Source organism: Mucilaginibacter aureus (genome assembly GCF_053514885.1).
The window spans coordinates 4,780,276-4,837,946 of the sequence record NZ_CP170601.1; the positions used below are offsets into that span (position 1 = coordinate 4,780,276).

A 57,671-nucleotide genomic window follows, 5' to 3' on the forward strand; every position below is an offset into this window, starting at 1 on the left:
TCCCAAGTTAATTTTGTTGTTGCAAATGGCAGGGTAACATCGGCGATAAAATTTTGCGCTGTACAACCACTGGTTACTATCTGGTTAGTGGCTGGATTAGTATACTGTACGTATTCATTCAGATCCTGTAAATTTGCCCCAGCGGCATATCCATATGATTCGAATTGGCCAAAGCCATAAGCAATAGCATTAAAACCACCAGATGCCGATATGTTATGAGTACCTGAGTTAACAGAAAACTGCCCGTATGAATAGGTCGGATCACCGGAAAATGCGGTAAAACCTGATGATTTATTTACGCCATCAATAACAAATGACGAAGCATCGGTTGTTTTAATGGTGACATTGATATAATGTGCCAGAATATTTTCTTTAGGTGTTGAATAGAGCGTTGCCTGTTTAATAGTTTGCTCTACCGGTGTCAGAAAAATCATTTCCGGATCGCCCAGATCATTGGCATCATAAGCACAGGAATTGGGCATTTTACCCTGCGTTACCGCGTATTGAATAACCTGTATGGGTTTATCTGCCCGTATAATATTGGGCGTGGTACTGCTAAATTCATAATAAAAACCATTTACAAATTGCGAAGCCAAAACTGGCGTGCCGTTAAGTGTTACATTGGTATTAGGATCACTCAGCGCAATACGATAAATATCGTAATCGCGGTTTTTGAGTGGTGTGGTATAATAGTTTTTACCCCACGAGGCCGTTGGATAAACCTGTTGAAAAAGGTTATCGGCTGTATTATCTGACTGTACATTGCTAAAACAGCCGATCGTGATCTTGGTGCTTCCCGAAAAAACAGCGATCTTTTTACAAGTACTTCCATTAACGCTTACTGATTGTATTCGCGTGCCGGTAAGATCAGTATTTGAAAGCCCCTGAAACAGCTCCCCTTTCTTTAAATTTAATGTAAATGATGTATTCGCGACCTGCCCGGTAGTTAAGGTTGCGGTAGGCGTAATTTTCACTACAGTACTGTCTTCTGTAGCTACAACTACAAATGCCGAATATGCCGGAGCCTCGTTAGATACCTGGGCATAATTGAGCGAATAATAATCTTTACCCAATGTGTTTACAGGCAACACCAATGTTGCACCCGAAACAGCTGCAGCATGGATATGTGCAAAAACTACTATCGGTTGTATCGATGTGATGTTAATGCCTTTTAAAAACTGGCCCGCAGTTCCTAAAAATTCGCTTTGAGGTATTAAAACAACAGTAACCTGGTTGGCCGTAACCGAAAAATTGATAGACGGGGTGCCATCGACAAAATTGATGGTACCTGTTGTACTCACATCTGATGTGATATATACATCCAACTGGGCAATGGTGTTATTGGCAATAATCACCCCCCGGATATTCTGCATGTATCCCAGCCAAAAGTTTGTACCCTTGTTAGATGTGTTGGCCTGAGCATATCCCTTTATGCTAAACAGACAGATCGTAATAAGTAAGAGTAAAGTTTTATAAATATTTTTCACCTCCGGTAAATGTACCTGTCAATATTGACCGGCATAGCTAATGTAACGTTGTCACCTGATAATTGTTACCACGCCTGATATTTTACTACGCCCGTGTTTGGGGTCGATAATATAGTAGTAGGCGCCGACAGGCAAAATTACACCATTATAACGACCATCCCATGCGGTTGAGTACCCGAGGGAAGAAAAAACTTTTTCGCCGTTGCGGTTAAATATGTCAATGGTGCAACCGGGGTATGAGTCGAGGTATTGAATTTGCCAGGTATCATTAATACCGTCACCGTTAGGCGTAAAAGCACTGGGTATAACAGGCGCCAGCAGTACTTTAACAAAAACCGAATCGGTAACCGGACACGATGTGCCGTTAGTGGTGGAGGTTACCGTTAATTTATATTTAGTATCTACCGAAGGCGAAGCAATTGGGTTAAGTATTTTGTTGTTACTCAGGCCGGTTGCAGGCATCCATAAGTAGGTAAGGTTATTACCTGTAGCTGTTGCCTGCAGTTTAGCCTGCCCTCCTGCCAGTATCAAAACATCGTAAACAGTACTAACAGCGGGAGCCGGTTCCACTGTAATGTTTTGCGTAAGGGTATCGGCACAGGTATTGGGTGATGTATACACGCATTTAATCGAATGCTTGCCTAATCCGGCTATAGCCGGATAAAATATACCATCGGACGATGTAACACCATCTATGGTAAATACAGGCGTACCGACAGGCCCGTTCTGTATACTCACACCGGATGATAACGTGATCACATTACCATTGATGCAAACCTGCGAATCGATTTTAAAAGTAACTACCGGAACAGGCAATAAAGTAATCAATTTATCACACGTTGATACACACGTTGTTGTTGGATATACACCCGAATAGGCCACCATGTGTACCTTATATTTTTTGCTTATTGTGGTGTTATTAACCGGGTAACTATACCTGAATAGCTGCCCCACAGTTGGACGTTCGTAGTGTGTTTTGGCCGTTGGATTATTGGCATAATCATAATACATATCAACGCTGGTTACATCACCATTACCAAAACCGGGCACCGTTGCGCTATCAACAAAAAACACCTCGCGGCTGCTGCATAAGGTTGTGCTGTTCAATACTATAAAATTAGCTTTAGGCGATGAACCGTTAACCTTAAATTGTTTAATAGTATCTTTAGAGCAGCCATCTTTAGTAATAACCGTCAATTTAGCATTGTAGGTGCCGATACCAGGGTATGAATGTGTTACCGTTAACCCGGTAGCTGTATTAGGATTGGTTATGGTAGCCGTTACATCACCAAAATCCCAGGTGTAAACCAATCCGTTTTTATCGGGAATGGCCGTAAAAATAGCCACACCATCATTAGCGCAAACATCGGGTATCACAAAATCGGCCACCGGCAACTGGTTAACAATAACCGACTTGCTGACTGATGTGCTGCTGCAGCCCAGGTTGGTAGTCACGATCAGTGTAACGATATAAGTTTTATAAGGGCTGAAGGTGTGCGTTGGGTTTTGAAGTGTTGATGTCATCGAACCATCACCAAAATCCCATAACCAGGAGGTTACGGTGCCTTCGGCCGCTGTTGACTTATCGGTAAACGTAATACTCTTAGTTTCGCAATCGGGTGTTGAATAAGTAAAATCGGCTACCGGCTTTTTATTGATATGGATACCCTGACTAAAATTGGTTATTGAACAACCGTTATGTCCCGTAACTGTAAGTTTCGCGGTATAATTGCCAGCCGTGGCATAAGCATATTTAGGATTTTGCACATTCGAAGTATCGCCGTTGCCAAAATCCCAGTGCCATGCCGATACTATTTTATTTGTGCCGTCGGTTTTATCGGTAAACAAAACACTATCACCCGGGCAGGCAGTGGCTTGTGCTGTAAAATTAGCCTGGCCGTTAACAGTGAAGTCCTTTGTTGTTGTAACAATACAGGTATCTTTTGATTTAACTGTTAAGCTGATATGGTATACCCCTGCTTTAATGAATTGGTGCGCCGGGTTTTTCACAAAAGAATTATTGGGGTTAGCCGTTGTTGCATTGGCATCGCCAAAGTCCCACAAATATTTAAATGGTATCTTACTGGTGTCGGCTGTAGTAGTTTTATCGGTAAACTGCGCTATGGCATTTACCAGGCAAACATCGGGCAAACCAAAATCAATAACAGGTTGCGGATGTACCACTACAGTATGATTTACAGAACTACTAAAACATCCCTTGTTGGTTGAAATTTGCAATTTAACCGTATAGCTGCCTGCCTTGGCAAACACATACTGAAAAGGTGTGTTGGTTGTTTTGGTTTCTGCGGCTGTGCCATCTCCGTAATTCCATGTCCATTGTGTTATTTTACCTTCGGCGGTAGTTGAGGCATCGGTAAATGTAATGGCCTGTGTTTCACAGTCAGGATAGGAGAATGTATAAGCAGGCACAGGCAAAGCACGTACATGGATCTTTTTTGTGCCAACGTTAACACAGCCTGATGAACTGGTAACAGTTAAGCTAACGGTATAATCGCCGGGATTAGGATAAGTATATACCGGGTGCTGTACGGCCGAAGTATCGCCGTTACCAAAATCCCAATGCCATGATTTTAAAACATTTCCCAATCCATTGGTTTGATCTTTAAAGCCAACGGTATCGGTAACGCAAACCGAATCGCGCGAAGCAAATTTAATTTGCGGCGGGTCGCTAACCACATAGTTCAGGTCGATCTCTTCATTAGAGCCGCATACCGTAGTAATAGGGTCTACCACCGTCGCCTTTATGGCATAAGTGCCCGCGGTATTATAAGCAACTGCCTGACCATAACCATACAGGTAAAGCTGCGTACCACCTTTGGTAAAAGTGCTTTTATAAGTTGGGGCCAATTGCGTTACCGGCGCGGAGCCATTACCCAGATCCCAGGTGATGCTGGTAGTGGCGTACGGGATAACAACCTGTGGCTCGAGGGCAGAACCTGTACAGCTTGCTGTATATACAGCACTACTGTTATTAGGGTCGGCGTATTGCACATATTCGTTCAGGTTTTTAACATTGGTACCCGCAGCATAACCGTATGACTCGGTACCTCCAAAACCATAGGCTATAGCATTAAAACCCTGACTTGCCGATAAAACATGCGTTGCATTAACAGTTACGCTTAATTGTGCTGATGAATAAGCAACGTTATTGGTTACGGGAGTAAATAAAGCCGCCTGCGAAACACCATCCAATTGAAATGAAGATACAGCTGCGGCCGGTATCACCACATTAATGAAACCGTTTAATATTTTATATTTATCTGTAGAATACAGCGTTACATGGTCAATGGTTTGTTCCAATGGGTTGAGGTAGATCATCTCAGGATCGCCTACATCTCCGGCTATAGTTGTACCATTAATACCATTACCCTGGGTAACAGCATATTGCACTACCTGTATTGGCTTATCAGCTGATATTACATTAGTGCTTTGGCTTTTAAACTCATAATAAAGGCTATTGGTAAAGCTGGCTGCCGGTACAACGCTGCCGTTCAGTTTAACTGTTGTGTTCGGGTCGCTTAACACAATACGATAAACGTCATAATTGCGCGACTTTAACGGAACTGTAATATAGTTCTTCCCCCACGAAGCAGTTGGGTAAACCTGCTGAAACAAGTTATCTGAACTGTTATTAGGCTTGCCGATATAGATTTTGTTACTACCCGAGAACACGGCTATTTTTTTACAGCCAGAGCCGCCATTACTTATTGAGGCGATATGTGTGCCGGTCAGATCGGCATTGTTGGCAATACCCTGGTAAACCTGGCCTTTATTTAAAGTGATGGTAAAAGGTGTATTAGCGGCGGCTCCGTTTATTAATGGCACGGTTGGTGTAATTTGCACCGTGGTGTTATCTTCGGTTGCAATTACCATAAATAACCCATACGAAGGCGTGGCATTACTATTTTGGGTATAGTTGAGCGAATAGTAATCGTTCGCCATGGTATTGACAGGCAGCAACAGTGTAGCCCCCGATACCGAACTGGCATAAATATGTGCGTATACGGCAATGGGATTTTTACTTGTGATGTGGATGCCCTTATTCTGCATGCCATTGGTATTGCCTAAAAATGCGGCGCTGGGGATGGGTACCTGGGTTACCTGGTTAGGTGTTACGGTAAATGCGATGGAGGTAAAACTATTATCGTTAATGGCTACCGTACCTGATGTGGATACGTCGGATGCGATATACAGGATCATTTGCGAGCCGCTTGTGCCCCCGACACCATTAATATGATCCATATAACCTGTCCAAAACTCGGTACCTATATTAGAGGAGCCGGATTGGGCAAAGCTATCGTTAATCAACAATAACAATAGGGCAACCAAAGCAGTTGCCTTAAATAATAGTTTCAATCTTAGTCAATCAGGATTTATTGTTAAACTGTTAATTTTAAGAATAGTTTAACCGACTAAAAGTACAAATAAAAAAATAATTAAGCTTTAGATTATAAAATTTACATTTACTATCAGGAAAGGCCGCCTTTTGTAAGCGCTTCAAGCTGTTTATTGGCCTGATCGAGCTTTTGAGCAAGATCGCGGTTCTCGCGGCGCAGGTTGTAAATTTCCATTGCGTTTTGGATATACATTTTTAGCTCTTCATCGGCCCAGGGCTTTACCAGGTATTTATAAACCTGCCCACGGTTTATCGCATCCATTACAGCGTTTACATCCGAAAAACCAGTGAGTAAAATACGGATGGTATCCGGGTAAACCGGGATGATCGATTCGAGGAACTCAATGCCTGTCATCCCCGGCATACGCTGGTCGGTTACAATTACCGCTATTTCGTTCTGATCTAATACCCGGCGCCCCTCCCTTGCCGATTGGGCTACATAGATATTAAAATCGCGTCTGAACGCAGCTTTAAAACTATTCAGGTTATGAATTTCATCATCAACATACAATACTCCAAACTGCGTCATGTAAATATCTATTAATGTATTCGGCTATAAACATCATCCGTGAACATCAGTACAAACGAATTTTAACGAACATAGGCCAAATGTTTAAATTTGTGCGCACATTTATGGCTAAAATTGCACCCGTTAATCCCATTGGCATAAATAATGAAAAAATATATCTTTTTGTTTTTATTATTAATAAAAAGCATTGTTTCATTTGCCGGGCCAGATACACTGATCATCCACGAAAGTGATACCAAATTAATCAATAAAAAATATTTTAAGCAATTAGAAGACTCGCGAAGTAACTTAAGTATCAACAATGTTATAAATTACGGTGTTTTTACCGACTGTCCTTCGGCCTTGCCACGCCTTAAAGTCTCAAATTCGGTGATCTGGTTAAAGCTTATTTTACTTAATAAAACCAACGAACCCTTTATACCTATTAGTCTCAGCGCCAGTGTTATTGACCATTTCGACCTATATTCGGTAAATGAGAATATTGGTAAAATTGTGCATATCAACGCAGAAACGCCCAAAACCGATGATAACATTTTACCAGCCATTAGTCTGATCAACTGCACTATTTTACCGGATTCAACTCGTACTATTTACCTGCGTATCGAAAGCAACGTACCCGATATTTTACCGATAGAGTTTCACGGAGCAAATATTTTTTTACAAAGCTTTATTTCAAAAAATATTATTTTTGGTATATTTATGGGCATAGTGGGTATTATGTTAATATACAACTTATTAGTTTATTTTATTGTAAAAGATAAAAGTTATCTGTATTATGTAAGTTATATTTTGTTTTTAGGGATAACACAATCCACCTTACGAGGTTATGGCCATACTTTTATCGATCACACTTTCTTAAACAGTTATTTCACTCCTGTTTGCCGCATCCTGTTTTGGGTATCGATTATTTTATTTGTAAACGAATTTTTGCAGTTAAAGCAACAAAACAGAAGGATTTATAAATATTTTTTATTATTATATTTTGTGTTTGCAATACCATTAATATTGGTTTTAATAGGCGATTTTACGCTTGCTTACAGCGTACTTTCAGCATGTGCCACCATATCCAGTATTGGTTTACTTGTTATTGGTATAACGTTATACTCCAGAGGTTACCGGCCTGCCAAGTTTTTTATGTTCGGCTGGGGATTGTTCCTGGTATCAGTATTGTTTTCTATAGCCCGCAACAAAGGTTTTGTACCTTATAACGATTTTACAAGTAACCTTTTATTGTACAGCTCGGTTATCGAGATTGTCATGTTTTCGCTGGCATTAGCCGATAAGATCAATTTTTATCGCGATCAAACTAATCAATCACAGTTTTTAGCTTTAAGAATTGCCCGCGAAAACGAGCGCTTAATAACCGAGCAGAATATCGGACTTGAAACCAAGGTATTGGATCGTACCAAAGAATTATTGGAGAGCAATAAAAATCTGACCGGCTTGGTTAAAAACCTGCGTGATGCGCAAACACAATTGATTGAAACCGAAAAAATGGCCTCGCTTGGACAACTGACCGCTGGCATAGCACATGAGATAAATAACCCGATAAACTTTGTAAAATCGAACGTAAAGCCCTTAAAACTCGATTTTAATGATATTTTTCAACTACTTGATCAATATGCAGCGATCGAAAAAGAAGCTATCGACAAAGACCTTTTCAAACCGGCCATTGATCTTAAACAAAGTATTGACCTCGATTTTATAAAAGCTGAGATAACCGACCTTTTAAACGGTATTGAAGAAGGTGCATCGCGCACAGCGGAAATTATACAAAGCCTGCGTACGTTTAGCCGCACAGACGAGGTTGAGCTTAAGCTGGCAGATATCAATAAAAGCATCTTAAGTACCCTGGTATTATTACGCAGTACTATCCCTTACTACATTGAGATAACTCCGGTTTTTGATAAGCTTGAACCCATCAATTGCTATCCGGGTAAGCTAAACCAGGTTTTTATGAACCTGATACAAAACAGCATACAGGCCATCACCGAAAAGGAAAGACACAATAAGGAAAACATACTCATTGTAACCCGCGATTACCCCGAAAATATCTCGATAGAGATAACCGATACCGGCACAGGGATGGATGAAACCACAAGGCAAAAAATGTTCGACCCGTTTTTTACCACTAAGGATGTGGGCGAGGGAACCGGGCTCGGTTTGTCGATAGTGTTCGGCATTATTGAAAAGCATCATGGCGCCATCGATGTAAAATCGAAACCAGGCAAAGGCACTACGATTGTGATTATGTTGCCGAAGACCTTAACGTAGAACCCCCTCCGCCCCCTAAAGGGGGGGGGGACTTTTGACTGGCATTTTCTCAACACAGTATCTTTTATTCCCCCTTTAGCGGGTTAGGAGGCTAAGCTTCCTCTTTAAAATAAACCTTGTAATAGTTCATGGCTTTGTCATCATCAAAACCTTTCTCTATCAGCTCCTTATCACCATGAATGTAGATATGAAAATTTTTGTCCAACTTAAGAATGCTTTTATAAACCCGGCTCTGCTTTTTTACGGCTGCGTTAGAAATATCGAATGATGAACCTATTTCGGTTTCGTGATCCTGTTCGTATTGGCTTTTATAGCTTTTAAAGGATTCTATAGCCTGCGGATTACCTAAAACCTCGTCGCTAAATTCATCCAGGTCAAATGTTTCCTTCTCCTTAAAATACTTCATTGATTTATTGAGCAGGTCGATTTTGTCGGCTTTGGTCAATTCAAACTGATCGTCGAGTTTTTCGGCAACAAAATTTTTGTAAATGCTTAATGTATTGCTGGTTTGATTAAAACTATCGTTGCGTATCCGAACCTTTAAAAAATCGTCTTTCCAATAAACAGCTTCGTTATTGCGGTTGGTTTGGTCGATCACCAGAACCTTGTAACCCTCTTCTTTTTCACTGTTAAATATCAGGCACCCCTTATCCAGTTTATGAATATTGATACCATCCTGCTCATACTCCAGGTTAAAACCACCGGTATCAGGATAAACTTTTAAATAAGTTTCTTTATTCTCCGATTTAAAGATACCTACAGCATCGTGCAGTTCACCTTCTAATTGAATATCCTTAAACAGGGCAACATATAGTTCACCAGCTTTTATTTTAGGATGATTGGTATTATCGAACAGGTATTTAGTTAACTGCTCACTTATTTTGTGAAAGTTAGCCGGGTCAGCAAACACCTCATGGCAAAAGTGAAAAACCTCGTTCAGGTTAAGGTCGTCGGTTGAGTGCATAAACCGGTAAACTTCGTTCACTTTTTCAAACGGGGTTAAAAAGTATTGCATCAGCAATTTATTCAAAAATTCGTCGGTTATGCCCAGCGGAGCATCAGATAATACATAAAATTCGTCAAGTAACTTGTTCCCAACACGATGCACGGATAGTTGGGATAATGTGGCTTCAAAGGCTGCGATCATGTAATTTTTATATAACGCAAATAAACAAATTACCAATCGTTAAAATTAATTTAATAATTATTATGAAAATTTTAAATTAATTTGAGCCATTGAGAATTAAATAATGTATTTTTGAAATAAGCAACCTTATTATATGAATATTTTTATTGGAAATTTACCTTATAAAATTGAAGAGTCGGAGTTGAGAGAACTCTTTGAAGACTATGGTGAATTAACCTCTCTTAAAATTATTACAGACAGGCAAACCGGCCAAAGTAAGGGTTTTGGTTTTGCCGAAATGCCTGATCGCGAATCTGCTTTAAAAGCAATTGAGGATTTGAATGCTGCCGAAATTTACGGACGCAATATTGTTGTAAAAGAAGCCGAAGAGCGCCCGGCAGGTGACCGAAAGCCCGGCGGCTTTAACCGCGGCGGAGGTTATAAGGGTAGCGGCGGAGGTTACAAAAAAGTTTAGCCCTTCCCTACCATATCGTCCACCGCTTCATCATGATGCTACCACTTCCTGATGAGATCAGTCTATAACTTTTCCTGTATATAGTTTTGTTTGTTACCCTTAGGCAACATAAAACCTTATTTATACTATTTTATTATGCAAACAACACCTGCTAAAGCGGCGTCGCCGTTGATGGTTATTATAGCTTTTGCTACCGTTTATATTGTTTGGGGCTCAACCTATTTCTTTTTGCGCGTTGCCTTACAGGGCTTTCCACCTATGCTTTTAGGCGCTGTGCGCTTTTTAAGCGCAGGTATAATATCGCTGATATGGTGCGTTGCCAAAGGCGAAAAACCTTTTGTAGCAAAAAACATTTTCCATGCATCGGTTAGCGGGGTGTTGCTTTTGTTTGTTGCGATGGGTACGGTAATATGGAGCGAACAGACATTGCCAAGCGCAATGGTGGCTATCCTGGTATCGGCTGCACCTATTTGGTTTGTATTGCTTGATTATCCAAAATGGAGCGAAAACTTAAGAAGTAAATGGACGATAGCCGGCCTTTTGATCGGCTTTGCGGGGGTGATCTTGTTGTTTGGCGAACAGATACTTAAAGCCTTTAACGTGCCCGGGGTGCAAACCAATATATGGGGTATGGCTGTACTTGTTTTAGGATCAATGGCATGGTCAGGCGGATCGTTATATGGAAAATATAAATCCACCGGAGTTTCAGGCATGGTCAATTCAACCTGGCAAATGCTCGCTGCCGGCATCTTGTTTGCTATTGCAAGTATACTGCATAGCGAAGTACAACATATTAATTGGTCGGCTATTCCGCAAAAAGCATGGCTGGCTATGGGTTATCTTATTGTATTCGGTTCATTAGCGGCATTTAGCGCTTATGTTTGGTTGTTACAAGTGAGACCTGCAACACAGGTAAGCACTTATGCTTATGTTAATCCGGTAATAGCGGTAATGCTCGGCGTATTCTTCGGGCACGAAAATATATCCCTGTTGCAGATATTTGGACTGGTAGTTATTTTAGGGAGCGTGTTACTGATCAACCTGGCCAAGCAGTATAAGGCAAATAAAGTTAAAGCAGTTTCAGTTTAGTTAGTCCAGGCCGCTTACACCACCCGATATCACAAATTTCATCATATCGGCACCGGTTTTATTGATGGGCTTAACCTTATCGGATGCTACAATAACCACCTGACCGGCAAACGAATATGAATAAGGAAAATACACAGCTACATATCCCGGAAGGTTAATTTTTGCCAGATCTTTTTGGGTGAGGAAGCCTATTTTCTTCAAGCCAAACTCGTTAACATCAACGATAACGGCTTCGTTAAACTTTTTTTCATCGCCAACAAAAGCCTCGGTCAGATCTTTAATAGACGAATACAAAAAATTGAAGAAAGGCAGGCGGTTTATCCAACGGTTAAACCAGTTTTTAATTGGTTGTGTAATAATGGTAGTTACCAGTACCCCCGCCAGCAAAACAATAACCACAACCAGTAAAATACCCAAACCCGGGATATAAATGTGCTTTCCTGTTTTGGGATCGACTATCAATTCATTACTGATGTTGAGCGCATTATCAACTGATGATATGGCCCAAAAAACAAGAAAAAAAGCTGCGCCAAGCGGCACTACAATAAGCAGACCTTTAACAAAATAATTAAGCAGCGCACGTAAAACTCTATTCATTGATCCAACGTATTCTATTCGTAAAAGTACACCCTTTTTACCCGTTGCGAAACATTGGTGAGTATTTCGTATGGAATAGTGCTGATTTGCCTGGCTAACTCCTCAATTTTATATTCCTCGTTAAAAACGATCACCTCATCCCCTTCCTTTACTTCTATTTCGCTTACATCTATCATTGTCATATCCATGGATATATTGCCAACCGTGGGCGCCAGTATTCCCTTTACGAGCATTTTGCCCACACCGTTACCAAAAGCCCGCAAATAACCATCGGCATAGCCAATGCGTACAGTGGCTATCTTACCATCTTTTAACAGGCTACCGTTACGGTTATAACCTACCGTTTCGCCGGCTAATATTTTTTTTACCTGCGATACACTTGTTCTTAAGGTAGCTACAGGTTGTAACGGATAAACCTCGTCTTTAATAGCGCTATCAATCCCGTAAAGGCCTATACCCAGCCTAACCATATCCAATTGGGCAACCGGCCAGCGGCTAATGGCCGATGTATTGGCAATATGCCTGTCAAACTTATATCCCACCGCTGCTTCTATCTGCGTATATGCCTTTTCAAAATCTGTTAATTGTTTTACAGTAAACGCATCATGAATCTCGGCGTCGCTTGCTACCAGGTGCGAAAATACCGATTGTATATGAACATAACGGTTATCTTCTATTAAATCGCAAAGAGTCTCCACCTCAAAATCTTCAAAACCCAAACGGTGCATACCCGTGTCTATTTTAATGTGGATGGGATAATTGAATATTTTTTTAGCCTGTGCAAATTTCACCAGCCCATCGAGCAAAGTAAAGCTGTAAATTTCGGGTTCGAGCTTAAATTCAACCAGCTTATCAAACGCCGATATTTCGGGGTTAAGCACTATAATGGGCAGGGTAATGCCCGCATTACGAAGTGCCACACCCTCGTCAATATAGGCAACAGCCAGGTAATCAACTTTATTAAACTGCAGCATGTTAGCCACCTCGAAACTGCCACTACCGTACGAAAAAGCTTTAACCATCGCCATGATCTTTACGCCCGGCGCCAATTTTGCTTTATAGTAATTGAGGTTATTTTGCAGCGCGTTAAGGTTGATCTCCATTACCGTTTCGTGGGCCTTTTGCACCAACACCCGGCTTACCCGTTCAAACTCAAAACTACGCGAGCCTTTGATCAGGATGGTTTCGTTCTTCAGCTCCAGCTCAGGCAGCTTAGCCAGCAGGCTATCAGTGTCGGCAAAAAACTGTTTGTCGGGTATGGTAAATGTATCCTGGTGTGCAAATATAGCCTTACCTACACCTATAAACTTATCAATCTTTTTTTCCGTCAGCAGTTCGGCCACCTGCTTGTACAATACATCGGGTTCCAGTCCCGACTGAAATACGTCAGAAAAGATCAGCGTGCGGGTTGGATGCTGATTTTGCTGGTTCAAAAAATTAAGAGCAATTTCCAGCGATTGGATATCAGAATTGTATGAATCGTCGATTATGGAACAGTTGTTTATCCCGTCTTTAAGCTCCATGCGCATGCTTACCGGCACTAATCGCTCCATCCTATCGTCAATCAAGGCCGCATCATAACCTAAAGCCAGCATAACTGCCCAGCAGGTAATCGCATTTTCAACCGAAGCTTCATCTATAAAAGGCACCAGGCACTCTATTTCGGTTCCGTCGTAACGGGCACGTAAATAACACTGGTGCGCTATCATAGTTTCGCTAAATACATGCAGGTCGGCCTCGGCTTTATCCCGGCTCCAGGTAAATTGTTTTTTGCCCGGTTTATCACCTTTGTAAGTTATTAACGTGTCGTATTTATACACTACCAGGTTACTATTAGCAAAAAGCTTAAGCTTTTCTTCCAGCTTTTGTTCGGCATTGGTAAAGCCTTCGTTGTGTGCTGCACCCATGTGCGTTAAAACGCCTACCGTGGGCTTGATCATGGCCTCCAGGCGTTCCATTTCGCCTGTGGTGGATATACCGGCCTCAAAAATACCCAGGTTGTGTATGTCTTCCATTTGCCACAGCGAAAGCGCCACTCCCAATTGTGAGTTAAAGCTTTTAGGATTGCGTACTATCTTTTTATCCGGACAGAGCAGTTGATACAACCACTCTTTAACAATGGTTTTACCGTTACTACCGGTAATACCTATCACATCGTAATCAAAACGTGCCCGGTGGTATGCGGCCAAAGCCTGCAGAGCCTTCAGTACATCGGCAACAATTAAAAAATTGGCATCGCTCATCATATCCGCCGTAGCGGGAATATGGGCAACTACAAAATTGCGTACGCCCGCTTTGTATACTTCCGGGATAAACTCATGTCCATCCCGCCTACCCTCTAACGCAAAAAACAAGGATATGGCCGGGTTGTTGATCTTACGGCTATCGGTTAGCAAACTGCTTATGGTTGTTTGCTGTGTGATGGTGCCGGTAGCTCCAACAATTTGTTGTATTTGTGTAATAGGGTATTGGTTGTTCAACATGGCTCTAATTTCAAGATATTTATATCAATACAAGAATTTTAACGAATTTTGGTTTTGATGGAATTTAAATCGGTACAGGCTAAAATTACCGACCCTAAAGTTGGTTTAACCAAAGCTGAGCACTATTGCGCCTACCAGGAACGATCACAGCAGGAAGTACGCGATAAGCTATATAACTGGGGCCTGTATCCCAGGGATGTAGAACAGATCATCAGCAACCTGATAGAGAACAACTTTTTAAATGAAGAGCGCTTTGCCAAAGCCTATGTAAAGGGCAAGTTTAGCCAGAAAGGCTGGGGCCGGATAAAAATAAAACAGGGTTTAAAATTAAAAAAAGTGCCGGAGGTATTGATACGTAAGGCCCTGCTGATGATCGATGCCGATGATTATATCGGTATCCTGACTAAAACAATAGAAAAAAAGGCACGCTTACTTACCGAAAAAGACGCTTATAAACGCCGTTATAAACTACAGCAATACGCTATGGGGCGTGGGTTTGAGAGCGATTTAATTGCAGATTTACTAAAGGATCTAAACATCTGACCGCCTCTCCCACAAAAGGGCAACTAATGTAACATATCGGCTATTTGGCAATAAAGCGCAGTATACTTCGCTAAATTAGGGCAAACTATTATCACGCTGCTTTACATGACTATCAAAACCGCTTTAATATTTCTCCTATCAGCTATCCTGTGTATACACCAGGTTAAGGCACAGCAGGATAAGGCTAACATTAGCGGTAAAGTGGTATCGGCAGAGACCCAGCAGCCTTTGCATGCGGTAAGCATCAGTATCAACAAAAAAGGCGTGGGCACCGCAACCAACACAAGCGGACATTTCATGCTCATTGTGCCTTTGGCAAATTTTAACGATACGCTAAGAATATCATGCATCGGTTTCCAAACCAGGTTTTTAGCTATTGCGGATCTGATAAATGGCCAGCCGGTTAATATCTCACTCAAAGCAAATAATACAGAATTAAAAGAAGTTAGTGTTGAGTACCGCGATCCGCTCAAGATCATACAAAAGGCTATAGACCGCATCCCTCAAAATTACATTAACCATCCGCATATTACCCGCGGTTTTTACCGCATGTATACAGCCAAAGGAAATGAGCCACTGGAACTATCGGAAGCGGTGTTTGATATTTATAATTTTGGCTATGCCGATAAACGGGCCGACCTGTTTAAATTGATCAAAGCCCGTGACGAAAAGAACCAGCGTGATTTCCATTCGCTCGAGCTGGGTCAAAAGCCCAATACCATTTTTAATTACGATGTAGTGAACCATCTAATGGCCAGCGGTTTTTTAAGCGACCGGGGCCTAAGCAGGCATCACTTTGAGTTTGGCGGCATAATAGATGTGCGGGGCTACCCTGCTTATGAGATAGACTTTAGCGAGAATGAAAATATACAGGGCGACTCGTTTCGCGGTAAGTTTTATGTGGATACCAAAAGCTATGCCTTTATTTATTTTGATTATGGGTTGAGTCCGAAAGCTTTGCGGGAAGCTGAGCTGGGTAATTTTTCAGACCGCATGCTAACGGGCAGCGATGATATCAGGATCGGTTTAAAGCACGATCATACCGCGGTTGGCTATCAAAAGGTTGGCGATAAATGGGTGATATCTGACGTTGTAGGTAATGATGCGCTCAGTATTAATTCGGCCGGTTTAAATTATAATTACGTTGCCGACGTAAAGTTTAACTACCAGGTAACATCGGTTGATACTGCGCAAACCGAATCATTCAGCAATAAACTAAACCGGCACGAAAATATTAACGACCACGACAGTAATGATGGCGAAGAGTTTTGGAAGGATTACAATGTCCTCTTGTCTGACTTTAATACCGAGGCTATTTTTAAACACATCAAAGCTGTAAACGGCCAAACCAAATTAAAAGACAAATTTGAAGAGAAGTTACGCAAGCTGCCTGCGGATACTGTACAGCGCCTGGATGCATTGCTCAAATTTTATCATGATAACGGGCAGTTTAACGGCACGGTATTGATTAAAAGTAAAGGTAAGGTTATACTGAGCAAAAGTTATGGTTATGCCGACAAGGAGCATAAAACCGAAGCCAATAGCCATACAACCTATAGGATAGGCTCAGTCGCCAATACTTTCACATCGTTAATTATTGCCCAATTGATCAATGAAAACAAGATTGATCTGCAGGTGCCGGTTAAAACCTATATCCCCTATTATGCCAATGGCGATATTACTATCAGGCAGTTACTTACCCAGCAATCGGGCATACCGGACTACATGAGTAACGAAGAGTATAAAAAGCAGCTATTAAGCCAGTCGTTCGCGCTAAAACAAATGGTGATCAACTTTTGCAGCGATACACTTAATTTTAAAAGCGGAACAAGGTTTGAGTACAGCAACGCTAACTTTGTAGTACTGGCATTAATTGCCGAAGAAGTTACCGGCAAGGCGTTCGCAACTTTATTACAGGAACGTGTATTTACACCTTTACAGATGATGGATAGTTACTTTGGCACTTACAAAGAAGCTAATAATTATCAGGCCAAAGGTTATCGTGATAACAAACCAGAACCTGTATACGATGCCGCCAATATGGGCGGTGCAGGTGGGATATTCTCATCGGCAGATGATCTGTTGAAATATCATGACGGGCTACAAAGCAATAAATTATTAACCACATCGCAAAAAGCCGAAATGCTGAAACCGCGCGTTGAGTATGCCGATCATAACGCCTGGTATGATTATGGCTGGATGACCGATAAAAGCGAATTTGACGCTTCAAAGAAGCATGTGATCAACTATTGCACCGGTACAGATTGGGGCTTCTATACTCTATTTGTAAGGCAGGAAGATACCGATAGCTGTATTATCCTGCTTAATAATACCGGCGATTTCCCACAGTATGATATGGCCGATCTGATATTGAATATCCTGAATTGAAGTCATTAATTAACCTTTTAAACCAAAAATGCTTTCTATTGTCAATGTCATATCAGTTTTTTTTGTAAGACAATACTTTTACTACCGACTAACCGTATTAAACAAGCAGCCTGGCATTATTTTACCAACTACATTTACTCATGAATAAATTTTTTTGTTTTTTAATTCTCTTATTAACTGTTGGCGCAACTGAAGCTGCTCCCAAACCCAAACCCGATACTGCTACTTTCGCTACCGGCTGTTTTTGGTGTACCGAAGCTAAATTTCAGCAATTAAAAGGTGTGCAAAAAGTAACATCAGGATTTACAGGCGGCCATGTGGCCAACCCTACTTATAAACAAGTTTGTACAGGCAATACCGGCCATGCAGAAGCTTGTAATATTGTGTACGATCCGAAGGTGATTTCGTACGATGAATTGCTCGAAGCCTTTTTTGTAGCGCACGACCCTACCCAACTAAACAGGCAGGGTAATGATGTTGGCACTCAATACCGTTCGGCTATCTTTTACCACAATGCCGAACAAAAAGAAAAAGCTGATTATTACATTAGAAAGCTCGACCAATCTAAAGCCTATAAAAGCAAAATTGTAACCACAGTAACGCCTTATACGGTTTTTTACAAGGCCGAAGATTACCACCAGAATTACTTTGCACAAAACGGTAGTCAACCTTATTGCAAATATGTTATCCAGCCCGAGTTAGATAAATTTAAAAAAGTATTTAAAGACAAGCTTAAAAAATGAGATCGATATTAGTTTTATTAGCCATTCTGTCGTTATCTATAACCGCTAGCAACGCACAACAACAAACCCAGCCATTAAAGGGGCATGAAAATAATCCCTATTATTCAAATACCGATATTAAACCGCTAAAGGTAAGCAATGCTGAATGGAAGAAGATCTTGCCACCGGCTTTATACGCCACCGCCAGGGAGCAAGCTACCGAACGCCCTTTTACCGGTAAGTTTTGGAACAGCAGTGCCAAGGGTACTTATTACTGCGCTGTTTGTGGTAACAAACTGTTCCGTTCTGACGCCAAATTTGCAAGCGATTGCGGTTGGCCAAGCTTTTTTGAACAGAGCAGAAAAAACAGTGTGATATACCGCGACGACAACTCCCATGACATGGAACGTATCGAGGTTATTTGTGCCCGATGCCAATCACATTTAGGGCATGTGTTTGATGATGGCCCGCCGCCTACTCATAAAAGGTTCTGTATGAACTCTATTTCGCTCGACTTTCAGCCTGATGCTTTGTAAAAAGTAACACAGGGATAAATTTTAATATTGCATAATGGCCGGTTAAACACCGGCCATTTTTGTTTCATCGCGCCGGAACGATGAATCAATATTTTTTCGAATGATGTGATTTTATGGTTATAAAGTTTAAATTAGCGCAATCGATTACAATGATTTAACCAGATCAAATCGACTAACCAAACCTCCATGAAAAGAATTGTATACCTGCTATTATTGTTGGGTGCAAGCACAGCTTCGGCCCAGCAGGCGCCGGTAAACTTTACCGCCCAGCAAGATCATGATAACATGATGAAGCAATTGGGAATTAAAGCACTGCGCCCCGGCCCAAGCGGTGATGAAAGAGCGCCCAATCATGCCAATTACGATGAATCGTTAGCTAACCCCTACCCTAATTTACCTGAGGTGTTGACGCTCAAAAACGGCCAGAAGGTTACAACACCCGAAATGTGGTGGAACCAGCGCCGCCCGGAAATTGTGGAAGATTTTGAACGCGAGGTTTATGGCCGTGTGCCTAAAAATCTACCTGCCGTAAACTGGAAAGTTAAAGTTACCGACAAGGAGTTTATGGGCTTTACGCCGATAATTGCCAAGCAGCTTATCGGGCATGTCGATAATTCATCATACCCGCAAATTGATGTAAATATTAATATGACGCTGGTAATACCAGCCAATGCTAAGGGCCCGGTGCCCCTGCTGATGATGTTTGCACAAAGTGCCTTACCAGCACCTGCCCAACCCAATAAAGATGAATTAGAAAAAATAAACGATGCCTTTAAGGATATCCTGATCAAAGCCCACCCTGAACTGAAAGATATATTTGACCGTTACCCGGCTTATAACCCTATTGCTGCTCAAAATTATGGGTTTAACCCTTTTGCACCGCGGCCTGCCGGCGACCCTCCTACCGCACAGCAACTGATAACAGCTGGCTGGGGATATATATTGATCGAGCCGGGTAGCATACAAGCTGATAATGGAGCCGGGCTAACCAAGGGCATTATCGGGCTGGTTAATAAAGGCCAGCCCCGTAAACCCGACGATTGGGGTGCACTGCGTGCCTGGGCCTGGGGCGCCGCGCGTGCTCTGGATTACCTTGAAGCCAACGAACCTATGGTTGATGCAAAACATGTGGGCATAGAAGGTGTATCACGCTATGGTAAGGCAGCATTAGTAACTTTGGCTTTTGAGCCACGTTTTTATATGGGACTGATCGGATCATCGGGCGAAGGCGGCGCAAAACTAAACCGCCGCAACTGGGGCGAGGCCTTAGAGAGCTTAACCGGCGGCGAATATTATTGGATGGCCGGTAACTTTATGAAATACGGTGCTTCGGACGCCGTATTTGGCAGTAAAACAGCAAACGATCTGCCTGTTGATTCGCATGAATTAATAGCACTTTGCGCACCCAGGTTAACGTTTATCAGTTACGGAGTACCTGAACAAGGCGATGCCAAATGGCTTGATCACCAGGGTAGCTATATGGCTACCGTAGCCGCCGGCCCGGTTTTTAAACTATTAGGGGCTAAAGATCTTGGTGTATCCAACGACTATCATACCGAAAAAATGCCGCCCGTAAATGCCGGTTTACTTAACGGGCAACTGGCCTGGCGGCAACACGATGGCGGCCATACCGATGCGCCAAACGTTAAATACTTTATTAAATGGGCCGATCAGTTTATCAGGTCGGGAACAAAATGATCAATAGCCTATAACAACTCGTACGATTGCCTGATGTATTTAATGATGTCAGGTGTAAGCTCTTCCACTTTTGATATCCTTAAGTGATTTGCGTACCTGCCCGACCAGATCAAACTTTTATGAAGCGTAAGCCCGGCCGGGACAGCTTCTGAATAAAACTTAACATCCAATGCAGTTTTCATTGGCTTGATCACTAAAAAGGTTTGGCGATGCACGAACACTATACAATTTGGTGTAGTGCTAATGGCTACATCATCCCAATCGGCAACTGATGCGAGCAATTTGTCAAACGCCAGTACTAATTCGGCACTCTTAGCTTCAAATAAGCTATCCAGGTTTACTTTGGCGCAATAATGCGTTTGTGTTTCGTTCTTCAGCTCCCTTTCGCATTTTGGACAAACCCAGGTCATATAAATTTATTTATATCAAATTACAGGTTTAAGGTATGAACTTATTAAGTTAAAACTAATAAATCCAACGCTTTAATAATCACCTGTTTGTCAATTCATGACTTTGGATTCTACATTCGTGTTTCACATTTGCATTTGCAACCAAACAAGAACTCATTTTTTCCTAGTAACTTAAGTTTAATAGCTCAATTTGCGTTGCAAAAATGCCTGTGTGTTAAACCTTGAAAGAGCAAATCTATTTTACCCTCTGCTAAAAAAGCTTTATCCAAAAATCAAAGGATAAATGCCGTTACAAGTCAAAAATTTTAACCTCTAAATCAAATCATTATGAAAAAATTAGCAGTACTACTGACGTTGGTGTTTATTTTTTATGCCGCGACCGCTCAATTACCAAGGGTGAAAATCCTGGCCACAGGAGGAACTATTGCAGGTGCCGGTACATCTGCAGAAAAAGCCGGTTATCAGGCAGGGGCGCTACCAATAGACGAGTTATTAAACGCAGTGCCGCAAATCCATAAGCTGGCTCAGGTTACGGGGGAACAAATTTCAAGTATAGGCAGCCAGGACATGAGTATTGAAGTGTGGCTAAAGCTTGATAAACGTATTAATGAGATTTTTGCAAATAACGAAGCGGATGCCGTAGTAATAACTCACGGCACTGATACACAGGAAGAAACCGGATACTTTTTGAATTTAACTATGCGAAGCGACCATCCGGTTATACTTACCGGGTCAATGCGTGCAGCAACCGCGATCAGTGCTGATGGACCCAAAAACCTTTATGATGCAGTTGCAGTTGCCGCAAACCCGGCGAGCAAAGGCAGGGGGCCGATGGTTGTGTTTTCGGAAACCATATTTGATGCCAGGGATATTGTAAAAACGAGTTCAACCCATATGGAGGCATTTACCGCACCTGATGCCGGGCCCATCGGGCAGGTATACGATTCGAAGGTTTCTTTTTACGCTGTTTCAACCCGCAAATCGCACAACGAAACCCCATTTGATGTTACCAAATTAACACAATTGCCAAGGGTGGAAATTGTTTATATGTACGCAGACGCCAATCCTTCTATGATCTATCACCTAATAGATCAGAAAGTAGCCGGAATTGTAATTGCGGGTGTTGGGAATGGTAATTTTAATAAAGCTTATTATGATGCGATAGAAAAAGCTGTAAAAAGCGGCATTATAGTTTGCCGCTCCACACGCTGTACTTCGGGGCGCGTAGTGCTGGAAGATGAGGTGAATGATGCCAAGTTGGGAACTATTGTAAGTGATGATGTAAACCCGCAAAAGGCAAGAATATTAATGATGCTGGCCCTTACCCGCACAAAGGATAAAAAGCAAATACAAAACTGTTTCTTTCAATATTAATAGCGAAGGCAATTATGTTCACTTTTCAATAAGGGCTTATAATTCAGTTTGTCTTATTGATCTGTAAAATATATTGGTAGATCTCTATTGAGTAAACGATGATCCGAAATTTAAAAAACAAACGAAATGAAAACATCCGGCAAAAATATTTTTCTTGTTATCACATTAACGGCAGTTATATCAAGTGCCTTTTGTCAGACAAGAACTGAAAAAGATCTGTTAGGTGAAAAACAAATTCCCAACAGCGCCTATTACGGCGTTCAAACAGCACGGGCGCTTGAAAATTTTCAGGTGAGTGGTGTTACCACCAAATTTTACCCGGACTATGTAAAGGCGTATGCCATGGTAAAATTAGCAGCAGCAAGGGCCAATGCTGAAGTGGGAAGAATGAAACCGGAAAGGCTTGCCGCTATAGAAAAAGCATGCCAGGCCGTAATTGACGGTCAATATCACGATCAGTTTTTGGTTGATCTGTACCAGGGTGGCGCCGGCACATCGGCCAATATGAATGCGAATGAAGTGTTGGCAAACATTGCATTGGAGATGAGCGGGCACAAAAAGGGCGAGTATCAGTACATCGAACCGCATGATGATTTGAACATGGGGCAATCAACCAACGATGTGTATCCTACAGCGATCCACGTGGCGTTGTTATTGCACAATGATAAATTGATAGCAGAGGCTAAATTGCTCTCACAGGCTTTCCACAAAAAAGGAGACGAATTCAATAATTTGTTAAAGATGGGGCGTACCGAAGGGCAGGATGCTGTACCAATGACCCTCGGCCAGGAGTTTCATGCTTTTGGTTTCCAGCTTGATGCTGCAATTGAAGCTTTGTATAAAAGCGAAGCCTATCTATATGAAGAAAACATGGGTGCCACAGCCATTGGCACAGGGTTAACGGCCACTCCAGGTTATGCCGAAAAGTGCGCGGTCCAGCTTGCGAAGGTTACCGGGAAACCTATGGTATTGGCCCATGATCTGATCGCAGCTACAAGCAGTATGCAGGCGTTCGTTATGTACTCGTCGGCACTAAAAAACTTTGCTGTTACGCTATCTAAGATCAGCAGTGATCTGATCTTCCTTGCTACAGGCCCTCGCACAGGTATTTTCGAAATTAATTTACCCGCGCTTCAGCCAGGCTCTTCTATTATGCCGGGGAAAGTAAATCCGGTTATGGCCGAGTTGATGAACGAGGTATGTTACAAAGCTATAGGTAACGATGTAACGGTGGCTATCTCCTCGCGGGATGGTTTGCTGCAATTAAATGCTTACGAACCTGTGGTAGCGATCGCGATCATGGAATCGCAGGCGCTTTTCTTTAAAACCATGCCTCTGTTCCGTACAAGTTGTATTGACGGGATCACGGCAAATAAGGCTGTGATGGATCGTTATATTGAACGGAGTGTTGGTATTGTAACGGCCCTTAACCCGGTGTTAGGGTATGACAAGACCACAGAGCTCGCAAAGGAAGCGCTCCAAAAAAATAAAGGGATATTGGAACTCATCCGCGAAAAGAAATTGCTGACCGAAGCTCAGATCAAAAAATTACTGGATCCGGCAGCGATGACCGGCCAATAATAATATCATCATTACCGCACAGGCAAGGAGATTGTATCCACCCGGAAAATTTGCTGTTTCCGGGTGGGTAACGTCCTGCACCAGCAAGATAATTTGTTTAATAATGTACAGGGGTTCGCCAGATTTTTCTGATTTATAAGATCCTTCTATGTTTAATCGTATGAAAATGACATCGGCCAGATTTAAATTCCTTAACACACTTCCCGTTGCGGCAGTGCTTTATATTACGTTGTTTTTTCTGACCCTATCTACCGCATATTGTCAAAAAACAACCGACCCGATTCCTGATGGCACAATGGGTGAGGTGTTTGAATCAAAAAAAGCCGATAGCAGCGCTAAAGAAAAGCCAAAAGACTTGCGCTGGTATGAGTTTGAAAACCCGTATTCAACTTTAAGGTTCCAGTTAGGATTTTTGTATGATTTTGCCACTTTTATTCAAAATGACGCGAATAAACAACAGGTAGGCGACCTGGCATCACAATTTTCTGTGCGTGATTTCCGCTTCATCCTTTCGGGGACATTGAAAACTAAGAGGGAAATAAGCTGGAAACTGGGTTTGATGTATGACGGGCCATCTAAATCCTGGTTAGTACGTGAAAGTGGCGTAATGGTTAACTTTCCCGAAATAGCAGGACGCATTTGGGTTGGCCGCAGCAAAGAGGGCTACTCTTTGGTTAAAGTAATGAACGGGTACTCTATTTGGGGGCTGGAAAGACCCATGTCAATAGATATTATCCCAATTATGGCAGATGGTATAAAATACCTTGGGTATTTTAAAAAACCGCATATAGTAGTCAATTTAAGCGCGCTTACAGACTGGGTATCACAAGGACAAAAATTTTCAACCTACCAGTATCAATTCGTCTCGCGTATTGCCTGGCTACCTGTTTACACGGATGCTAATAAGCCTGTTCTGCATATCGGCTTAAATTACCGGTGGGGTAAGGTAAAAGATGATACATTGCAGGTTCGTTCGCGCCCTGAAGTAGGCGCAGGCGCTTATTTTATCGATACAAAAAAATTCCCGGTAAGCTCTTCAAATTCTATAGGTGGCGAAATTTATTATCGTACCGGCCCACTTATGCTGGGCACCGAGTTTAATTCGCATATGATGAACTCTCCGCAAACAGGTAATCCGGTATTTACCGGCGGACAAGTATTTGCATTATACGCTTTTACAGGCGAAGTGCGTCCCTATTACACCAGCACTGGGATATTCGGATTTACCAAAGTAAAACACCCGCTTTCTAACGGCGGGCTGGGGTCGTGGGAACTGTTATTGAGCTATCAATCCTATAGTCTTAATGACGGCACGCTCACCGGTGGAAAATTTTGGAGGTTCACTCCCGCCGTTATGTGGCAGCCAAATGATATGTTTCGCATTACGGTTGATTATGGTTATGGTATGTTGGATAGATATGGAACAACTGGTACAACCCAATTCATCCAAACCAGGTTCATGTTTCTTTTATAGACAGGAACCGATTATCATTAAAAGGTTAAGCATAGTGAATGTACACTCTCCTGCCAGTTCCAGTCAACTCAAATCACGCGCTTATTAGCAACCCATTTTCGCAGCAGGTTTTCGTTGGCTGTTAAACTGCCGATCATGAAGAACTTATTGGTACTTAACGCCCGCGATTCGTCTATTTTTTCTTTCACCACGCCCTCTTTCTTAATATAATTAGAATGAAAGAAATAACAACCTGCAGCAGTTTTAACAACATAACCGGTATGAAAATCAAGACCAATAATAAAAACAGAGTTAACGGGCTGTTTAGCCAGGTATCTGTCCAGATCACTAAGGCTATTAAATGAATGGATGTCGGCACAGAGCTTTTTAATCATCACTCCCGATGCAACTTCGGCCAACCCCACGCGATCAATCTTAAAGCCAAGGTCAGTTAAAGTATTGGTCACAAAATACCCGCAGGCAATACTCCCGGTTCTGGGTTGCTGTGTCTCTCCATGAAAGTCCCAGGGTGTACCTGCCCAATAGTTATAAATATCCTCATCTATCAGCTTAAACAAATAATTACCGATATCTTTTGCCGGATGATTAACCAACAGGTTCTTATGGTTACTTACGCCTTTTTTAAAGTCGGCATAAGTAAAATCAGCAACTGTGCCTGTATTGCTTTTACCATCAGGAGATTTGATTTTTACAGCCCCATAAAATCGTTGTTCTGTAACATACATCTTTGTTTGTGTATGAAGATTAGTCCAGCATAAAAGCATAAGTATTAAAATCATTTTCCAACTCCTTTCGTAAGGGATGCATGTTATAGTACTATTCCATAAAAGCAATAAACCTTTTGGTAAAATAATGATTTAAACTGCAGCATTGCAAACAAGGTGATTTAAGCGGTACGGAGTACGGATAGTTTTCCGTATTATCACCTCAGCGCCGGAGTCGAACCCATATAGCATAAAAACAACAAAACCTGATATTTTCATATCAGGCTTTGTGTCGATGTTGAAAAACTCAAAAAGCTTTTGCGGAGTTGGAATTTTCAACACCCTTTATTTGGCATGATATAAATCACTTTGCTTGAAACAGATAAATTAAAGCCCTTGTTTTCTACAGAGGGGAGTAACAATTGTTTCCATGTTTTGCCCATGTCTGATGACCGGAATATACCATCTGAGCGACCACATATTAAATATTTACCCATTTGTTTAATAGATAAAATACTCGACGAAGACGAAGATCGATTTAAGCCCATTTTTTTCATTAATAAACTACTCCAGGAAGGCTGAAGTTCTTCACCTATGGTATTCCAGGTTTTTCCACCATCCTGCGAAATGTGTATGGTGTTTGTTTGAGTTACTGTGTTGTTTACTATAGCGGCAAATCCGCCATCAATACGTTCTACAGCGATACCAACACCCCCTTCACCAATCACACGATCCCAGGTTTGACCATCATCAGTCGATCTTAATATTCCATCATAGCTGGTAGACAAAAGTACGCCGTTTGATTCTGCCAATGTCATTCTACCGTCTCCAACATGCACTTGTTTCCAGGTTTTTCCATTGTTAACGGATCTAAAAAGCATGTTATTGGAGCTAATAAAAACTGTGCCGCCGGCAGTTTCAAAAATGCTGCGTACTTCCCTCTCTTTATAATTCTTGTACATCCAATCTATCGTTTTGTCGATGCGTAAGGCTTGCTCCTGAAAATTTGTGTACATGGGCGACCACTGGCTCGTTCCGTTTAGTTTTTGTAAAAATTGCCCTCTGAAATCATATGCAAATATCCCATTCTTGCCAGGGGCGATCTCACGCTGTTTACCAGGGAAGATCTCTTTTGTCCAAAAAGTAGTTGTGGAATTTGGTTCACTGTGATAAACCCCATTGCCGGCACGTAAATAGAGCCCTTGATCATTTGCAAATAAACCACGACTCCACACACCTTCTCTCTGCAATTTTTCAGGCAGCCCTTTACTAATGTTCTGCCATGTTTCTCCGCCATCAGTAGATCTGAAAACGATGTTCAAAAGCCCTGATTTAGTCCCTTCGGTTGTTTTCTTGCCCGCTTCCTTCTCTTTTAGCACAAAAGAATTTAGTAGAAATAATGCCAGGAGGGCGGCCGGCACAAACACAAATAATTTTTTCATTTTTTCATTTTTCATAACCTATCAATTTGATTCACCGAAATTACTTTGATATTTTTCAGTGTGAAGAACCAGGATTGTAAATAAAAATGTAAACTTTGTAAATAAATCGTAACCAGCATGTTTGATAGCCGAAACCTTATCTCAGGGAAACGGAAGTACCTGTACGGATTGATATTATTATCGTTTATTTCTGTAATATGCGCAGCTTTCAGTATAACTGGTAATGATGGCTTTGATATTGCCAGAAGAGAAGTTTTGCTCCGCAGTATCGGGCATGAACTACTCTTACAGTCGGGCGACAAAACATCGCGGGTGCTCCCGGTAAAAAAGATATCAGAAAGTGAATACCAGATCAGCTTTGAGAATGACCTTACTTTTCAACCAGATTCATTGGTGAATACTACCCGGCGTGTGTTAGCCAACGATCCGTTGTCAAGTGATTATGTTGTTAATGTTTTGAAGTGTGGTAACGCCGCTGTAGCCTATGGATACGCTATATCCCAAAATAAAAAAGATGATATTGTAGCATGCAGAGGCAGAAAACAACCCACAGCATGCTACATAATTGACATTAAATTTAAACCGGTGAATATAAACCCGGCCCAGAAGGGATTACTTTTGGGCAGCCTGCCATTTTTAGCATTTGTTGGTTTTATTATTTTAAAGTCGGCTAAGCCGCGAAAATCGTTAAATAATAGCAGGCCTATTAATAGATTTAATTTAGGTTCAGTTTTGTTTGATGTGCAGGAACGGCAGCTGGTGATCAATAAAAAGACCATTGATCTGACCGGAACTGAAACCCGTTTGCTGCTTATCTTTGCAATTTCGCCTAACCAGACAATCGAGCGAAGCCGGTTGCAAAAAGAGATATGGGAAGATGAAGGTGTTATTGTTGGGCGAAGCCTGGATATGTTTATATCAAAACTTAGAAAAAAATTGGAACCTGAGCCCAATATTAACATTGTTGTTGTACGTGGCAAAGGATATAAGCTTGAAATTGGTGCTTAAGGGGCAGCCACACCTTTAAAACAACAAAGCCCGATATTTTCATATCAGGCTTTGTGTCGATTCTAAAGTACTCAGAGCGGGAATCGAACCCGCACTCCGTTTACGGGAACAGGATTTTAAGTCCTGCGTGTCTACCAGTTCCACCATCTGAGCAGGCTGTTAACCTGTAAAAATAAATCCCTTCTGCTGGTCAGAAGGGATTTAGAGCGAAAGACGAGATTCGAACTCGCGACCCCGACCTTGGCAAGGTCGTGCTCTACCAACTGAGCTACTTTCGCATTATTTTCTTTTCCGTTTCGCTGGTAACCTTGCGTCCCTTTCGCTAACGGAGTGCAAATATAGGCAGATTTGCATTCCACGCAAATAAATCCGACAACTTTTTTAAAATAATTTGAGCGTTTTAATATTACCCGCTCTGTTTCAGGCAGATTAATTGAACAAAAAATTTCTGTTAATTAACCAACGGTTGTTTAAAAGCCATTAACAGGTAGTAATACCCTACCAAATTAATCGCAAACCGAATCCTGTCGGCAAATATCCAATTTTTCACCATCCGCCCTATCGCCTCTGCTGTGTTATTACCGCCTGCCTTAAACATTAAAACATCGTTTATGGGGTAAATGCATATCACAGTATACAAAACAGTCGCAAGCGTACAACCCAAAGTTATCAGCAGGTACCGGCGGTGCACTTTACTGTGCCAGCCAAATATCAAAACCAAAAGCTGTGGCAAAATGCTGCGCAGCACCATAAATGGGGGACCAAAAAAGTACCAGATGTACTGATTGAATTCTGTTTTGGTAAAAAAGAACCTAACCGTACCGGGCGGATTACTGCTCCACTGCGGGTTAATAACACACATCATATAAACGGTGCCTCCTATCCAAATACTGGCTCCTATTACTGCCCACCAGGTACAAAATGTAAAAAGTTGTTTTCTCAATTGCATAGCATTTGTTTTAAACGATAAAAGTGCACAGGGGCTCAGTGATAGTCAATCGCTGAAAACAGGGATATTACCCTACCTGAAATTTTTGTACAATATTTTATAATAACCCGTTCTTCATCATAGCTTTGTGGTTTAGTTTATAACGATACATGCCGCCGCAATACACAAAATTAAAAAGCAACCTGCCACCCGATTGCTACATCCCCGACGATTTTTTTTTGGCTGGTGGCGAGGGTAAGCATTGCCTTTTTTTGCTATCGTGCCTAAACGACGATAAGTTTTTATACCTGGATGAAAGCTTTGAAGATTTAACCGGCTATAGCAATACCCAATTTGCCAACGGTGGCCGCGATTTTTGGTTCTCGCGCATTTGTCCTGAAGATATGGATGCAGTAAGCCTCAAGATCATCGGCATACACAAAGCTATGTTCGACCCTGCCTTTAACCCCCATGCCCCTGCCCCGCTTGTTTTAGAATACCGTTTTAAACATGCCGAAGGCCACTGGATATGGCTGCGCGACACCCGTTATCTCGTATCATTCAGCGAGCAAAAAGTAATTGATAAGGTACTTTGCCGTTTTGAAACCATGCCTGTACAGTATGATGATATTAACGCGCTAAACAACCTGTTGCAAAAAGACCAGCTATGTAATACTATGCTCGAGGTAGCCATGATCCATCAAAACGCCAAACAGCGTCAAAATATTAAAGAGGCAGCACCCTCGCACCCTTACGATTTGACTAAACGCGAAAAAGAAATATTAAGGCTTATTGCCGAGGGCCTTTCCACCAAAATGATAGCCGATAAATGTTACATCAGCACACACACGGTTGAAACCCACCGCAAGCACCTGCTCGAAAAGTTTAACGTAAAAAACTCGATGGAGCTGGTAAAAGAGGCTTCCAAAGTTTTTTGGTTGTAAAAAATCCCTGTTTTCATTGATTGCCTGCTCCTTATTTAATAAAGAGTTTTGCCGCCGCATTTACTTTTTTATTGAATATGACAGATCAACATTTAAACAAAAACCACTGGGATATTATTGTGATAGGCGGCGGCCAGGCCGGCTTAGCTGCCGGTTATCATTTAAGCCTTACCGGCGAAGATTATATTATATTAGATGATCAACAAAATACCGGCGACTCATGGCGCAAGCGCTGGCAATCGCTACGGTTATTTACTCCGGCATGGACAAACGGGTTACCTGGAATGCCGTTTCCTGGAGACCCAAAAGCCTTTGCCACAAAAGATGAGATGGCCGATTTTTTGATAAGCTATAAACAAAAGTACGACCTGCCCGTACTGTACAACACCATAGTTACCAGGTTAACAAAAACGGCTACGGGGTATCACATCGCCACGGCAAACAACAGTTTTTACGCCAATCATGTCATTGTAGCTACAGGCGGTTACACCATACCCAATATACCAGCCATGGCTACCCGGTTAAATACATCTATTCATCAAATTCATTCATCGCAATACGTTGCTCCACAATACTTACCCGCGGGCAATGTGCTGGTGGTTGGTGCCGGTACTTCGGGTTTACAAATTGCTATTGACCTGGCAATGGCTAACCGCAAGGTTTATGTATCGGGTAAGCCACCATTCCGTATACCTGATTTTATTTTTAAATACCTGGGCAAACAGTTTGTATGGTTTGCAACCAATATATTGAACACCGGTACACCAATGGGCCGCAAAGCACATCGTGCTGTTAAAACCAAGGGCGGCGGCGCACCGCTTATTAATATCGGGCTTAATGATGTACTAAAAGCAGGTGTTATACATTTGCCCCGCCTGCACAGTGCCAATAAAGGCTTGCCAACTTTTCAAAACGGTGAGCAGGTGCAGGTTAATAATATTATCTGGTGTACAGGTTTTACGCCTTATTATTCGTGGGTGCAGGTGCCTGGCGCTATTGATGAACAAGGTCATCCCGTCGCCAATCGCGGAGTGTCGGCTGTTGCCGAAGGTTTATACTTTGTAGGTTCGTTATTTCAGTACGGGTTAACTTCAACCTGGATAGGTGGCGTTGGCCGCGACGCTGCTTTTGTTACCGATCACATCCGCAAACGCAAAAAACTAAACCCCGAACTGCCTTAAATGATGATCCATGTGCATCCATGCTACTATTCCCCACTCTTTGGGCTGTAAATAACCCATACCAGGGTGGATGGATGTAATTGATTTTTGATGTACCGGGAACCTTTGCAGTGTATTAATAAAAGCCACTTTTTGAACGTCAAATTGTTGCTGATCAACTTTGCCTTTAGCATTTAGGCGCGCAGGGCCTTTACGGTTACGTGGAAACCTGGGGATAACGTGTATGCCAATAAATTTAAACAACCGGTTTTTCAGGGTTGGGCTTTGGTACTCACTTTCATCTTCCAGTATAAAGGTATCGGCTAAGGTGCAGTGCAAAAGCATTTCGGTAACGGTCATACTCCCCCAGCGGGCCTGGCTATCGGCTTGCAGCTTATTTACCCGGTTAATCAGTTCTTCAACCGCTTTGGTATCAAATAATGTTTTCTTCATAATGAGTTCCATTAAATTACGCCGCAAAATTACCCCCGATTGCCGGGTATTTAAATCCCTGAAAACATGGATATCACTCTTTCATGACATTGCCGTTACACCTTTTTCCGGCCGCAGCCAATATGTATCAGTATTACCCACTTTTGTATAAATCTGCCCGGCACAAGCCCCATACCTTTGACTCAACATTTAAAAATTAAAACAATGTCAAAAACAATTTTCATAACAGGCGCTTCACGCGGATTTGGAAAACTCTGGGCCGAAGCATTTTTAAAACGCGGTGATAAAGTAGTTGCTACCGCCCGTAACACCGATAGCCTTAACGACCTGGTTGCCCAATACGGTGCCAGCATTTTGCCTATCCAGCTTGATGTTAACGACCGTGCTGCCGACTTTGCCGCCATCGCCAAAGCCAAAGCGCACTTTGGTACTATTGATGTGCTGATCAACAACGCAGGTTACGGTTTATTTGGTGCTATTGAAGAAACCAGTGAACAGGAAGCCCGCGATCAGATAGAAACTAACGTATTTGGCTTATTATGGGTTACCCAGGCCGCATTGCCGGTAATGCGTGAGCAAGGTCATGGCCATATTATCCAGGTATCGAGCGTACTTGGCATAACCACCCTGCCTGTACTGGGTTTATATAATGCCTCAAAATTTGCGGTTGAAGGCTTAACCGAAACCCTGGCTGCAGAGGTTGCCGGCTTTGGTATTAAGGTAAGCTTAATTGAGCCTAACGCCTTTAGTACCGACTGGGCAGGCGCATCGGCTGCACAAGCCAAAACCATTGAAGCTTACGACGGTGTTAAAGCCGCTTTCCAGGCTGGTTTGGCTAATGCCGACATTTTTGGCGACCCAAATGCCACTGCTGCTGCCGTACTGCAACTGGTTGATAACCCTACTCCGCCGCTCCGCCTGTTTTTAGGTAAAGTTGCCCTGCCATGGGTGAAACAGGTATATGCCGATAAACTGGCTACCTGGGAAGAATGGGACCATGTAGCCGTTGCAGCACACGGTCACTAAATAAAAGGATGTTAAGCTGACAAAGACCACGCTGATAATCAGCGTGGTTTTATTAATTTGCACCATCAAATCATGAAGCATTATAAAAACTTAAGCGATCTGCACCGCGATAACGGTTTTGCAGCACCCGAACATCCGCTTATCAGCATACACCGTTGTACAAACAGGAATAATTGCAGCCTGGGTAACCGCGAGTTTACCACCGATTTTTACATGATCGGGTTTAAAAAGATCATTTCGGGGCAAATGCTGTATGGCCGTACCAAATACGATCATGATAATGGCTCACTGTACTTTGTTAAACCCCGGCAGGTTATTGAGTTTAAAAACCTGGAATTTGAAGAAGACGGCTTCCTGATATTTTTTCATGAAGATTTTTTAAGCGGGCATTTTTTGCACCAGGAGATCAAGAAATATCATTTTTTTGATTACGAAACCAACGAGGCCCTGCACCTGTCGCCACGTGAAGAAGAGATCATCTGGGACCTGTACCACAAAATTGAAACCGAATACCTTAATAACCCCGACGAGTACAGCCGCGATATTATGCTCACCCATGTCGACTCCATACTTAAATACTCGCAACGCTTTTACAAAAGGCAGTTTATTAACCGCACTACCCTTTCGGGGAAAACAGTATCTAAGTTTAATGAAGCCCTGGCCGCTTACTTTGAAAAAGGTTCCATCGCTGATAAGGGCTTGCCTACCGTTAACCTGATGGCCGATAAGCTTAACCTGTCGCCCCGATATTTAAGCGACCTGCTGAAACAAGAAACCGGCAAAACAGCTATCGACCTGATCCACATTTACCTGATAACCGAAGCCAAACACCTGCTCAAAACCGCCGACCAAAGCATCGCCGAAATTGCCTACACCCTGGGCTTTGAAAACCTGCCCTATTTTTCGCGCCTGTTTAAAAAAGAAGTTGGCCTGAGTCCCAACCAGTTTAAAAAACACCAGCTCAATTAAACTATTCAAGAAGAGCGCTGAAAGCAGCGATGACGTGGCAATCTCAAAGGACATGTCGCCGACTTTTCTCAGGGATAGCCACGCTATGGCTCGCATTGACATAGTGGAGAAAATTAATCAACCCAAAACAAAAAAGCCCTTCCGGCTTAACCGAAAGGGCAATAATCACAATTGATTAAAGGGATAGTAATTATTTCCAGCCGCCACCCAAAGCGCGGTATAATTCGGCTACAGCGTTTAGCTCGGATGTTTTAACAGCGGCCAGTTCCAGCTCGCTTTGCAATACGTTACTTTGCGCGGTAATTACCTCCAGGTAATTAGCCATGCCATTTTTAAACAGCATATTGGCATTGGCGGTTGCCTGTTGCAGGGTTTGCACCCTACCGGCTGCAATAGCCTGCTGATCTTTTAGCTTTTCAACTTTCACCAAGGCATCGGATACTTCGCCAACAGCAGTTAAAACCGACTGGCGGAACTGTATAACCGCTTTATCACGATCAAGTTGCGCTACCTTATATTGTGTACTCAGTTCTTTGTGCTGTATTAGCGGTGTCAAAACACTACCAGACACTACACCGAATAGCGATGCCGGGATATTGAACCAATTACTTGCCTTGAATGAATTTATACCTCCGCTTGCTGTAATACGCAAAGCGGGATACATTTCGGCTTTGCTGATACCCACATTGGCGTTGGCAATATCGAGCTGCAATTCGCTGCTGCGCACATCGGGACGACGGCTAACCAGTGCAGCCGGTACCCCTGCTCCCAACACCTGCGGGAAGGTAATTTGGTTTAGTGTAACGCTGCGGCTAATGCCGTTGGGCAATTCGCCGGCTAAAATGCGCAGAGCGTTCTCCTGTATGCTGATGTTTTGCTCAAACTGTGGCACCAATTGTGCTGCCGCCTGTTGCTGTGCCTGGGCTTGCTGTACGGCCAGCGAGGTTACCTGCCCGGCATCAAACTGCAAACGGATAATACGCAGGGTGCTGTCGTTTAAAGCTACATTGCTTTTGGCGATGTTTAACTGCTCATCCAGCATCAGTAAATTATAATATCCTTGTGCCACATTGGCTACCAGGTTGGTTTGTATGGCTTTACGTGCCTCGCGGGTTTGCAGGTATTGAGCAAGGGCGGCTTTGTTTTGGTTGCGAATCTTACTCCATATATCAGCTTCCCAGGTCAGGTTGACTTGCGCCGAATAATCCTCAATATGGCGACTATTGGTGTACTGGCTCAAACTCAAACCATTTAGGCTGTTATCGCTCGCGCGGGTGGTGCTGGCAGCTACTTGCACGCCTATGGTTGGCACATAGTTCCATTTAACTTGTTTGACCACTAACTGCGCGGCATCAATATTTTTGATGGCCAGCTGCATATCATAGTTTTTGGTAATGGCACTATCGATCAGGGTTTGCAGGGTAGCATCGGCAAAAAAGCTTTTATAAGGCAAATCGGCGATGCTGCTGGTATCTCCCGTAAGGGCAGCACCTCTAAAGTTTGCAGGCAATTGCGCCTGCGGGGTTTGTATATCTTTTGATACTTTGCAGGCGCTTACCGCCAGGGCGATAAGCAACAGCAAATACCTGTATTTATGCTTGTTCATGATGTTATTTTTAATTGTATAGTTCTAATTTAATATCGAACACCGAACACTCAATATTGAATGATGAAGTAAAATTCGATGTTCGGTGTTCAAAATTCAGTGTTCGATATTCAAATTGTTAAATTATGCCAGTTCCGTTTCGGGCAGGCTGACGTGTGTACCATTTAACTTGTCGTGATGGTGTTCGCTATCCATTAAAACCGCTACGGGCACGCCTGTAATGCGTTCCTGCAATGCCTGGAAGATCACAAACAGCACCGGGATAATAAATAAACCTAATATTACGCCCGATACCATCCCGCCTGCAGCGCCAATACTGATGGAGTGGTTACCCTGCGCCGATGGGCCGGTAGCGATACTCATCGGGAAGAGCCCAAACACAAAGGCGAACGAGGTCATGATGATCGGCCTTAGCCTTAACCGTGCGGCCTCTAAAGCAGCAGCAACCAGGGGCTGACCAGCCTTGCGGCGCTGTACGGCAAACTCCACAATAAGGATGGCGTTTTTTGCCAGCAAACCAATGAGCATAATTAAGGCTACCTGTACGTAAATGTTGTTTTCGATACCGGTTAACCCTAATACCACAAATACACCCAGTATACCTGTCGGGATGGATAGGATCACCGCTAAGGGCAAAATATAGCTTTCGTATTGCGCTGATAGTAAGAAATATACAAACACCAAACACAACATAAATATAATAGCTGATTGCCCGCCAGAACCTATCTCCTCACGGGTTTGGCCCGAAAACTCGTAGGCAAATCCCGATGGCAGTTGTTCTTTGGCAGTTTCCTGGATGGCACGGATGGCATCACCCGAGCTGTAACCCGGTTTAGGGATAGCGTTGATCTCGATAGAGTTGAACAGATTATATCGTGATGCCGTTTCGGACCCATAGACACGGGTTAACTTAACCAGCGTATTGATGGGCACCATCTCGCCCGCCTTGTTCTTCACAAATACCCGGTCGATAGATGCAGGGTCGGTACGATCGGCAATGTCGGCTTGTACCACCACGCGGTAGTATTTACCAAAGCGGTTAAAGTCGGACGCCTGTGCACTACCGAAATAGGCCTGCATGGTAGCCAAAACATCTTTAACGCTTACGCCCAATTGATTGGCCTTATCATCGTTAACCTCTAATTGCAATTGCGGGTAATCGGCTTTAAATGTGGTGAAAGCAAAGGCAATTTCTTTTTTCTTCATCAGCTCGCCAATAAAGGTATTGGCCACGCCGCTAAACTTATCGAGTTTGCCACCGGTTTTATCCTGCAAAACCACGTCCAAAGCTTCCACGTTACTAAAGCCCGGAACGGTTGGGAAACTGAATACAAAGAACGTTCCGCCAGTTACGGCGGCCAGCTTGCCGCGCATAATATCCTGTATGGCATTAATATCCTTTACCTCGCCCCTGTCCTTATTCGGCTTCAGCAGCACAAAAAATACCGCTGCCGATGGGCTGTTTGATGACGTTAGCAGGTTAAAACCCGATATGGCCGTAACAAACCTGGCAGCAGGCAGGGCACGCACAGCGGCTTCGGCCTCCTGCAATACCTTGGTTGTACCGCTTAACGACGTACCCGATGGTGTGGATACCGATACGGCCACAAAACCCTGGTCTTCGGTAGGTATAAAGCCCGATTTGGTGCTGTTAACCATATAAACCGTTACCGCGATGATGAGCGCAAGCCCGGTAATGGGTATCCATTTATTTTTGATGAGGAACTTTAGGCCGCCTACATAACGGTTGGTAATGGCGTTAAAGCTGCTGTTAAAGCCCGCGTAAAAACGCTGCGTAAAACCTTTTTTAGTGATCAGCTGACCGTCGGCGGTGTGGTTGCTCTTTAAGAACAAGGCAGCCAGTGCCGGACTCAACGTTAACGCGTTAACCGCAGATATCATAATAGCTATGGACATGGTGAAGGCAAACTGCCTGTAAAATATCCCGGTTGAACCGCTCATAAAACCTACAGGTAAAAACACCGCTGCCATTACCAAAGTAATGGAGATAATAGCGCCTGTAATCTCATGCATGGCCTGTGTGGTAGCTGCTTTAGGCGCCAGGTGCTTATGCTCCATTTTAGCATGTACAGCCTCCACAACCACAATGGCATCATCCACCACAATACCGATGGCCAATACCAATGCGAATAACGTGAGCAGGTTGATCGAAAACCCAAACAGATTCATAAAAAAGAATGTGCCCAGGATAGCTACCGGTACGGCTATAGCCGGAATTAAGGTTGACCGGAAATCCTGTAAAAAGATAAATACGACGATAAATACCAAAATAAAGGCTTCTATCAGCGTATGCTCAACCTGATCGATCGATTCGTCGAGTGCAGTTTTGGTACGGTAAAAGTTATTATACTTAATACCTGCCGGGAAATCCTTCGACGCTTTTTCCATCAGCTTATCAACCGCAATCTGGATCTCGTTAGCGTTTGAGCCTGCCAATTGGATAACCCCTATCGCAATACCATCATGCCCGTTTAAATGGGTAACGCTAGTGTAGCTGTAAGCGCCAAGTTCAACACGGGCAACATCTTTCAAATACAGTACAGAGCCATCGGCGTTGGCACGGATGGCAATGTTTTCGTATTCTTCGGGTTTGGTAAGCTTACCTTTGTATTTAATTACATATTCAAATACTTCCTGGCTACGTTCGCCTAATTTACCCGGGGCAGCTTCGAGGTTTTTATCCTGTATGGCGGCCATTACTTCGGCGGGCGTAATTTTGTAAGCCGCCATTTGTGTCGGGTTTAACCATACACGCATGGAGTAATCCTTCACTCCGCCAAATATCGAAGCAGAGCCCACACCCGGTATACGTTTTAGTTCGGGGATGATATTGATCTGGGCATAGTTGGCCACAAAGGTTTGATCGTACTTCTTAGGGTCTTCGGTATACATACCCACCGCACCAATTAAACTGTTTTGTTGTTTGGTGGTGGTAATGCCCTGTTGTACAACCTCGGCAGGCAGCTGGCTGGTAGCCTGCGCCACCCGGTTCTGCACATTCACCGCAGCCTGATCGGGATTGGTACCTTGTTTAAAATATACCGTAATAGCCAGTGAGCCGTCGTTACTGGCGGTCGAGCTCATATAGCTCATATTCTCCACCCCGTTGATGGACTCTTCTAATGATGGTGCTACCGAACGCAATACGGTTTCGGCATTGGCACCAGGATAAACTGCAGTCACCAATACCGCCGGCGGTGCAATATCCGGAAACTGCTGCAAAGGCAGTTTGGTTAAACCGAGTATCCCTACAATCACCAGTAAAATGGAGATCACCGTTGATAGTACCGGCCTTTCTATAAATTTTTGAAACATGACTTTTTTTGTTTTAGAATCAAGAGGCAAGAATCAGGAATTAAGACAAAATGCCTTTTTCTTTTATTCTGATGTCTTGGTTCTTGATTCTTAATTCTTGATTCTTTTTCTAACTCTGATTATTTTAATGCAGCAACTGCAGGTGCGGGTGTTGTGGGCTTAATAACCTCACCTTCCTGCAGGTGATCAACGCCGCTGATCACAATACGATCTCCGGCCTTAACACCGTCTTTAACCAGGTAGTTGCTGCCGTTTTTGCCCATAACATTGATGGCTTGCTTGCTTACTTTGTTACTGTCGTTAACAGCGTAAACAAATATTTTGTCCTGCATTTCGATAGTTGCCGACTCGGGAACAATGATAGCATTAGCATGGTTAAGGCTCAACCTAACCTTACCCGTATTACCCGAACGCAACAAGCCTTGTGTATTGGGGAAGCTTGCCCTTACGGTAATGGCGCCGGTATTTTTATCAAACTGGCCGTCGATCATGTCAATTTTTCCTTCGCGGGGATAAGTGCTGTTGTCGGCTAAAAGCAAACTAACCGATGGCAGATTTTTTAGTTTATCCTGCAAAGTAGTACCAGGATACTGCGCTTTAAAGTTGATAAAGTCTGCTTCGCCTAAAGCAAAGTAAACATGTACCTCGTGCACGTCGGACAAGTCGGTTAAAGCCTGGGCGTCGGTATGTGATACCAGGCTGCCTTGCTTTTTAGCCAGGCGACCTATATAGCCGTTTACGGGAGCTTTGATGGTGGTGTAACCAACGTTGATTTGCGCTGAAGCAACGGCAGCCTTAGCCTGCTCAACATTGGCGGTTGCTACTTTAAAAGCGGCTTTAGCAGTTTTCAGTTGAAAATCGGATACTACCTTGTTTTGTACCAGGGGGGTTAGTTTGTCGATCTCTAACTGGGCGTTCAATACATTGCCTTCGGCGGCGTGCAGACTGGCAATGGCGTTGTTTAACTGTTCGCGGTAAGGTTGATCGTTAATTTTAAATAAGGGCTGGCCCTGGCTAACGTAAGCACCTTCGTCAACAAATACCTTATCTAAGGTACCGTCAACCTGTGGGCGAATCTCTACGTTTACCGTGCCTTCTATCGACGCCGGATAATCCTGGTAAGTGGTTTGGTTGCCGGAAGCGATCTGCGCTACCGGCAGTGATGGTGCTGGTGGCGCTCCTGCTGGTGCGGGATTACTGGCGCAACCATAAACAAATAATGCTATAATGATTAAGATGGGTGTTTTCATGATTAATTTATTGAATGTAAAAGTGTTCGATCGGGACGTTGCAGTTTGTTTTTCCATAGCTGATTGTATTAAGAGTTTGACGATTCGGGTGATTTGTGTGTTAAATTATTACTTACTTAACGTTATTAAATTATTTAACGGTGTTAAATTTTAGAGAGAAGCGTAGCGTTTTTACATACGTTTTTTAATTAGAGATAAAGATTACTTAACACTGTTAAATAAATTAACAACATTAAAATTGTTATAAAAAAATTAGTCGTATATCGACCTGATGATACCGCTGATTGCGATCTTTAAAACCTGGTCGTTCATTTCTTCCGACCGTCCTTTGTTAACCAGGTTGATGGAGATCAACCCGTGTATTACCGACCAAAAGGTGTAGTATTTAATGCATACCTCATCTTCGGTAGCGCTTGCAGGCATCATTTTTTCAATTACATCATACACCAGATCAGAGTATTGTTCAGCCTCTGGTAGTATCTTTGCTATCTCGCAACAATTGGCGCCAACGCCAAACATTACCTGATAAAGCTCTTTTTCGGCAAAAGCGAAGTTCCAATAGGCTAACCACATGGCTTCGAGCTGATGAGCCGGAACCTTGTGCGCCTCTTTCGCTTCGGCCATTTGCCTGGCCAGTATTAAAAACCCTTTTCGCGTAAGCTCTAAAATTAAAGCCTCCTTGTTTTCAAAGTATTCGTAAATAACCGGCGCGGTGTATTCAATTACATCGGCAATTTTGCGCATGCTTAAAGCCTGCCATCCTTCTTCCTTAACAATTTGAAGAGCCGCATCCAGGATATTGATCCTGTTTTCGTCCTTTAAACGTTGTATTCTTTCTTTACTTGCCATTTTGTTTACAGGTATTAAATTACTTAACACTGTTAAGCAAAGGTAAATCGTTTAGTATTAAGTTTATAACATCAGAGTGTCAAATTCTGAAATCTATCGTAAATAAGCGGTTAATCGCTTGTGGTTGGCAGATGCTCGCGCTGCACGGCATTTTTACGCTGAATGCGGTACATTAAGATCAGCATCAGGTTATTTTTGTTGTTGGCAGCATCGGGGGTATAATTGTATTGATTGATCCATCCCGCCTGGAATATCCACGATTTATCGAATTGGTAACCCAGGGCCGCCGACACCCGGTTGCGCTCAAAATTAGGTACCTGGTTATTTAAAAACACTTCATCAAAAACAGACAGGAACCAGGTTTTGGCTATTATCTTAGTATGGTTAAACGGCACAAATACGTTTATCCGGTACCTGAAACGGTTACGATAAACACTGTTTACCCAACGCTGCTCCACACGGTAACGATGCTCGAGCTTTAACCGATATAAAAACTGGTTGGTTGTGATTTGCTCCCATAAACGGTTTTCGGTGGTGGTTGGCCCTGCTCCTACGTTTTGATAATCAAATGTGGTGTATCGGCCGGTGCCTATTAAAGCGGTAAAATCTTTATCAATATCGTAGCTGACGCCTGCTTTTATTTCATCGTACATAAACTGGCTAAACACACCATTGGTACGCACCTGGAACTCGCTATAGCCACCCCATTTGTGACTGCTATCGCCGGGTAACACTAATGTGGTTATTCCCCAGGTGCCAACTTTTGAGTTTTGTGCATGGACAACCGGGGTAACAAATACTAGTAACAGGATAAGAAAATATTTATTCACGTTAAATTAATGTTAAGAAAAAGCAAATATATAGCTCTCTCAAGCATTAATTTAATTTTGTGAATAAACAAAATTTGATGTTAGAAACTAATTATGAATAATGGCGAATTATTTATCAAATGTAACGGCCGCCTGAGTTCATCAACAGACAGGTATCTTAACCCAGCCATGACATTGGCCGTATCCTGATCTTGATAAGTATTGATAAATTTGGCCGATAACTACTCAACCTATTTATGTTACATCTGCTTGAAAATCCTGTATGGAATGGTTTAATATCCGGCAACAGCCATTTAGCCAATGGTACCGATGAGGTAAAATACTTTGATAAAGAAGTATCGCCGCTCATCGGTATGAAAGATTATTCGCAGGCTGACTTTGATACGCTTCACCAAAAGATAAATGAAGACCGTACACTGGCAACGGTTACCGCCTTTGAGGTGAACATCCCACCGCAGTGGAAACTGGTAAGACATATTGAAATTTTGCAGATGGTGTTTAACGGGACCCTATCTCCTGTTATTGAAAACCCGCAATTTATCTCTTTGCAAAAACAACATGTGCCCGGTATGCTGGCTTTAACCAAATTAACCAACCCCGGCCCATTTGCCGAACGCACTATTGAATTTGGTAATTACGAAGGAATTTTTGTTGACGCCGAGTTAGCGGCCATGGCAGGCCAGCGCACCCAACCCCGCCCCTATATTGAGGTTAGCGCTGTTTGTACCCATCCAGATCATCATGGCAATGGTTATGCCGGTCAGCTGATCAGGAGCCAGATACGCCAAATCGAAGCACAGTTATGCATTCCTTTTTTGCATGTACGCAATGATAACGATACAGCTATCAGGCTTTACGAAAGATTGGGTTTTTACATTAACCAGAAGATACACTTTAACCTGATCGAGAAAGCCTAATACGGCCAGGTAACCTGCAAGGGTTTGGCCATCCACGGGTATTTGATCAAAGAAAACATAAAAGGCGATTGATGGAGCAATATATCATATGACCGGTGATGAACTATAAGTTCCCATTTATCGTCATGTTCAGATAGTAAACCATCGCGCACCAGCCAGTTGCCCCTGAAACCTTCAACCGAGCTTGCACCTATTGCCGGCCAATGGCTAATCATGGCGTTGATCATGCTTTCTACCAGCTGCTTTTGTTTATCTAAAACCAATATTCCCTCGGGCACCGGGTGTGATAAGGGTAAACTGCAGAGTACTTTATTGAGCATTAAAAATGAACCTGCAGTATAGCTCTGGCCGGTAATAACATATTGCAGGTAATGCACAGCGTTCAATTGTGCTTCTTCGTCTGTAAAGCTCCCACCGCTAACAACGCCAAGCCGCTCAAACAAATAAGGGATGTAATTATTCAATAATACCATCCCAGCATTTTTTGCTGAAACAGCCGCCTTGCTGATGGGTTGTTTTGCCATAACTTTTTGTTTATTCTATAATACGGTTACTTTCCGTTTGATATCACCAATTGCTCGTAAGCAATTTCAATAGTTTCAACCGCCACTTCATTTCCAGCTGCTTTCATATCTGTGTCTGTAATTTTCACTGGCCGGGCATTATTTAACGTCCATTGCATAGTTACTGCTTTGGCGTCGTTTAAAAGTTTAATCACCACAGTTGTTTTGGGGACGGTATTCATTCTGATCTGGGCGACCCAGTTCCCAAAAATATCGTTATTGACAAAGATACCCCGTTTAAGCGTTACTATACCCATCCCGGCCATTGCAGGCATTTTTACAGTTGCAAGCTGTGGAGTATTATGGGTGCGGTATTCCGGCGGCTGTGTTTCAGAGTCAAAACCTGATACATGCTGAAAGGGCACGTCAGTGATTGCCGTGCCAAAGTCGACCATAAACATAAAATAGGGACCTGGCCATGTTACATCCGGCTTATCACTGTTTGCCATTAAAATCAGTCTTAGGTTAGTTTAAATTTTTATATCAATAATTGGCCTGATATAAAGTTGAATGAGGAAATATAAGGTTTTTATATTAAAACTATCCGGAGATATAAATAAAAAACAACAATGCATACCTGTTAATACCGGGGCAATATCATATTTTATGCTAAAAAATCGCACTTCAACAAACTGTTATCCCGGTTTTACGGCGCAAATAAAACCAAGCTGACGTTAATGTCGTTTGTACCCCAAACACAGCTCCACTATGCGCGTTCGTTATCAAAAACTATTCTTCTTTGTCGCCCTGTTTGGTTTAATCATATTAACAGATCATAGCTTTGCGGGTAATCCCGCTATAGCGGATACGACACAAAAGCAACGTGAAAATTTAACCTACAATGGTATTTACCGGCAAAACATTGCCCCGGGCTTTTTTGGTAACGAATATGGCAATCCTATAAAAACCCTGCTTGTAGCTGATATTAATCCGAACGTGGTACTTTTTAACAGTAAAAACTCACGTTTCTTTTTCCTGTTTAGTCCGCGTGTTAAGCTGCGGTTGCTGTCGGGTTACCATTCGCCTGTAAAATCGCCAAGTTATATGCCTGGCGGTACCTTATTTTTCAGGTTTAGTCATGATACCGATCGTCCTCAGTTCTTTTCGATCGCTTACTCGCACCACTCCAACGGGCAGGAAGGGCCCACGCTTGATGCCATGGGTAATTTTAACCGGGAAGACGGTAAATTTACCACCAATTTTTACTCACTTAATTATTACCGGGGAAAACGTAAGGTTAACGACACCGTTTCGCGCAGCCAATACAGTTTTATTGGTATTGAACTGCACACGGGGTTATTTAATACCGGCTTCTCCGAACAGCTTACCGGCAAATACGGTTTTGTGCGCGCCAACGGTAGCTGGATGTATGATCTGCTGCGCGATAAGCACAACACATCCGATCTATACCAAACCCATCAGCGCCTGCAAGCCCAGTTCACTTATATTTTGGATAAGGATTATAATTATCAGATAACTGATCTGCAAAAGCGGCTCAACATCTCGTTAAAATACTATTACCAGTTTGGCTTTATGGAAAATGTGGCTTTTACTATAGGAGCCGGTTATCGCGGGCAGGATGACTATAACATTTATTTTCAGGATAGTTATGCTTATGTGGCTGTTGGTGTTGCTTACGGCGTTTCGTTCGATCTGCAAAAGCGGCACCATGCCCATACTTTATAGTGGGACTATTTTTTGCTTTTGGCAGATGGCTTGGCCTTTAACGAACTTGCATAAACATAACTAAGCCCGAACCAGTATTTAAACTCTTCAGTGTTTTGCAGAAGATCATCCGTAACACGCACATATTCTTTTTGTACAATACCGTATTGCTGTACCAAGGTAGTTTGATATTGTTCAATAAACTTTAATCTTTCGGCCTCGGGCAACCGCAAAGCAACATAATCGTCCTTAGTAAAATAGCTGTACATATTGCCGTTTAACGTTGTACATGGCATGGTATCTCCTTTGCGTACCGCATCCGGATTCGATGCGATCACCGCGTCATAAAACCCGATCTTTTCGCTCGTGGTATTTCGGCATTTTCCATGTAACTAACTAATACCTACGTTAATCTAAATTAAACATTTAAATAAATTTAATTGTACATCGCCATAATTTTCTATTTTGCATCACTATGGAACCAATCGTAAAACCGAAGGCGCAGGCCGCGTTGTGGTTTATCTTTATTACACTGCTTATCGACATCACTGGCTTTGGTATCATCATGCCGGTGCTGCCCGACCTGATCCGGAAATTGCTGCACGGTGATTTGAGCATGGCCGCCCGCTATGGCGGTTACTTAACCGTAGCTTACTCGTTGATGCAGTTCGTTTTTGCCCCGGTCATCGGCAACCTGAGCGATAAGTTTGGCCGCAGGCCGGTGCTGCTTGCCTCTTTATTAGGTTTTAGTATCGATTATTGCTTCCTGGCATTTGCACCTACTATCTGGTGGTTATTTTTAGGCCGTATTATAGCCGGGATAACCGGCGCCAGCTTTACTACAGCTGCAGCTTACATTGCCGATATCAGCACCGAAGAGAACCGTGCAAAAAACTTCGGCATGGTAGGTGCAGCATTTGGTTTGGGTTTCATCATCGGCCCATCTATCGGCGGCATTTTAGGCGATATTAGTTTGCGCCTGCCTTTTTTGGCAGCTTCGGGCCTTGCCTTGGCCAATGCCCTGTATGGGTTTTTTATCCTGCCCGAATCTTTACCGGCCGACAAGCGCCGCCCTTTTGATATTAAACGTGCCAACCCTGTTGGTTCGTTAAAGCACCTGGCCAAATATCCTTCGGTACTTGGCCTGGTTGGTTCGTTCGTATTAATTTATCTTGCGGCACACTCGGTACAAAGCGTTTGGAATTTTTTTACCGAGTATAACTTTAACTGGAGCAAAAAAATGGTAGGCTACTCGCTGGCATTTGTTGGTTTGCTTATTGGCGCAGTACAGGGCGGACTTACCCGCATAGTAGTGCCTAAACTTGGTAATCAGCGCAGTGTAATACTCGGCCTGTTACTTTATACCCTTGGTCTGGTGTGCTTTTCATTTGCCACACAGGGGTGGATGATGTTTGTATTTTTGATACCCTATTGCCTTGGCGGGATTGCCGGGCCATCTTTGCAAAGTATCATCACATCCGAAGTACCTGCCAATGAGCAGGGCGAACTACAAGGGGCGTTAACCGGCTTAATGAGTGTTACCTCCATCTTCGGTCCGTGGATAATGACCAGCATATTTGCTTTTTTTACCTCTAAACAGGCGCCGTTCCATTTCCCCGGTGCACATTTTATGCTTGGCGCCGTATTCATGCTGCTGAGTACCATATTGGCATCACTTAACTTTAAAAAGGAAAACAAGCGGAATGGGGTTAAGGTGGAAAGCACAGCTGTGGAAAACGGGGATCAAATACCAACCGCGTAATTTGTAATTTCGCGGGCCGCGTTAGTTGTAAGGATATTTGCCTGTATGTGACTAAGGACGGAAAACCTTCTTTACATGAAGCAACTTTACGCCAAATATAAACCCCATTATCGCGATAACTTAAAACTGGCCATCCCGGTAATGATATCGCAGGCAGGGCACATGATGGTGCAAATGAGCGATAGCATGATCGTGGGGCATTGGGTAGGCACTATTGCATTAGCAGCCGTATCGCTGGCGAGCAGTGTTTTTATCCTGATACTGGTATTGGGCCTGGGTATATCCTATGCCATAACTCCCCTCATAGCGCAGGAAGATTCGCAGGGAAATTATAACGAATGCGGGCGTTTGCTCATCAATAGCCTGCTCATCAATGTTATTTGTGGACTTGTGCTTTTTGTGGTGGTCTATTTCGGTTCGGCTTTTTTGCTCGACCACCTGGATCAAAAATCGGCCGAAGTGGTAAAGGAAGCTAAACCTTTGTTGATCCTGCTGGGTGTATCCATCATTCCGCTGATGGTGTTTTTAACTTTCAAGCAGTTTGCCGAAGGCCTGGGTTTTACCAAGCAAGCCATGAAAATATCTATCTGGGGCAATATATTAAACATTTGCCTGGGCATAACCTTTGTTAAGGGGCTGTTCGGTATCCATCCACAGGGCATATGCGGCGTAGGTTATAGTACACTGATAGACCGGTGCCTGATGGCATCAGTAATGGCCATTTATGTTTTACGTGCCACAAGGTTTAAAAAATACCTGCACGATTTTGCACTGAAAAGTATTGACCGCGCCCGTAGCTGGACGCTGCTAAAAATTGGCGCCCCGGTTGGTATGCAGTACGCGTTCGAAGCCGGAGCGTTTGTTGGGGCTAATTTTGTTATCGGTGCCATAAGCCCGGTACAACAGGCAGCGCACCAGGTTGCCATTACACTGGCATCATTTACCTATATGATGGCGACCGGTATATCCGCAGCAGCCACCATAAAATCGGGTAATAATTTTGGCGTTAAAAACTTTACGTTGCTGCGGCAATCGGCTATCTCCAGCTATCACCTGGTTTTGGTACTCATGTCTGCAACGGCAATTATGTTTACCCTGGGCAACCACGTTTTGCCCTACCTGTTTACCACAGATGAAGCGGTAATAGGCTTTGCAGCACAGCTACTTATACTAACCGCGTTTTTCCAGTTGTTTGACGGTACACAGGTTGTTGGCCTGGGCATTTTACGCGGTATGGGCGATGTGAAATACCCTACTGCATTTACCTTTTTTGCTTACTGGATAGTAGGCTTGCCCATAGGTTACCTTTGCGGGATACATCTTCAGCTGGGTGCTGTAGGCGTTTGGTACGGACTGGTTTTGGGGTTGATGGTATCGTCGATATTGCAGTTTGTGCGGTTTCAGTTTATCAGTAAAAAACACGAGTCATCTATGTAAGAGGTAAGATGGAATTCCTTTTTTACATCTTCCATCTTACCTCATCCATTTTCCATCTTTCAGAAGTACAGGTCAACCGCCACCCCGAACGTATTGCAATGCGCTTCCACAATGTCTTTGATATCGGGCGAATAACCGCCGCCCATGCTTACCTGCACGGGGATGTTATTTGATTTGCATTGCTCAAACACAAAGCTATCGCGGGCTTTACAGGCTTCTTTAGTCAGATCAAATTTGCCTAATCTGTCGGTTTTTAGAATGTCAACTCCCGCAAGGTAAAATATAAAATCAGGCTTTTGCTGCGCGATGACTTTGGGTAGTGTGTTGTGCAAAATATCAAGGTATTCGTCATCACCGATATGATCGGGCAAAGGGATATCCAGGTCCGACCGCTCTTTACGGAACGGGAAATTATTGGCGCCATGCACGGAAAAGGTAAATACCCGCGACTCGTTTTCAAATATCTGCGCAGTGCCGTTGCCCTGGTGCACATCTAAATCAACAATTAAGATGTTCGAAACTAAATTATTTGATAACAAGTAATTAGCGGCTACCGCCTGATCATTGAGCAAACAAAAACCTTCGCCCCAATTGGTACCGGCATGGTGCGTACCGCCCGCGGCGTTAAAAGCTACACCATGCTCAAAAGCATAATGGCAAGCACCAATGGTACCTCCCGAAATTCGCCTGGAACGTTCAACCAACCTCGCCGATAAGGGTAAACCGATGCGCCTTTCCATAGCGGCGGGCAATGTCAGATCGCGCAGGTGGTGCCAGTAATCTTCGCTGTGCGTTAACAGGATGGTGGCTTCATCTGCCATATCGGGCGCGAAAAGATTGTCCTGCGTGATGATACCCTGGTGCAGTAACTGCTGCGGTATCAGTTCATACTTCAGCATTGGGAAGCGGTGGCCTTCGGGTAAGGGGTGGGCGTATAAGGGGTGATAGGCGATTTTTAGCATAGGAACCAAAGTATCGCTGTCATCCTGAGTTTATCGAAGGATGGCGGGCAGCCCACCGCGCTGTGGTTCGACAGGCTCACCATGACACCTCCCCAATAGCTTCACTTAATATTTTTGCAGCCATATAAACATCTTTAAATGAATTATATAAAGGTACCGGGCTCAAGCGGATCACATCAGGTTCGCGCCAGTCGCCCAGTACGCCTTTGCTCACCAGGTAATCAAAAATAGCTTTGCCGTTATCGCAAATGATGGACAACTGCGCTCCGCGCTCACCAGGATTTTTTGGTGTGATGATCTTAAACGGCTCTTTGCCTTGCTGCTGGTTGATCTGGCCGATCAGGAATTCGAGATAGCCGGTAAGCGTTATACTCTTATCCCGTAAGGGAATAACACCACCCGCTTCGTCAAACGCATTTAGAGCCGCTCTATGCGCCGCCATCAATAAAACCGGAGCACAACTCACCTGCCAACCCTCAGCGCCTTCCTGGGGCTTAAAACCGGGCTTCATTTCAAAACGCTTATCCTCCCTGTATCCCCACCAGCCTGCAAATCGGTTGAGTTCGGTATTGCCGAAATGCTTTTCGTGGATGAAAGCCCCGCTGATACCACCCGGACTGGAGTTGATATATTTGTACGAACACCAGCAGGCAAAGTCGACATTCCAGTTATGCAGTTGCAAAGGTACATTACCGGCAGCATGTGCCAGATCGAAACCGACAAAGGCTCCTGCCGCATGCCCTGCTTTGGTAATAGCTTCCAGATGATAAAACTGGCCAGTGTAGTAATTAATGCCGCCAAACAACACCAAAGCCAGTTCATCGCCGTGTCGGTTTATCTTTTGCAGGATATCTTCCGTCCGTAAAGTGTCTTCACCCTCGCGCGGAAATACTTCGATAATGGCCTCTTTGGGGTCGTACCCGTGAAAACGCACCTGGCTTTCCACGGCGTATTGGTCGGACGGGAAAGCGCCGCCTTCCATAATTATTTTAAACCGTTTACCAGTTGGCTTATAAAAACTTACGAGCAAAAAATGAAGGTTTACTGTAAGCGTATTCATGGCTACTACCTCGGCGGGTAACGCACCAACTATGCCGGCAAGCGAATTGGTGAGCTGCTTGTGGTAAAACATCCACGGGGTATCGCCGTCAAACCAACCCTCAACAGCGTATTTGCTCCAGTTGTTCAATTGCTGCCCGATCACTCCGGATGTGGCTTTTGGCTGCAAACCAAGGGAATTTCCGCATAAATAGATCATATCCTGCCCGTTATGCTGCGGGATGATAAAATGATCGCGGAAGCGTGCAAGCGGATCCTGAGTGTCTAACTCAAGGGCAAACTCTAAAGTGTTCTGATAATTCACACACTAAAATTACGCAAAATACTTACAGTTTTACTTTACCATGCTCGCCTTCATCATATTGCTTACCTAATAAATTAGCTTTGAGCATATTAAACAACACTACAATTTTGCTTGAACTGCTATCCCAGTATTCCAGGTCGGAGGTTTCAATTTTGAGCAGGATCAACTTAGGATCATCTAAACCATCCGGAAAGAAAGCCTGGATAAAAGGCGTCCACAGTGCTTTCATTTTCTCTTTATCCTCAATTAAATGCGCGTGTCCCTTGATACTAAGGTAGGTATTGGTACCACTATCCGAATAGGTAACATTAACCTTATTATCCTGGGATACTTCTTTGGCTTTCGCCGAATACTCGTTGGTGAAAAACCAGATATCGCCATTTTTATCAATTTCGGCAGTGCCCATTGGCCGGCAATGGAATCCTCTTGCTTTGGTAAAGGTGGTTAGCATGGCTGTGCGGATATTGTCGACCTTTCCCTTTAAAAAGTGGACATGCTCTTCTTTCTTGCTCATTGGTTTGAAGTTATATCAGCATAACCAACAGGAACGGTTTTGGTTTATACAACAGGCTAATATTTAACAGTTGAATAATTAACCACAGGGCGCACAGAGTTTAAAGCACACAGAGATTCACAGAGGAGTTATTTATCAGGCTCCTTTAAGCGGCCTGCTCACATACTTATTGCCGCGAACGTAGAGCCGGTAAGGCAGCAAGGCGTCTTCGGCGGCATAATCTACTCCTACGCGGGGCGCGGCAACGATCTCATCATCACCAAAGGTTAAACCTCTGTCTTCGATCCAGATCACATCGCCCTGCAGATCAAAGCCGTTTATTTTGCGCGAAATGCCTAAAGCTTTGGCTACAGAGCCGGGCCCCGAGGTAATTGCCGGTTTGGATACGGGCATGTTGCGGCGCAGCTCAATTTCTTTGATCCCGTTTGTCGGTTCGATGGCGCGGACCAGGATGGCATGCGGCTGCCCTTCGGATGAGGTAACGATATTGAACATTTCGTGAATGCCGTAACACAGGTAAACATAGGCTATACCGCCTTGCCGGTGCATTACCTGGGTACGGTTAGTTAACCTGCCACCGTACGCATGCGATGCCTTATCAACCACGCCATTATAAGCTTCGGCCTCAACAATATATCCGCCGGTAACTATACCATCAATACGGGTGAATAAGTATTTACCCAGTAAATTGCGGGTAGTGCTCAACACATCGTTATGGGTATAAAAGCTCAGGGGTAGTTTCATTGGGTTAAGATATTGCGGATAATTGGGTTAAGATCTTTTGCCCGGGTAAAAACCATCATATGGTCGCCGCCGGGAATAACGATCGGGTTTGTGATCCTGCGATAGTCGAAGATCAGGTCGGCATCGCCAATTAAATGGTGAACAGGTAATGGCGTAGTTTGCCCATCCCAATGCAGGGCGGCTCCCATTGACCATTTTAAAAAACCCGGCGAGGTATTTCGCAGCATCGAATCGAACAGATGACTTTCGCCGCCCATCTTTTTTGAAAAGAACGGCTTAAGCAATTTACCCACCGATAACATCAATTTACCGGTGATCAGTTTGTAAACAGGCAGCACCCTGAAAACTTTGTAGTAAGATGGCGCTTCGTTTATCGACTTGATACTCGAGATGATGATCACATTTTTTATTTCGACCTGCCTGGCTACCTCCACAGCAAGCATCCCGCCAAACGAAACGCCAATGATGTTACTATGCGGCGTGATGTGGTATTTGGCAATGAGTTTTTGAGCATAGCTTGCGATGGTATCTTTTGGATCAGGATCAATAAAAGCGACGTCGACAGTTTCAAATCCCGACAGATCGAGATTTTTAAACAGGCGCACATCGGCACCCATACCCGCTATCAGAAAAACCTTCTCCATTAAAATTTAAGCAGTTTTACAATTTGCTCCAGGTATTGGGCATCGGTTTCGTCAAACTCATTCAGTTCAGAACTATCCACATCAAGCACACCTGCTACGTTGTTACCCTTAAATACCGGTAAAACGATCTCTGAGCGTGAAAGCGACGAACACGCAATATGCCCCGGAAAAGCATCCACATCGGGTACGATCAATGCTCTGGCTTCGGCCCATGAGGTACCGCAAACGCCGCGGCCTTTGGCAATACGCGTACAGGCCACCGGCCCTTGAAAAGGCCCCAATACCAATTCATCCTGTTTAACCAGGTAAAATCCCACCCAAAACCAGCCGAACTGCTCTTTTAGTGCGGCGCAAACGTTAGCCATATTGGCTACGATGTCGGTTTCGCCATTAAGCAAAGCTTCAATTTGCGGGATGAGCGACTGGTATTGCTCCGCTTTGTTTGCGGATTGTACAATGGTTAGATCTTCTGCCATGATACAAAAATACAAAACACAGGCACAAAGGGTTTCAGGTAAAAGTAAAATAATCAACACCGGGTAATCTTGAAAAATAGATCAGCCAAATTTGATTGATAATCTTTTACTTCGTTGCTGTCATGATCATCAGCCTCACCATAGTGCGTTACCGAAAAGCTTTTGTGCCTTTTGCTTTACTGGCTATGGCTGTGCACCGCTTACCGCTGATGTTTGCCAACGGCTGCTCTTTTTGGAAGCTGTTAGGCAGCGGACATAACGGCACTTTCGACCTGCAGCCCGACTGGCAGCAATGGGGCTTGTTAGCCGTTTGGGATAACCGGGAAAGTTGCGACAAATTTCACCGGTCGTCATTTGTATCGCGGTGGTGGAGGCTGCTTGGCCGCGAAAGCTGGACCGTACTTTGCGAACCTTTGCATAGCCACGGCACGTGGGATGGCAAGGAGCCTTTTGGTAACCCAAACACTACCGGCTACAATGGACCGATAGCTGTGCTGACCCGCGCCACCATCCGCCTCAACCGGCTCAAAAACTTTTGGAGCCATGTGGATGAGGTAGCTCAAATTATGGCAAACGCTCCGGGCTATATTACCTCTGTAGGCATTGGCGAAGCGCCGGTTTACCGGCAGGCCACCTTCAGTATCTGGCAGGATTTGGAGGCGGTAAAAAACTTTGCTTACCGCGACGAAAAACACGCCCAGGTGATCAAAAAAACACGCCAGGAAAACTGGTACAGCGAAGAGCTTTTTGCCCGCTTTAAACCACTTGAAACATGGGGTACAATTAACGGTAAAAACCCGCTGAAACAACACCTCAAATAACACCCATTTTTAACCATGAGAACAGTAGCCGAATTACCGCACCCAGAGTTTAAGATCACCATCATGAGCATGAACTCAAAATTCATTATCAAGCTGGAGCAAGGTTCGCTCGAGCAGATCTACAAGATACCCGAGATGGATTTGACCGATGGAGTGAACAGCGTTTTTGAATTGCTCGATGAGCCGTTTTTGAAAACAGTTGCCCTCCGTTTTACCGAAATGCGCAAGGATTTTAAGGAAAGTTTTCACCGATACAATTATTAATTGAGATATACTTCATAAGTAACTAAATATCAATTAGTTAATTCAAAAAATAAATCTCAGCAAAATTTTATTTGGCAATATTAAGAGTAATCGCTTTGCAGCTTTCCTGTATCTAATATCTAACTTTAACTAATAAAATACAAGAAACTGAATAACAATAAGTTATATTCAAAAACAAAATTATATTTTGCCAGTATAAAATGTCAATTTTTCCCTAAAAAGAACGATTTTGCTTGTGCAAGCTATCTATTTAACTCCGAAAATCCAAATAAAAATCGCATACAAAAATCAATAATTAAGCGGCATTTTTTTGCTGTAGATTTTACAAAGATTTACAAATTTGTATACGATTACTTAGCGCATCTTCTGAAATTTACCGGCCCTAAAATTCCAGGGCGGCCCCCTTCCCCTACTGCAATTTTGTTGAAGAGCCGGCGAAATTCATCCACCAGATCCATAAGCTACAACCCTCTCCAGGCGATCAAAAAACCCGGCTAAATACCAGGCATTTTCCAGGCAGGTTTTAGTGCTTTAAGACAGGCCAAAAAGCAGTCAGAATCCGGGACTTTTTACCCGCAAAAACAAGTGAAAAATGCAGCTGCTTTACCCCTCATTTTCAGGCAGCAGATCACAATACCAGAAGCCCGAAATTGTGGTAACCGGGGTGCTCGAAAAGCAGGTATCGTCGGTACTTTTAGGGGCGGCGTACTTCTTAAAAACCTTCTCACCGGTAACGTATTTTACAGGCGTTTTGAATATCGGCCCCTTAAAAACAAAGGTGTGAAACTCGCCGTTCTCGCCGCAAACATCCACCCCATCGGGGAAGGTTTTGATCAGTTCGGGCGTGATCTCTTTGCCTGCAAACTCACCGAGCCAGGCCTGGGTACAGGCGATGACCGTACCAAAACCAAGACTCAAAAACTCGTTGATCAGCTCGTGCGTGTCGCGTTTCCAGAGCGGGTAAATACCGGTAAGTCCCGCTTCGGCCAACCGCTCGTCGCGGTAATTTCTCAGGTCCTCCAAAAATATATCGCCGAATATAGCGTGCGTAATTCCCTCCTCTTTTAACCTGGCCAGGTGCATACGCATGGTGTCATCATACTCCTTCATGCCCGGCATTTCGGGTAGCCTGATCTGGTACAAAGGGATGCCGATACTGGCGGCCTGTTGGATCAGCAGATCCTCGCGCACGCCGTGCATGCTGATGCGGTTCATGGCATCATTAACGGTTGTTACCAGGTATTTGATCTCGATACCGGGGTCTTGCAGGCAGTGGTAAAGCGCCAGCGCGCTATCCTTGCCTCCGCTCCAGTTAAATATACATTTTTTAGATTTCACCGATTATTTAAGTTATGATTAACGATTTCACCGATTTAAGATTCCCCCTTTAGGGGGTTAGGGGGCTTACTCAAAATCGCGCCCGCAGTTAAAGCAGTGCCAGTCGGCATCTTTACTAAAAGGCAGGGCCTCGGTTAGTGTGGCAATGGTGCGGGTAAGCCAGTTGGCATCGTCGGGTATGGATAAAGAGTTACGCACGTTGTTCGATCCGCAATACGGGCAAACTACTGCTGCGGCCTGTGTACCCTCAATAAATTTATCAACAGGCAGGCCCTCGTCTTCGGCTAAAATGGCTTTAGCCTTGTCCATATCCCGTTCAAATATCTTCACCTTAATGCCACCTATAGCGTTGCTGTAAATGGGATATACGTTCATCATACTGTCGTCAACAAAGGCCGGAATACCGTTATCCTCGAGCCTGCTACGGATGATATGCGCCAGCATTGGGTCGTAATAGGTAGCAAAAGTAACGATCTGTTCGCCGGTCTCCATAGTTTATTAGTTAACCTGTTTTAATGATGAGATACCCGATTTATTGTTATTGATGTCGGTGGGGTTGCCGCGATACTCGATATCGGACGAGCCGCTGCTGTCAACACTTAAATTGTTCAGTACGTTTATTCTACAATGGCTCAGTCCGCTGCTCTCAATGCGATACTTGTTCACCACAAAATCAAGTGCATTAACGGTACTTGAGCCACTTGTTTTCAGCGTGTGCGATTGCGCCTGCCCCTCCAAAAAGATATCAGCAAGGCCGCTGGATATCGTACGCACATTATCGGCATTGAGGTTCAGGTTTACTTTGGTTGCACCGGATGTTTTAAGTTCAATATCTTTAACGGTGATCTTACCATCCGAAAAAACACTGGTAGAACCCGACATACCGATATAGCTCAACTCTTTTAAGCTGATATATATGGTATACTGCCCCGAAGTGCAGATACTGCGTGTATTATGTATTTTAAGCCGACTGCCGTCAGTCTCGGTTTTAATATACTGCATCAGGTTATCATCGCCGGTAATGCTGAGTTTTTCGGCACTATCCTGCTTGATCACTACCCGGTAGCTGCCCGACACCTCTATCTGCGAAAAGCTGCCAACACTCCGGGTTTCGGTAATCATCTTACCCGAACCGCGCTTACAGTTAAGCTTACACGATGAAAAGGTAAACAAAGAGGCGAAAATTACAACAGCTAATACGATGGTGGATGTCTTTTTCATGATATTGGTTTTATGGTGTTTTTGACTACCATTTGAGCGATGAAGTTACAGCTAAGTTTCAATAAAAAAAATGGAGCGCCATTTACTAAAAGGCGCCCCACATAATATATGATGGATTTTAATAGAAGACTTAGTCAACAATGGCGATCTCGTCGGTTTGAGCAACCGATGCCATTACAACCGGTGCCTTGATCTCATTTTTACCGGCTGTTAATTTAGCCACATTTAAATGAGCCGACGGGTCAACAGTCATGATGCTTTCGCCTGCAAAACCGCTTAATTTAGCTTTAGCGTCGCCATTTAAAACGACAGCGGCATTGCTAACATCCAGGTCGAGCTGTGCGCTGGCTTTGTCTTTCAGATTAAGATTAAGATCGATAGCTGTTAACTTGCCAAATGATTTTACTACGGCATTGTCAGAAGCGGTGATCGCATGCAGATCGGCTACAGTTACCCAAACCACTAATTTTTCGGTTTTGTATGATGAGATACGTAATACACCGTTTTGCTCTTGCACCAAAGCGTTTTGGTTGTAGTAGCTGTCGTATACTTTTACGTTGTTTGCCTCACCGGTTGAAACGTAAAGCTCTACGTTACCCGCAACTTCGATATTGGTAAAGTTGCTTACGTTGCTTAAAACGGTTTCGATATTGTTATTTTTTGTGGCTGCGTGGCCAGGAGTACTTATTGTTAATATAAATAACAGTACGGTTGCGATAGTTAAAGTTATAGTTTTCATTTCGATAATTTATTGATTTCCAGAGTTTTAAACTTATTTAATTTTTAATACATCCATAAGACCGTAAAAAAATCAAAAGGTTACACTTGTATTTCAAAAAAATTATTATCTTAGTTGTTTTTTCTTTTCAAAAACCAATCCACAGCAACAAAATAGTTAACCTATCACATTTAAACCCGTTTTTTGGGTACATGTAACAATTGTGTAACTTCTTAAAAAAAATTGTAATGCCTGGTTATCAGGCCATAACAGATATCATACCAAGAGCGGTTTCGCCCAGTTTTTGATTACCGGTGATATTAATTTTATCCATTACCTGCTCCGATCGTAAACTTTTTGAAAACAATTTCCACGCGGTATCCGGGTCGATAGTAATAGCAGCGGCAGCATTTTGCACAGCGTTTTTACCTAATACCCACTTACCGTTAAACCTGGTTAAATGCCAGGTACCGCCAATATCGCCGGTTACGGTAATTTGTATTGCCGTACCGTCATCAGCATTAACATCACGATAAGTATGCGGCAACGCCATC

52 protein-coding genes and 2 tRNA genes (2 of these 54 only partly in view) are annotated in these 57,671 nt (G+C 43.4%); 22 read left to right on the plus strand and 32 right to left on the minus strand.

Annotated elements, in window-relative coordinates:
- The 3 genes from ACFGVR_RS20410 to ACFGVR_RS20420 all read right to left on the minus strand — a co-directional run.
- A protein-coding gene (locus tag ACFGVR_RS20410) for a PKD domain-containing protein (RefSeq protein ID WP_448699356.1) crosses the window boundary here: on the minus strand, positions 1-1,373 show its 5' portion. It extends 2,044 nt beyond the left edge of the window; only the first 1,373 of its 3,417 coding nucleotides appear in the window; the start codon lies at positions 1,371-1,373; its stop codon lies beyond the left edge, outside the window.
- Between the two features lie 165 nt (positions 1,374-1,538).
- On the minus strand, positions 1,539-5,864 hold the full coding sequence (locus tag ACFGVR_RS20415) for a PKD domain-containing protein (RefSeq protein ID WP_448699357.1): 4,326 nt from the start codon (positions 5,862-5,864) through the stop codon (positions 1,539-1,541).
- Between the two features lie 113 nt (positions 5,865-5,977).
- Positions 5,978-6,433 carry a response regulator gene (locus tag ACFGVR_RS20420; RefSeq protein ID WP_448699358.1) on the minus strand — a complete coding sequence of 152 codons (456 nt, stop codon included), beginning with the start codon at positions 6,431-6,433 and terminating at the stop codon, positions 5,978-5,980.
- A 144-nt stretch (positions 6,434-6,577) separates the two neighbouring features.
- Between ACFGVR_RS20420 and ACFGVR_RS20425 the strand changes: the two genes are divergently transcribed.
- Positions 6,578-8,707, plus strand: coding sequence for a sensor histidine kinase (locus ACFGVR_RS20425; RefSeq protein WP_448699359.1), 2,130 nt, complete (start codon positions 6,578-6,580; stop codon positions 8,705-8,707).
- A 91-nt stretch (positions 8,708-8,798) separates the two neighbouring features.
- Here the strand turns inward: ACFGVR_RS20425 and ACFGVR_RS20430 are convergent, their stop codons facing one another.
- Positions 8,799-9,854, minus strand: coding sequence for a nucleoid-associated protein (locus ACFGVR_RS20430; protein ID WP_448699361.1), 1,056 nt, complete (start codon positions 9,852-9,854; stop codon positions 8,799-8,801).
- Between the two features lie 133 nt (positions 9,855-9,987).
- Here ACFGVR_RS20430 and ACFGVR_RS20435 point away from each other — a divergent pair, with 133 nt between their 5' ends.
- Both ACFGVR_RS20435 and ACFGVR_RS20440 read left to right on the plus strand, forming a co-directional pair.
- A complete protein-coding gene (locus ACFGVR_RS20435; protein WP_448699362.1) occupies positions 9,988-10,308 on the plus strand; it encodes an RNA recognition motif domain-containing protein in 321 nt (106 codons plus the stop codon).
- A gap of 135 nt (positions 10,309-10,443) precedes the next feature.
- On the plus strand, positions 10,444-11,397 hold the full coding sequence (locus ACFGVR_RS20440; protein ID WP_448699363.1) for an EamA family transporter: 954 nt from the start codon (positions 10,444-10,446) through the stop codon (positions 11,395-11,397).
- On the opposite strand, the gene ACFGVR_RS20445 is transcribed toward ACFGVR_RS20440, so the two are convergent.
- Positions 11,398-11,994, minus strand: a complete 597-nt coding sequence (locus ACFGVR_RS20445; protein ID WP_448699365.1) for a DUF502 domain-containing protein — start codon at positions 11,992-11,994, stop codon at positions 11,398-11,400.
- Between the two features lie 14 nt (positions 11,995-12,008).
- Positions 12,009-14,477 carry a bifunctional UDP-N-acetylmuramoyl-tripeptide:D-alanyl-D-alanine ligase/alanine racemase gene (locus ACFGVR_RS20450; RefSeq protein ID WP_448699366.1) on the minus strand — a complete coding sequence of 823 codons (2,469 nt, stop codon included), beginning with the start codon at positions 14,475-14,477 and terminating at the stop codon, positions 12,009-12,011.
- Positions 14,478-14,534: 57 nt separating this feature from the next.
- Here ACFGVR_RS20450 and ACFGVR_RS20455 point away from each other — a divergent pair, with 57 nt between their 5' ends.
- From ACFGVR_RS20455 to ACFGVR_RS20475, 5 genes are all read left to right on the plus strand, one after another.
- Positions 14,535-15,020 carry a regulatory protein RecX gene (locus ACFGVR_RS20455; RefSeq protein WP_448699367.1) on the plus strand — a complete coding sequence of 162 codons (486 nt, stop codon included), beginning with the start codon at positions 14,535-14,537 and terminating at the stop codon, positions 15,018-15,020.
- 105 nt (positions 15,021-15,125) lie between these two features.
- The gene (locus ACFGVR_RS20460; protein WP_448699368.1) at positions 15,126-17,408 is read left to right on the plus strand and encodes a serine hydrolase; all 2,283 of its coding nucleotides are present in this window, start codon (positions 15,126-15,128) and stop codon (positions 17,406-17,408) included.
- Between the two features lie 140 nt (positions 17,409-17,548).
- The gene (gene msrA / locus ACFGVR_RS20465) at positions 17,549-18,151 is read left to right on the plus strand and encodes a peptide-methionine (S)-S-oxide reductase MsrA (RefSeq protein ID WP_448699369.1); all 603 of its coding nucleotides are present in this window, start codon (positions 17,549-17,551) and stop codon (positions 18,149-18,151) included.
- Complete coding sequence (gene msrB, locus ACFGVR_RS20470; protein ID WP_448699370.1) at positions 18,148-18,666, plus strand: peptide-methionine (R)-S-oxide reductase MsrB; 519 nt, start codon at positions 18,148-18,150, stop codon at positions 18,664-18,666. Before msrA ends, msrB begins: the two co-directional genes overlap by 4 nt.
- A 186-nt stretch (positions 18,667-18,852) precedes the next feature.
- Entirely contained in the window at positions 18,853-20,364 is a 1,512-nt protein-coding gene (locus ACFGVR_RS20475; RefSeq protein ID WP_448699371.1) for a glucuronyl esterase domain-containing protein, read from the plus strand.
- 8 nt (positions 20,365-20,372) lie between these two features.
- Here ACFGVR_RS20475 and ACFGVR_RS20480 read toward each other — a convergent pair whose 3' ends face one another.
- Positions 20,373-20,774, minus strand: a complete 402-nt coding sequence (locus ACFGVR_RS20480; protein WP_448699373.1) for a DUF5655 domain-containing protein — start codon at positions 20,772-20,774, stop codon at positions 20,373-20,375.
- A 327-nt stretch (positions 20,775-21,101) separates the two neighbouring features.
- On the opposite strand from ACFGVR_RS20480, the gene ACFGVR_RS20485 reads away from it, so the two are divergent.
- From ACFGVR_RS20485 to ACFGVR_RS20495, 3 genes are all read left to right on the plus strand, one after another.
- Positions 21,102-22,148: a type II asparaginase gene (locus ACFGVR_RS20485; RefSeq protein WP_448699375.1), complete on the plus strand. Its 1,047-nt coding sequence runs from the start codon at positions 21,102-21,104 to the stop codon at positions 22,146-22,148.
- A 126-nt stretch (positions 22,149-22,274) separates the two neighbouring features.
- Entirely contained in the window at positions 22,275-23,729 is a 1,455-nt protein-coding gene (locus ACFGVR_RS20490; protein WP_448699376.1) for an aspartate ammonia-lyase, read from the plus strand.
- 166 nt (positions 23,730-23,895) lie between these two features.
- The gene (locus ACFGVR_RS20495) at positions 23,896-25,203 is read left to right on the plus strand and encodes an OprO/OprP family phosphate-selective porin (RefSeq protein ID WP_448699378.1); all 1,308 of its coding nucleotides are present in this window, start codon (positions 23,896-23,898) and stop codon (positions 25,201-25,203) included.
- A gap of 68 nt (positions 25,204-25,271) precedes the next feature.
- On the opposite strand, the gene ACFGVR_RS20500 is transcribed toward ACFGVR_RS20495, so the two are convergent.
- Both ACFGVR_RS20500 and ACFGVR_RS20505 read right to left on the minus strand, forming a co-directional pair.
- Complete coding sequence (locus ACFGVR_RS20500) at positions 25,272-25,928, minus strand: hypothetical protein (RefSeq protein WP_448699379.1); 657 nt, start codon at positions 25,926-25,928, stop codon at positions 25,272-25,274.
- 314 nt (positions 25,929-26,242) lie between these two features.
- Positions 26,243-27,364 (minus strand): WD40/YVTN/BNR-like repeat-containing protein, encoded by a 1,122-nt coding sequence (locus ACFGVR_RS20505; protein ID WP_448699380.1) that lies wholly within the window; start codon positions 27,362-27,364, stop codon positions 26,243-26,245.
- 102 nt (positions 27,365-27,466) lie between these two features.
- Between ACFGVR_RS20505 and ACFGVR_RS20510 the strand changes: the two genes are divergently transcribed.
- Positions 27,467-28,357, plus strand: a complete 891-nt coding sequence (locus ACFGVR_RS20510; protein ID WP_448699381.1) for a winged helix-turn-helix domain-containing protein — start codon at positions 27,467-27,469, stop codon at positions 28,355-28,357.
- 68 nt (positions 28,358-28,425) lie between these two features.
- Here ACFGVR_RS20510 and ACFGVR_RS20515 read toward each other — a convergent pair.
- From ACFGVR_RS20515 to ACFGVR_RS20525, 3 genes are all read right to left on the minus strand, one after another.
- A tRNA-Leu gene (locus ACFGVR_RS20515) sits at positions 28,426-28,510 on the minus strand.
- Between the two features lie 52 nt (positions 28,511-28,562).
- A tRNA-Gly gene (locus ACFGVR_RS20520) sits at positions 28,563-28,635 on the minus strand.
- Positions 28,636-28,808: 173 nt separating this feature from the next.
- Entirely contained in the window at positions 28,809-29,300 is a 492-nt protein-coding gene (locus tag ACFGVR_RS20525) for an anthrone oxygenase family protein (RefSeq protein ID WP_448699383.1), read from the minus strand.
- A 155-nt stretch (positions 29,301-29,455) separates the two neighbouring features.
- On the opposite strand from ACFGVR_RS20525, the gene ACFGVR_RS20530 reads away from it, so the two are divergent.
- Positions 29,456-30,229: a LuxR C-terminal-related transcriptional regulator gene (locus ACFGVR_RS20530; RefSeq protein ID WP_448699384.1), complete on the plus strand. Its 774-nt coding sequence runs from the start codon at positions 29,456-29,458 to the stop codon at positions 30,227-30,229.
- A gap of 77 nt (positions 30,230-30,306) precedes the next feature.
- Complete coding sequence (locus ACFGVR_RS20535; RefSeq protein WP_448699385.1) at positions 30,307-31,410, plus strand: flavin-containing monooxygenase; 1,104 nt, start codon at positions 30,307-30,309, stop codon at positions 31,408-31,410.
- On the opposite strand, the gene ACFGVR_RS20540 is transcribed toward ACFGVR_RS20535, so the two are convergent.
- Positions 31,390-31,842: a DUF1569 domain-containing protein gene (locus tag ACFGVR_RS20540; protein WP_448699386.1), complete on the minus strand. Its 453-nt coding sequence runs from the start codon at positions 31,840-31,842 to the stop codon at positions 31,390-31,392. The genes ACFGVR_RS20535 and ACFGVR_RS20540 overlap by 21 nt on opposite strands.
- A 204-nt stretch (positions 31,843-32,046) precedes the next feature.
- Between ACFGVR_RS20540 and ACFGVR_RS20545 the strand changes: the two genes are divergently transcribed.
- Together ACFGVR_RS20545 and ACFGVR_RS20550 are read left to right on the plus strand one after the other, a co-directional pair.
- Entirely contained in the window at positions 32,047-32,868 is an 822-nt protein-coding gene (locus ACFGVR_RS20545) for an SDR family NAD(P)-dependent oxidoreductase (RefSeq protein WP_448699387.1), read from the plus strand.
- Between the two features lie 72 nt (positions 32,869-32,940).
- A complete protein-coding gene (locus ACFGVR_RS20550) occupies positions 32,941-33,837 on the plus strand; it encodes a helix-turn-helix domain-containing protein (protein ID WP_448699388.1) in 897 nt (298 codons plus the stop codon).
- Positions 33,838-34,027: 190 nt separating this feature from the next.
- Here ACFGVR_RS20550 and ACFGVR_RS20555 read toward each other — a convergent pair whose 3' ends face one another.
- The 5 genes from ACFGVR_RS20555 to ACFGVR_RS20575 form a co-directional block, all read right to left on the minus strand.
- Entirely contained in the window at positions 34,028-35,443 is a 1,416-nt protein-coding gene (locus ACFGVR_RS20555; protein WP_448699389.1) for an efflux transporter outer membrane subunit, read from the minus strand.
- A 123-nt stretch (positions 35,444-35,566) separates the two neighbouring features.
- The gene (locus ACFGVR_RS20560) at positions 35,567-38,779 is read right to left on the minus strand and encodes an efflux RND transporter permease subunit (protein WP_448699390.1); all 3,213 of its coding nucleotides are present in this window, start codon (positions 38,777-38,779) and stop codon (positions 35,567-35,569) included.
- 119 nt (positions 38,780-38,898) lie between these two features.
- Positions 38,899-40,029 carry an efflux RND transporter periplasmic adaptor subunit gene (locus tag ACFGVR_RS20565; protein ID WP_448699391.1) on the minus strand — a complete coding sequence of 377 codons (1,131 nt, stop codon included), beginning with the start codon at positions 40,027-40,029 and terminating at the stop codon, positions 38,899-38,901.
- A 252-nt stretch (positions 40,030-40,281) separates the two neighbouring features.
- A complete protein-coding gene (locus ACFGVR_RS20570) occupies positions 40,282-40,878 on the minus strand; it encodes a TetR/AcrR family transcriptional regulator (protein ID WP_448699393.1) in 597 nt (198 codons plus the stop codon).
- 110 nt (positions 40,879-40,988) lie between these two features.
- A complete protein-coding gene (locus tag ACFGVR_RS20575; protein WP_448699394.1) occupies positions 40,989-41,708 on the minus strand; it encodes a DUF2490 domain-containing protein in 720 nt (239 codons plus the stop codon).
- A gap of 236 nt (positions 41,709-41,944) precedes the next feature.
- On the opposite strand from ACFGVR_RS20575, the gene ACFGVR_RS20580 reads away from it, so the two are divergent.
- Entirely contained in the window at positions 41,945-42,625 is a 681-nt protein-coding gene (locus ACFGVR_RS20580) for a GNAT family N-acetyltransferase (protein WP_448699395.1), read from the plus strand.
- Here ACFGVR_RS20580 and ACFGVR_RS20585 read toward each other — a convergent pair.
- Together ACFGVR_RS20585 and ACFGVR_RS20590 are read right to left on the minus strand one after the other, a co-directional pair.
- Positions 42,622-43,149: a contractile injection system tape measure protein gene (locus tag ACFGVR_RS20585; protein ID WP_448699397.1), complete on the minus strand. Its 528-nt coding sequence runs from the start codon at positions 43,147-43,149 to the stop codon at positions 42,622-42,624. The two genes, ACFGVR_RS20580 and ACFGVR_RS20585, sit on opposite strands and share 4 nt — an antisense overlap.
- Positions 43,150-43,175: 26 nt before the next feature.
- Positions 43,176-43,637, minus strand: coding sequence for a phage tail protein (locus ACFGVR_RS20590; RefSeq protein WP_448699399.1), 462 nt, complete (start codon positions 43,635-43,637; stop codon positions 43,176-43,178).
- Between the two features lie 259 nt (positions 43,638-43,896).
- On the opposite strand from ACFGVR_RS20590, the gene ACFGVR_RS20595 reads away from it, so the two are divergent.
- Positions 43,897-44,874, plus strand: a complete 978-nt coding sequence (locus tag ACFGVR_RS20595; RefSeq protein ID WP_448699401.1) for a hypothetical protein — start codon at positions 43,897-43,899, stop codon at positions 44,872-44,874.
- Between the two features lie 5 nt (positions 44,875-44,879).
- Here ACFGVR_RS20595 and ACFGVR_RS20600 read toward each other — a convergent pair whose 3' ends face one another.
- On the minus strand, positions 44,880-45,191 hold the full coding sequence (locus ACFGVR_RS20600; RefSeq protein ID WP_448699402.1) for a hypothetical protein: 312 nt from the start codon (positions 45,189-45,191) through the stop codon (positions 44,880-44,882).
- A 137-nt stretch (positions 45,192-45,328) separates the two neighbouring features.
- Here ACFGVR_RS20600 and ACFGVR_RS20605 point away from each other — a divergent pair, with 137 nt between their 5' ends.
- Both ACFGVR_RS20605 and ACFGVR_RS20610 read left to right on the plus strand, forming a co-directional pair.
- Positions 45,329-46,615 (plus strand): TCR/Tet family MFS transporter, encoded by a 1,287-nt coding sequence (locus ACFGVR_RS20605; RefSeq protein ID WP_448699403.1) that lies wholly within the window; start codon positions 45,329-45,331, stop codon positions 46,613-46,615.
- Positions 46,616-46,690: 75 nt separating this feature from the next.
- Positions 46,691-48,052 carry an MATE family efflux transporter gene (locus ACFGVR_RS20610; protein WP_448699404.1) on the plus strand — a complete coding sequence of 454 codons (1,362 nt, stop codon included), beginning with the start codon at positions 46,691-46,693 and terminating at the stop codon, positions 48,050-48,052.
- A 59-nt stretch (positions 48,053-48,111) separates the two neighbouring features.
- Here the strand turns inward: ACFGVR_RS20610 and ACFGVR_RS20615 are convergent, their stop codons facing one another.
- From ACFGVR_RS20615 to ACFGVR_RS20640, 6 genes are all read right to left on the minus strand, one after another.
- Positions 48,112-49,014 (minus strand): histone deacetylase family protein, encoded by a 903-nt coding sequence (locus ACFGVR_RS20615; protein WP_448699405.1) that lies wholly within the window; start codon positions 49,012-49,014, stop codon positions 48,112-48,114.
- A 76-nt stretch (positions 49,015-49,090) separates the two neighbouring features.
- On the minus strand, positions 49,091-50,377 hold the full coding sequence (kynU, locus tag ACFGVR_RS20620; RefSeq protein WP_448699406.1) for a kynureninase: 1,287 nt from the start codon (positions 50,375-50,377) through the stop codon (positions 49,091-49,093).
- A 22-nt stretch (positions 50,378-50,399) separates the two neighbouring features.
- Positions 50,400-50,891 carry a pyridoxamine 5'-phosphate oxidase family protein gene (locus ACFGVR_RS20625; protein WP_448699407.1) on the minus strand — a complete coding sequence of 164 codons (492 nt, stop codon included), beginning with the start codon at positions 50,889-50,891 and terminating at the stop codon, positions 50,400-50,402.
- A gap of 135 nt (positions 50,892-51,026) precedes the next feature.
- Positions 51,027-51,635: a DNA-3-methyladenine glycosylase gene (locus ACFGVR_RS20630; RefSeq protein ID WP_448699408.1), complete on the minus strand. Its 609-nt coding sequence runs from the start codon at positions 51,633-51,635 to the stop codon at positions 51,027-51,029.
- A complete protein-coding gene (locus tag ACFGVR_RS20635) occupies positions 51,632-52,279 on the minus strand; it encodes a hypothetical protein (RefSeq protein ID WP_448699409.1) in 648 nt (215 codons plus the stop codon). Before ACFGVR_RS20635 ends, ACFGVR_RS20630 begins: the two co-directional genes overlap by 4 nt.
- Positions 52,279-52,755, minus strand: a complete 477-nt coding sequence (locus ACFGVR_RS20640; protein WP_448699410.1) for a GAF domain-containing protein — start codon at positions 52,753-52,755, stop codon at positions 52,279-52,281. Before ACFGVR_RS20640 ends, ACFGVR_RS20635 begins: the two co-directional genes overlap by 1 nt.
- Positions 52,756-52,877: 122 nt before the next feature.
- Here ACFGVR_RS20640 and ACFGVR_RS20645 point away from each other — a divergent pair, with 122 nt between their 5' ends.
- On the plus strand, positions 52,878-53,576 hold the full coding sequence (locus tag ACFGVR_RS20645) for a DUF3291 domain-containing protein (protein WP_448699411.1): 699 nt from the start codon (positions 52,878-52,880) through the stop codon (positions 53,574-53,576).
- Positions 53,577-53,591: 15 nt separating this feature from the next.
- The gene (locus ACFGVR_RS20650) at positions 53,592-53,840 is read left to right on the plus strand and encodes a hypothetical protein (RefSeq protein WP_448699412.1); all 249 of its coding nucleotides are present in this window, start codon (positions 53,592-53,594) and stop codon (positions 53,838-53,840) included.
- Between the two features lie 603 nt (positions 53,841-54,443).
- Here the strand turns inward: ACFGVR_RS20650 and ACFGVR_RS20655 are convergent.
- The 5 genes from ACFGVR_RS20655 to ACFGVR_RS20675 all read right to left on the minus strand — a co-directional run.
- On the minus strand, positions 54,444-55,178 hold the full coding sequence (locus ACFGVR_RS20655) for a Dph6-related ATP pyrophosphatase (protein WP_448699413.1): 735 nt from the start codon (positions 55,176-55,178) through the stop codon (positions 54,444-54,446).
- 66 nt (positions 55,179-55,244) lie between these two features.
- Complete coding sequence (locus tag ACFGVR_RS20660; RefSeq protein ID WP_448699414.1) at positions 55,245-55,670, minus strand: putative signal transducing protein; 426 nt, start codon at positions 55,668-55,670, stop codon at positions 55,245-55,247.
- A gap of 6 nt (positions 55,671-55,676) precedes the next feature.
- Entirely contained in the window at positions 55,677-56,399 is a 723-nt protein-coding gene (locus ACFGVR_RS20665; protein WP_448699415.1) for a head GIN domain-containing protein, read from the minus strand.
- 130 nt (positions 56,400-56,529) lie between these two features.
- Positions 56,530-57,138 carry a GIN domain-containing protein gene (locus tag ACFGVR_RS20670; protein ID WP_448699416.1) on the minus strand — a complete coding sequence of 203 codons (609 nt, stop codon included), beginning with the start codon at positions 57,136-57,138 and terminating at the stop codon, positions 56,530-56,532.
- A gap of 238 nt (positions 57,139-57,376) precedes the next feature.
- On the minus strand, positions 57,377-57,671 hold the final stretch of the coding sequence (locus ACFGVR_RS20675) for a maleylpyruvate isomerase N-terminal domain-containing protein (RefSeq protein WP_448699417.1). 545 nt of this gene lie beyond the right edge of the window; the window shows 295 of its 840 coding nt (coding positions 546-840); its start codon lies beyond the right edge, outside the window — the gene reads right to left on this strand; the stop codon is at positions 57,377-57,379.

Excerpts from the sequence above, each read along its gene's own strand:
- ACFGVR_RS20545 (WP_448699387.1), top strand. The coding sequence starts at position 32,047 with ATGTCAAAAACAATTTTCATAACAGGCGCTTCACGCGGATTTGGAAAA.
- ACFGVR_RS20670 (WP_448699416.1), bottom strand. The coding sequence starts at position 57,138 with ATGAAAACTATAACTTTAACTATCGCAACCGTACTGTTATTTATATTA.
- ACFGVR_RS20530 (WP_448699384.1), top strand. The coding sequence starts at position 29,456 with ATGCCGCCGCAATACACAAAATTAAAAAGCAACCTGCCACCCGATTGC.
- ACFGVR_RS20630 (WP_448699408.1), bottom strand. The coding sequence starts at position 51,635 with ATGAAACTACCCCTGAGCTTTTATACCCATAACGATGTGTTGAGCACT.
- ACFGVR_RS20665 (WP_448699415.1), bottom strand. The coding sequence starts at position 56,399 with ATGAAAAAGACATCCACCATCGTATTAGCTGTTGTAATTTTCGCCTCT.
- ACFGVR_RS20605 (WP_448699403.1), top strand. The coding sequence starts at position 45,329 with ATGGAACCAATCGTAAAACCGAAGGCGCAGGCCGCGTTGTGGTTTATC.
- ACFGVR_RS20460 (WP_448699368.1), top strand. The coding sequence starts at position 15,126 with ATGACTATCAAAACCGCTTTAATATTTCTCCTATCAGCTATCCTGTGT.
- ACFGVR_RS20585 (WP_448699397.1), bottom strand. The coding sequence starts at position 43,149 with ATGGCAAAACAACCCATCAGCAAGGCGGCTGTTTCAGCAAAAAATGCT.
- ACFGVR_RS20640 (WP_448699410.1), bottom strand. The coding sequence starts at position 52,755 with ATGGCAGAAGATCTAACCATTGTACAATCCGCAAACAAAGCGGAGCAA.
- ACFGVR_RS20610 (WP_448699404.1), top strand. The coding sequence starts at position 46,691 with ATGAAGCAACTTTACGCCAAATATAAACCCCATTATCGCGATAACTTA.
- ACFGVR_RS20510 (WP_448699381.1), top strand. The coding sequence starts at position 27,467 with ATGTTTGATAGCCGAAACCTTATCTCAGGGAAACGGAAGTACCTGTAC.
- ACFGVR_RS20660 (WP_448699414.1), bottom strand. The coding sequence starts at position 55,670 with ATGGAGACCGGCGAACAGATCGTTACTTTTGCTACCTATTACGACCCA.
- ACFGVR_RS20590 (WP_448699399.1), bottom strand. The coding sequence starts at position 43,637 with ATGGCAAACAGTGATAAGCCGGATGTAACATGGCCAGGTCCCTATTTT.
- ACFGVR_RS20490 (WP_448699376.1), top strand. The coding sequence starts at position 22,275 with ATGAAAACATCCGGCAAAAATATTTTTCTTGTTATCACATTAACGGCA.
- ACFGVR_RS20495 (WP_448699378.1), top strand. The coding sequence starts at position 23,896 with ATGACATCGGCCAGATTTAAATTCCTTAACACACTTCCCGTTGCGGCA.
- ACFGVR_RS20440 (WP_448699363.1), top strand. The coding sequence starts at position 10,444 with ATGCAAACAACACCTGCTAAAGCGGCGTCGCCGTTGATGGTTATTATA.
- ACFGVR_RS20645 (WP_448699411.1), top strand. The coding sequence starts at position 52,878 with ATGATCATCAGCCTCACCATAGTGCGTTACCGAAAAGCTTTTGTGCCT.
- ACFGVR_RS20540 (WP_448699386.1), bottom strand. The coding sequence starts at position 31,842 with ATGAAGAAAACATTATTTGATACCAAAGCGGTTGAAGAACTGATTAAC.
- ACFGVR_RS20615 (WP_448699405.1), bottom strand. The coding sequence starts at position 49,014 with ATGCTAAAAATCGCCTATCACCCCTTATACGCCCACCCCTTACCCGAA.
- ACFGVR_RS20500 (WP_448699379.1), bottom strand. The coding sequence starts at position 25,928 with ATGTATGTTACAGAACAACGATTTTATGGGGCTGTAAAAATCAAATCT.
- ACFGVR_RS20580 (WP_448699395.1), top strand. The coding sequence starts at position 41,945 with ATGTTACATCTGCTTGAAAATCCTGTATGGAATGGTTTAATATCCGGC.
- ACFGVR_RS20535 (WP_448699385.1), top strand. The coding sequence starts at position 30,307 with ATGACAGATCAACATTTAAACAAAAACCACTGGGATATTATTGTGATA.
- ACFGVR_RS20430 (WP_448699361.1), bottom strand. The coding sequence starts at position 9,854 with ATGATCGCAGCCTTTGAAGCCACATTATCCCAACTATCCGTGCATCGT.
- ACFGVR_RS20505 (WP_448699380.1), bottom strand. The coding sequence starts at position 27,364 with ATGAAAAATGAAAAAATGAAAAAATTATTTGTGTTTGTGCCGGCCGCC.
- ACFGVR_RS20485 (WP_448699375.1), top strand. The coding sequence starts at position 21,102 with ATGAAAAAATTAGCAGTACTACTGACGTTGGTGTTTATTTTTTATGCC.
- ACFGVR_RS20560 (WP_448699390.1), bottom strand. The coding sequence starts at position 38,779 with ATGTTTCAAAAATTTATAGAAAGGCCGGTACTATCAACGGTGATCTCC.
- ACFGVR_RS20650 (WP_448699412.1), top strand. The coding sequence starts at position 53,592 with ATGAGAACAGTAGCCGAATTACCGCACCCAGAGTTTAAGATCACCATC.
- ACFGVR_RS20635 (WP_448699409.1), bottom strand. The coding sequence starts at position 52,279 with ATGGAGAAGGTTTTTCTGATAGCGGGTATGGGTGCCGATGTGCGCCTG.
- msrB (WP_448699370.1), top strand. The coding sequence starts at position 18,148 with ATGAGATCGATATTAGTTTTATTAGCCATTCTGTCGTTATCTATAACC.
- ACFGVR_RS20450 (WP_448699366.1), bottom strand. The coding sequence starts at position 14,477 with ATGTTGAACAACCAATACCCTATTACACAAATACAACAAATTGTTGGA.
- ACFGVR_RS20555 (WP_448699389.1), bottom strand. The coding sequence starts at position 35,443 with ATGAACAAGCATAAATACAGGTATTTGCTGTTGCTTATCGCCCTGGCG.
- ACFGVR_RS20565 (WP_448699391.1), bottom strand. The coding sequence starts at position 40,029 with ATGAAAACACCCATCTTAATCATTATAGCATTATTTGTTTATGGTTGC.
- ACFGVR_RS20475 (WP_448699371.1), top strand. The coding sequence starts at position 18,853 with ATGAAAAGAATTGTATACCTGCTATTATTGTTGGGTGCAAGCACAGCT.
- ACFGVR_RS20570 (WP_448699393.1), bottom strand. The coding sequence starts at position 40,878 with ATGGCAAGTAAAGAAAGAATACAACGTTTAAAGGACGAAAACAGGATC.
- ACFGVR_RS20595 (WP_448699401.1), top strand. The coding sequence starts at position 43,897 with ATGCGCGTTCGTTATCAAAAACTATTCTTCTTTGTCGCCCTGTTTGGT.
- ACFGVR_RS20625 (WP_448699407.1), bottom strand. The coding sequence starts at position 50,891 with ATGAGCAAGAAAGAAGAGCATGTCCACTTTTTAAAGGGAAAGGTCGAC.
- ACFGVR_RS20435 (WP_448699362.1), top strand. The coding sequence starts at position 9,988 with ATGAATATTTTTATTGGAAATTTACCTTATAAAATTGAAGAGTCGGAG.
- ACFGVR_RS20455 (WP_448699367.1), top strand. The coding sequence starts at position 14,535 with ATGGAATTTAAATCGGTACAGGCTAAAATTACCGACCCTAAAGTTGGT.
- ACFGVR_RS20420 (WP_448699358.1), bottom strand. The coding sequence starts at position 6,433 with ATGACGCAGTTTGGAGTATTGTATGTTGATGATGAAATTCATAACCTG.
- ACFGVR_RS20445 (WP_448699365.1), bottom strand. The coding sequence starts at position 11,994 with ATGAATAGAGTTTTACGTGCGCTGCTTAATTATTTTGTTAAAGGTCTG.
- msrA (WP_448699369.1), top strand. The coding sequence starts at position 17,549 with ATGAATAAATTTTTTTGTTTTTTAATTCTCTTATTAACTGTTGGCGCA.
- ACFGVR_RS20480 (WP_448699373.1), bottom strand. The coding sequence starts at position 20,774 with ATGACCTGGGTTTGTCCAAAATGCGAAAGGGAGCTGAAGAACGAAACA.
- ACFGVR_RS20425 (WP_448699359.1), top strand. The coding sequence starts at position 6,578 with ATGAAAAAATATATCTTTTTGTTTTTATTATTAATAAAAAGCATTGTT.
- ACFGVR_RS20550 (WP_448699388.1), top strand. The coding sequence starts at position 32,941 with ATGAAGCATTATAAAAACTTAAGCGATCTGCACCGCGATAACGGTTTT.